Here is a 53,559-nt window from a genome sequence, read left to right as displayed (position 1 = left end):
TATAAAAAAGGTATTGTTATTAACTCTTAAAAGTTTAAAACAATACCTTTGTTTTTTATTTTATATCATTTTGACATTCTTTACATATACCTGAAAATTCAAAACTATGTGATGTAATTTTAAATCCGGTATTTTTTTCTAAATCGTGCTCAATCTTATGAATTGGACAATCATCTATAATTATTGTCTTTTTACAATTTGTACAAATTAGTTGATGTTTATGATGAATTGAATTTAGTTGATAGTAGGAAATGTTATCCATACCGACTGACTTTAAAATTAATCCCTCTTCTAAAAAAGTAGATAAATTTCTATAAATAGAAGAAATTTTAATTTTTTCATTTTTTAAATTTTCATAAATTTGTTCAGCGCTTAAAGGCGAATTTTTTTCTAATAATTCTAATATTGATGCTCTTGTTTTTGTTGTCTTTAAGCCATGATTTTTTAATATATCCATTAAATCACCTCATATTGATTATACTATATATTTGACATTTTTCAATTATAAGTTATAATTTTAATGATAATAATTCTCATTTAATGAGAGAGGGAGTTTAATATGAAAAAATTAATTTTAGCATTAATATTAGTATTTTCAATTGCTTTAACAGGTTGTGCTGGAAACAATAATAATAAAGCTGGAGAAAAAAAATTAAAAGTTGTAGCATCATTTTTCCCTCCATATGATTTTGCAAAAAAAATCGGGGGAGATAAAATAGAATTAAGAAATTTAACACAAACAGGGGATGCACATTCTTACGAACCAAATATTCAAGATATGCAAGATATACATAATTCTGACCTTTTAATTATCAATGGTGCAGGATTTGAAGGTTGGGCAGATCAAGTAATTGAAAGTCAAACGGATTTGAAGGTTTTAGACCTTTCCAAAGGTATGGATTTGATTAAGGTTTCAGATGCTAATGCAACTGGTAAAAATGAAAATGATAAAAATACTGAATATGATCCTCATACATGGATGAACCCTAGTTATACAATAAAAATGTTAAAAAAAATTAAGGATAAATTTGTTGAATTAGATCCAAAAAATAAAAAATATTATGAAGATAATTATAATAAATACAATGAAGAATTTTTAAAATTAATTAAAGAACAAGAAGAGTTACTTGCAAAGTATAAGGGAAAATCATTTGTTGCTCCACATGCTGCATTTAATTATTTAACAGGTGGGGTTCTAAATCAACTAGCTATAGAAGGTATTAATTCTGTATCTGAACCAAATGCTGCAAGGATGAAGGAAATTGTTGAAGAGATGAAAAAAAATAATATTTCAACAGTATTTTATGAATATAAAAAGAGTGATAAAATTGCTAAGGCTATTGCCAATGAAATAGGTGGAGACGTTAAACCAATTTCAACATTAGAAGTAATTACACAAGAAGATGTTGATAATGGGGATGATTATATTAGTTTAATGAGGATGAATTATAAAAATTTAGCAGATTCATTTGAAATACAAAAAAATTAATAGATGTAGGTTTATATGAATATAATAGAAATAAATAATTTAAATTTTAGTTATGAAAAAACTGAAGTTTTACGAAATATAAATTTTAATATTGCAGAAAATGGATTTATTTGTTTAATGGGGAATAATGGTAGTGGAAAGTCGACATTACTAAAAATTTTAATTGGTGAGTTAAAAAATTATACTGGAAGTGTAAAAATTTTTAATACAGAATTAAATACGTTTAACGAATGGAATAAAATAGGATATGTACCTCAAGTGGATAGAAATAATATAACTAATTTTCCTATTTCTGTAAGAGAAATGATTCTATTAAATTTTTATTATGATTTTAATTTATTTAATTTGCCTAAAAAGAAGCATTTGACATTAGTTGAAGAAGTTTTACATTCTTTTAAAATTGAACATTTAGCTGATAAAAATTTTAATGAATTAAGTGGTGGGCAAAAGCAAAGAGTAATGATTGCAAAAGCGATGGTTCATAGTCCGGAATTATTAATTTTTGATGAACCAACAGTTGGAGTAGATGCTGAAAGTAAAAAAGTATTTTATGAATTAATCGATCATTTGCATAAATTTCATAATATTACTATAATTTTAGTTACACATGAACTAGAGTTTTCAGATAAATTAATAGATAGAAAGTTAGTATTAAAAGAGAAAGAGATAAGAGAATATGTTTAGTTATGTATTTATGCAAAGAGCATTTTTAGTTGGATTTTTCATTTCAATTATAATTCCTTTGATAGGAACAGTAGTTGTAAACAGAAAAACATCGACAATAGGGGACGCTTTATCACATACGACTCTAAGTGGACTTTTTTTAGGAATATTACTTGGATTTAATCCTATAATAGGGGGAATAGTTATAAGTGTTTTAGCAGCATTTTCAATAGAGGCACTTAGAAATAAATTCCCTAAAAATGGAGATATGGCAACAGCAATTATAATGAGTTTTGGTATTGGTTTAGCTTCTATATTATCAGATTTTATAGTTGCTGCACAAAATTTTGAATCTTTTTTATTTGGTTCAATAATTGCGATAACTATTTCTGACATTATAATTATATTTTCGGTTTCAATTATTGTAATTGGAGTATTTATTTATACTTATTATGGTTTAATGTTTATTTCTGTTGATCCAACTAGCGCTAGATTATCAGGTGTTAAAGTTAAACAAAATAATTATTTATTTACATTGCTATTGGCAATTACAATTGCACTTTCAGCAAGAATAGTTGGGATTTTAATTATCTCATCACTAATGGTTTTACCTGTTGCAACAGCTATGTTAATTGCTAAAAATTATAAGCAAACAGTTATAATTTCAATTTTATTAGGCATGGTTTATTTCTTCTTAGGATTAACTGGTGCTTTTTATTTAAAATTTAAACCAGGTGGATCTATAATTATGACTTCTGTTATTGGACTAGTTTTAATTATAATTTACAAATATTTAATAACTAAAAATGATGCTTAGAATTTAATGGTTCTTTGTTAAATACCCATAGAGCAAAAGTAGTGAAGGTGAATTTTATGCACCAACACTATTTATTGTAGAGCCTAAATTTCCAAGTGATAAACTAGAAATAATTGATATAATAAATATACCAATTGAAGATAATATTGTTGATTTTACTCTATTAATATTTTTATCATCTATTAAATATGAAACGGATGTCTCTAAAACTGATATTGTGCTTGTTAATCCTGCGAAAGTGAACAATAGAAAGAATATTGCTCCAAAAAATTGTCCACCAATCATTGAATTAAAGATATTTGGTAAAGATACAAATACTAATCCAGCACTTTCTGAAGGTTCTAGTCCAAAAGAAAATACTGCAGGAAATATAATTAACCCTGAAATCACAGCAACTAATGTGTCTAAAACTGCTACCTTAAATACTGAGGAAAATAAGTTTTCTTTTTTGTCAACATATGATCCATATGTTATCATAATTGCCATTACAATACTCAATGAGAAAAAGCTATGGCCAATTGCATATAAAACTGCAGATTTGTTATCAAAAAATGTTTTAAACTCTGTTTTAAATAAAAATTCTACACCTTTATATGAATCTTTTAATGTTAATGATTTTATAGCTAGTACTAATAGTAAAATAAATAGAATTGGCATTACAATATTTGATGCTTTTTCTATTACTTTATTTACTCCTTTTGAAACTACTAAAGCTGTAAAAAATAAAATAATTAATGTGTAAATTATTGGTTCAATTGGATTTTGAATAAAGTTAGTAAAATAAATAGAAATTTCATTTGTTGATTGATTAGAAAATCATTGAATAGATAAGTTACATAGTATTTTAGTGCCCCCACAAACTACAATATAATACCCTAGTATAATATAAGATGTTAGTATTTACATGATACCATTTTTATTTGGATATATTTGTTTAAAGCTATTTTTTGCATCTTTTTGTCCTTTTCTTCCTATTGCGATTTCAGAAATCATTAGTGGCATTCCAATTAAAAATATCATAAATAAATAAAAAATTAAAAATGCTCCACTAACTGATTTTCCAGCAACATAAGAAAATCTCCATATATTTCCTGCAACAACTGCTGATCCAGTAGTAGCTAAAATCATATCAATTGATGAATTGAATTCTTGTCTATTTTTCATAATAACTTCTTTAAATGTACTTATATATATTATCAAATATGTTATGAAGTGTAAAAATAAAAATATATGCATATATATCACGAATACACAAAATATAATTGAAAAAAATTGAATAAAATATGTATAAAACCTAGCTTAGGTTAATGTATAAAATTTTATTTGTATGTGTTGATAATTACTGGTAGAATATGATTGTAAAAAATATTTTGGGAGGACACCAATGAAAAAAGAACTACAATTAAGGAGAAAATTTGCTGTTATATTGCTTATTTTCTCTTTTTTAGTGCAGACAGCCGTTCCTATAGTAATTTACGCTAAAGAAGATAATAGTGTAATTTACAGTGTTGAGAAATTTAAGACAGATGTTAGAGATGGAGAAACAGTAAAAGTAAAAGGATATATAGGAGAACCTTGGAAAAAAACTAGAAGTAAAACTCGAAAGGTTACAAATTTTGAGTTAAGTGATAATTTAGAAAATCTCCATAAAACTGGTATTCCAGTTGAATATGATAGTACATTTGAAAAAAAATATTCAAATAGTTATGAAAATAATAAAGGTAAACTTGTAATTATTGAGGGGACTAAAAAAGGATATTTTAATACATCTGGATTAAAAAGTATAAAGTCCATTACTCCAGTAGAAACAGTTGATGAAAATTTAGATAATACATCACACGTTGATAAAGAAAAAATAAAAGAATCAACTGATAATGTAAAAAAAGAAAATGAAGAAGTTCTTGATGATAAAAATATTAAAGAAGAAAAAAATTTACAAGATGAAAATATCTCTAAAGATAAAGAAAATATTCAAGACATAGATAATTTAGACAACAGTATAAAAAGTAAAAAAACAAGTAAAGAAAAATCAAAAAATAAGAAAAAAACAGAAAGTAAGTTTAAAGATACATCTAAAACTAAAAAAGAAACTTTACAAGATAAAATTAAAAACTTAAAAGTTATAAGTATTTCAGATGCACTTAAAGAAGACTTAGGATATAGAATTACAACTAAAGGATATGTAATTTCAAGACCAGGTGCATTTGGATATCATAGTTTTGCAATTAGAGATGAAAATAATAAGGCTATTTTTGTACAAAGTTATTTAAATTTAAATGTAAAATATGGAGATTATATTTATATTACAGGTTATATAAATAAAAATAATGATGTAATTCAGCTAGAAAATATTGAGCAAGTCTTTGTTGATAAGAATACTACTAGTGAAAATAAATTTGTTTCAAATGAGTTAAAAATTAATGAAATTAATAATGATTATATATCTAATTTAATAAATGTAAAAGATGCTGTTGTTTTAGATTCAAGAGATTTAGGCTTTGCATTTTTAATTAATATAAAGCAAGATGAAAATCAAGCTGCAATTCTTATAAATAAAAATTCTAATATTAGTTTTAATAATATTTCTGATGGGTCAAAAATAAATGTTACAGGAATATTATCAAAATTTAATAACACATATCAAATAATGCCTTTTGAAGATGAACATTTAATGATAGATGGAAAAGAAGTATATAACTATGTAAAAGTAGGAGATATTCAGGGGGAAGGTTTAACATCTCCATTTGAAGGGAAAAAAGTAAAAGTTCAAAATGTTGTTGTTACAGCAATACATAATCAAAATAATTTTTATGTACAAGATATAGAAGATGATAAAAATGAAAAAACTTCTGATGGTATTTTAATAAATGTAAAATCAAAAGATAAAGAAATTAAACCAGGTAAAGTTTTAGAATTAGAAGGATATGTTTCTGAAGAATTTGGAGATGGATATCAAGAAAAAAAATATACAGATTTAACAATAACAAAAATAAATGTTACTGATTTTAAAATTAAAAAAATAGAATCTAAATTACCAGAACCTATTATTATTACTCAAGATTTATTAAATTCTATTTCAGAAAAAACAAAGAATAAAAAGTCATATGAAGATTATATAAATTTTTGGGAATCCAAAGAAAGCATGCTTGTAAATATAAAAGATGCTAAAACTTTAGGCCCGATGAATAAAGGGGAAATATTTGTAAGTCTTGATAAAACTGCAACTAGATATAATAAAATGCACGGTATAAATCTTACAGAATATGGTAATCCAGATATTATAGGATTATATGTGAAATCAAATAGTGTTGATAAAAAGGATAATTATGGAAATATAAAGGTAAATTCTGGAGATTACATTTCTGATTATACTGGTCCATTAACTTATGCTTATGGAGCATATAAAATATATGTACCATTAGATAATAGGGACAAACTAAGTAATGTTATAAAAAATAATAATCTAAATAGAGAAGTTACGCATATAGAATCAAAGAATGATTTACTAACAATTGCATCATATAATATACAAAACTTTGCACCAAAAAGTGGAAATACATCTCATGACAAAGTTGAAAAAATAGCAAATTCAATAAAAGATAATCTTAAAAATCCAGATATTATCTCACTTGTTGAGATGCAAGATGATAGTGGTAAATCAGATGATGCTGTAGTAAGTGCAAAAGAAAATGCCGAAGAATTAATAAAAGAAATAAAAAAAGTAAGCAATATAGTATATGAGTATAAAGATTTAGAGCCTTCAAATAATATGGATGGTGGAGAAAAAGGCTCAAATATTAGAGTTGGATTTTTATATAATCCAAATAGAGTAACTTTTGACAACATTGAAAAAATAGGTGAATCGAATTTTGAGTTTGAAGATGTAAGAAAATCATTAGCAGCTAATTTCACTTTTAATGGTAAAAAAGTATTGGTTATTGCAAACCATTTAAATTCAAAGAGGGGAGATGAACCTCAATTTGGTAAAAATCAGCCACCAGTAAATGGTTCAGAACCAAAGAGAGAAAAATTAGCTCAAATAATATACAAATATGTTGTTGATAAAAAAATAATCGATCCAAAATTAAATGTTGTATTAACAGGCGATTTTAATGATTTTGAATTTTCAAATACATTAAAAATATTAGAAGGAAGTATTTTAACAAACTTAGTTAAAAATTATGATGTAAGTGATAGATTTTCATATTTCCATAATGGAAATAGTCAAACGCTAGATCATATTTTAGTTTCAAATAAATTGGTAAATGATGCAAAATTTGATATGGTCCATATAAACTCTATGTTTATGGAAGAAAGTGGAAGAGCATCAGATCATGACCCGGTTATTGTTCAATTAAAATTAAATGATAATGTTGAAAATGTAAATGAATACAACATTCCAAAGGATAGTGATGAAATAACTCCTATAAAAAAATTATTTAGTTCAGAATTAGATAAAATATATAAAATAGAAGGTACAGTAATCTCTAAATCTGGAATATTTGGTAAAAATGGATTTTATATACAAGATGATGAAGGTTATGGAATTTATGTAAATAATGAATATAGAATAAATCTATTGCCTGGATATAAAGTAATATTAAAGGGAACTCTTGATAATTATTTTGGATTATTGGAATTAAAAAATGTAAATATTTTTGATAAAATTAAATCTGAAAAAATTAATCCTAAAGTAGTAAACATTGAAAATATTCCAGAAGAAAATCCATACACTCTTGTTAAACTTGAAAATTTATTAGTTAGATATATAGAAGAATCCAATTCTTATGGATCATCTAGATTTTTAGCTTTTGATGAAAATAATAATTCTATTAAAATTAATTATGATAATAGAGTTGGCGAAAAATATTCTGAATTAATAAAAAGGCTAAAAGAAGGATATAAAGTAAATATAACAGGAGTTTTAAGCTATAAAAATGGAATAGCAGAGTTGTTACCTGTTGATAAGGAAAATATACAAATTATATCCAATAATGTTAAACTGAATGATTATTATAAAATCGGGCAAGTGCAAGGTTTATCACACAAATCTAATTTAGAACAAAGGTATGTAAAATTAAAAGATGTTGTAGTAACATTTATTGATAGTGAAAACTCATTTTATATTCAAGATATAAATCCGGATGGAAATGATAAAACATCAGATGGTATTTACGTAAATTATAGAAATCATAAATTAAATGTTGGAGATAAAATAGAACTTGAAGGAAGAGTAAGAGAAATATTTGGAGATGGATATGGTTCAAAATATAAAAGTGATTTATCCATAACTCAAATTAATGCTTTAAAAACAACAAAAATTTCAGAAAATAATGATTTTAATATTTATGAAATTGATAAAGATAGTATACCTTCAAAATATATAGATAATGATAGATTTATGAAATTTGATCCAAAAGAAGATTCGATAGATTTTTGGGAATCTAAAGAAGGAATGATTGTTAAGTTAAATCAGGCTAAAGTTGTTGGTCCGCAATTATCTAAACAAATATATTTACTACCACACAACACTGATGAAACATTAAATAAATTAGGTGGTTACAACTTAAACGAAAGAAATAATCCAAATATTATTGGTGTATTAACAGATAAAGAAATTAAAGTAAAAGCAGGAGATGAAATATCAAATTATATTACTGGACCTGTAACATATAATTTTGGAGATTATAAAATATACGTTCCTTCTCAAGAAATTAAAATCAAAGAAGGTATTAAAGTTTATGATAAAACCGATATTGTAAAGGAAGATAATTCTTTAAATATTGCAACATATAATGTTGAAAACTTTACAGCACTAGATAATGGTGACGGAAGTACATCGGAAGATAAAGTGCAAAAAATAGCAAATTCTATCATAAATGATTTAAATGCACCAGATATCATAACTTTATTAGAAGTTCAAGATGATGATGGTCCAAAAAATGAAGGAAATGTTTCTGCTAAAAAGAGTGGTAAGAGATTGACGGATGCAATATCAAAAATTAAAAATGATCTTAAATATGAATATGTTGATGTAGATCCTGAAAATAATAAAGATGGCGGACAGCCAGGTGGAAATATACGTATTGGTTTAATCTATAATCCTGATAGAGTTCAATTTGAAAATGTAGAATCAATTGGAAAAAATAATCCATTATTTAATGGTGTTAGAAAATCACTAGTTGCAAATTTTATTTTTAAGAATGAAAAAATTATGGTAGTTGCAAATCATTTGAATTCTAAAATTGGAGATGATGCATTATTTGGATCAAAGCAACCACCATTATTTAAAACGGAAATTAAAAGAGTGAAATTAGCACAAGTAATAAATAACTATATATCTGAAAAATTAAAAGATAATCCAGAATTAAAAGTTGTTGTTACAGGAGATTTTAACGATTATGAAAATTCTAAGACATTAAAAACTATTGCGGGAGATGATTTAATAAATTTAGTTGATTCACATCCAAATGATGATAGATTTTCATTCTTCTTTAGAGGAGTAAGTCAAACTTTGGATCATATATTAGTTTCAAAAAATATTAAAAATAATATTAAATTTGATATGATACACATAAATTCATTATTTATGGAAGAACATGGAAGAGCATCTGATCATGATCCTGTAATGGTTAAAATTTTATTTATGAACAAATCAACTGAAGAAATTAATAAAACTAATACAGATAATTCAAATCATGAAAATGATAAAGTTGATATGTCTAATAAAAATCAGTCTACAAAAGTTGAAGACAACAATTTAGAAGATGTTTTGAAAAATAAAAATGTTGATTCTAGTTCTAATGATAGTTCTATAGAAGAAAATCTAGACATTAGTGAAAAAAATGTTTCTGTAATCGAAAATATGGATACTAGTGAAAAAAATGTTTCTGTAATTGAAAATAAGGATAATAGGGATAATAATGCTTATATAATAAAAAATCAAGATTTAATTAAGGATGAAAATTTGTCTAAAAAAACTGAAAATTTAGATAATTCAGAAAAAAAATATAAAAAAGATGATAAATTATCAGAAAAAGATGATGTGAAATCTAATGAAAAATTTGATTTAAAAGGTAAAAATAATAATAAAGTAGAAAATATAAATAAAACAAATATATTACTTTATGCATTAATACCAACATTAATAATTTCTGTGCTTATAATATCTTTAATAATAAAAAAAGAATTAAATAAAAATAATTAAAATTAAAAAGGATGATGCATATCATAAAATTTTATATGCTTCATCCTTACTTTTTATTAAAATTCCACATCATCTTCTAAGTCAATTCTAATTGTCTTAAAATCAGTATAATATACCATTCCAGGTTTTGAACCTTTTGCCTTATTTACATTTTTTTTAAATGTATAATCTACATCAATGTATCTATCATTACCATTTTTAGAATATTTTGCTGCTAAAAATGCAGCTTGAATGATTTCATCTTCAGTAATTTTTTGATTATTTTTTAGTATTACATGAGAACCTGGTAAATCTTTTATGTGGAAGAAATAATCGTCAGGATTGGCTACCCTTAAAGTTAAATACTCATTTTGTTTATTATTTTTCCCAACATAAATTATATTGTTATTTTTAGTGATAAATTTATGAGGTTCAGATGCTTTTTGTAATTTTTCTTTGTGTTTGGATTTTTGTTTTTTAATATAGCCTTCTTGATACATTTCTTCTCTAATTTCAATGATTTCTTCAATTGTTTCAGCATTCTTTAATTGATTATTTAGATTTATTAAATATTGTATATCTTGTTTTAATTTTGGTATAGATTCGTTTAATAAATTGAAACTTTTATGAAGTTTCTTTGAAATTTTATATTTTAATTCTATATTTTCCCACGCAGTTTTTGTTGGATTTAAATCTATACTTAGTTTTGTATTATCATAGAAATTATCTACTAAAATAGAAGTTTGTCCTTTTTTGATATTATATGCTGCACTAGATAATAAGTCACCTTCAATTCTGTATCTTTCATACTCTTTTGATTTTTCATAATCAGATCTTAAATTAGTAAGCTTATTTTCTGATTTAGTAAGAATATGTTCAACTATTTTGGATAAGTTACTTTTTGCTTGATTTAATGAGTTGTCATTTACATTTTCTTTATAATATAAATCTAAAGCTTCACTGATATTATCGAAAGACTTAGAATTATCGCCTTTATGAGTTAAATTCATGCAATAAAAATCGTCTATTTTTTCTTTATCATAGAAGATGAATGGTTTAAAATTATTTTCTAAAATATCAGTTTTTATTTTAATAAACTCATTATTTAATTTTTCTTTCTCTTCATCACTTAGTGAACTAAAAGCTCTATTTGACTCAATATTTGATTTATATGAAATCTCTTCAGCTATCTGTGGACCAAATCCTGTAAAAGTTGTATAGAACATTTTTTTGATAGAATATTTTTCAGGTATATTCAGATTGATTAAATTTTTTATATTATTTGTGATATCAATTTTATTATCTTTCAGTCTTATAAATTTAGTGCCAGGATATACAGCTCTAACACTACTCATTTCGTGAGAAATTCTTTTAATTGATTCAATTACTTTATACTCATCATTAGTTAAAACTATGTTGGAATATTTTCCCATTATATCCACTAATAATTTTTTGTTTGCATTAAATCCTAATTCATCCTTACTTATAAAAGAAAATTCGATACTTCTATCCAGGCCGATTTGATTAATTTCCTCAATTATAGAACTTTGTAAATGCTTTCTAAGTATCATGCTAAATTGAGGTGCTTTCGTTGGATTTTTATATTCTTGGTTTGTTAAATGTATCCTTGCATTTTGTGGATTTGAAGATATTAAAAGTTTATAATTTTCTTTATTGTTATATATATTAATTATTATTAGATAATCATTTATTTGGTATATTTTTTGTACTCTTCCACCTATTAATTTTTCATTAAATTCTTTTGTTAATGCTTTAATTGTAATTCCATCTGTTGCCATAGTTACTCCTTAAAAAAATTATATCATAAATGTTAAAAAAATTTAACATTGCTTTGACATTTAAAATAAATAAGAATATCATTAATATTATGGGAAGGAAGGTGTAATATGATTAAATCTATGACTGGTTTTGGAAAAAGTCATTTTCAAGATGAAAATCTTAATTTTAATATTGAAATAAAAACTGTTAATAGTCGTTATTTAGATATAAATATAAAAATGCCAAATCAGTTAAATTTTCTTGAAGATAAAATTAAAACTATTATAAAAAGCTATGTAAATAGAGGCAGAGTTGATGTTTTTATAAAGTCTGATTCTAGAAATATTGGAAAGAGCAATATTGTAGTTGATTTGGATAGTGCGAAAAAAATGTATGATAGTTTAAGATTAATTTCGGATTATCTATCATTATCTAATGAAAAATCAGAACCTAATTTGTCAGAAATTCTTAAAAATGAAGATATTCTTACTTATGAATCTCAAGATTTAGATGAAGAATACCTATTAAACATAGTCAAGGATACAATTGAAATTGCATTATCTGATGTTTTAAGAATGAGAACATTTGAGGGAGAAAATCTATATAAAGATTTAAATTCTAATATTGAAAAGTTAAATGTTTATGTTGAAGAAGTAAATAGAAATATTTCAGGAATAAAAGAAGAACTAAGAGTAAAAATTTATAAAAATATTTCTGAAATACTTGAAAAAAATATAATTGATGAAGATAGGCTTGCAAATGAAATTGTATATTATGCTGATAAAGTTGATATAAATGAAGAAATTACAAGATTACATTCACATATAGCTCACTTTAAGAAAATGTTAGAATCTTCTGATACTGTCGGAAAAAAATTGGATTTTATTACTCAAGAATTACTTAGAGAAACAAATACTATTGCATCAAAATCTTCTAAGATTGAAATAATAAATTTAGTAATAGAAATGAAAACTATTATTGAAAAAATTAAAGAACAAGTACAAAATATTGAATAGTTAAGGGGGAATTATGGACGGTTTTTTACTTGTGTTATCTGGACCATCTGGTGTGGGAAAGGGTACGATAGTTAAAGAAATCATGAAACAAAGAGATGATATTGTAACAAGTATTTCAGTAACTACAAGATATAAACGTGAAACAGAAGAAGAAGGAAGAGAGTATTTTTTTAAAACTGTTGACGAGTTTAATGAATTAGTAGATAATAATGCTTTATTGGAACATGCAGTTGTACATGGTAACAAATATGGTACACCAAAGCATTTTGTTGAAGAAAAAATAAAAGAAGGAAAAATAGTTATACTTGAAATTGATTTTCAAGGAGCTATACAAGTTATGAATAATTTTGATAATGCAGTTTATGTATTTGTTCTTCCTCCAAGAAAAAAAGATATCGAAGATAGATTAAGACATAGAGGCACAGAATCTGAAGAAAAAATTAAAACAAGATTAGAAACTGCAGAAAAAGAATTAGAACAACTAAAATTATATGATTATTACTTAGTAAATGATTACATTGATGTAGCAACAAAAAGATTAAGTGATATTATGAACGAAGAAAAAGCAAAAAGGAGACAATAATATGGTAAATCCATCATTTAGAGAATTAGAACAAGTAAGTAAATCAAGATATGACATCGCTATGATGACAGCAAAAAGAGCAAAAGAATTAATAGCAGGAGATAAACCTAAAGTTAAAACTAAAGCTGCAAAACCAGTTACAGTTGCATTAACAGAAATAATGGAAGGTAAAATCGAAAGCGAGGATTAATTATGCTTAAAGGCAAGAAAATTCTTATAGGTGTAAGTAGCGGGATTGCCATTTATAAAGTATTAAATTTAATCAGCTCATTAAGAAAAAAAGGTGCAGAAGTTGAAGTTATAATGACTGAGTCTGCAACAAGGTTTATAAATCCAATTACATTTGAAACTATATCAAATAATAAAGTTTATACAGATATGTTTATTCATCCTGATAAAGTTTTACATGTTGATATAACAAATGATGTAGATTTATTTTTAATTGCACCTGCTACAGCAAATACAATAGCAAAGGTATATGCAGGAATAGCAGATAATTTATTAACTACTGCAATTTTAGCATCAAAAGCACCTGTTGCATTTGCAGTTAGCACAAATACGAATATGTTATTGAATCCAATAACTCAAAGAAATATAAATGGACTAATGGATTTAGGTTATGATTTTATCGATTCAAATGAGGGGCAATTGGCATGTAACACTGTTGGTAAGGGAAGAATGGCGGAACCAGAAGAAATCTTAGAATTTATAGAATATAAATTAACTAAAAAAGATTTATCAGGACAAAAAGTCATTATTGCATCAGGTCCAACTATTTCAAAAATGGATCCTGTAAGATTTATTACAAACTATTCTAGTGGTAAAACCGGATATCAATTAGCTAAAAATGCTAGAAATAGAGGTGCAGAAGTTGTGTATATTACTGGAAGAGTAAGCACACCAAAGTTAGATTTAGTTAAAAATATAAAAGTCGAGACAAATGTTGATTTAAAAGACGCTATAGAACATGAGTTTTATAATTCAAATGCTTTGATAATGGCGGCAGCACCTGTTGATTATGAATTTGAAACAACAAGCGATCAAAAGATTAAAAAATCAACAGATACTGTTAATTATACATTAAAAAAATCGATGGATATTTTACAATATTTTGGAAATAAAAAAGTAAATCAAAAAATAATTGGTTTTGCAGCTGAAACAGAAAATGTTTTAGAAAATGCAAATAAGAAATTAGTAAAGAAAAATGCAGATTATATTATTGCAAATGATGTATCTAAAAAAAATGCAGGGTTTAATGTAGATACAAATATTATTACAGTTATTGGAAAAAACAAACAGAAAGAATATCCAATATTGTCTAAAAATGAAGTTGCAAATATAATTTTAGATTTGTTGGTGAAATAATGTTATATAATTTAATATTAAAATCTAAGACATCATTTTTAGATAGGATGTTTACTTATTATTCAAATGAAGAAATTCTTCCAGGAACAAGAGTAATAGTACCTTTTGGTAAAGGTGATACTAAAACAATAGGTATTGTAATTGAAAAAAAATTTGATGAAAATTTAAGTTTTGAAGCAAAAGAAATTATTGAAATATTAGATAATATGCCGATTGTTAGCCAAGAGTTAATAAATATAGTGTTTTATATGGTTAGAAATAATATTTCAGATTATTCATCTGCTATTAATGCTATATTGCCTCCAGGAAGTATAGACAAAGTTGAAGAATTTTATATTAACAATGAAAATGGTAATGACGAATTATCTATTTTTCTTGAAAATGAAAAGACTTTTAAAGAAATTGCTGAAAAATTTAATGGTAAATATTCTAAAACATACTTGAATGAACTGGTATTAAAAAAAGAATTATATTCATTTTTTGATTTAAAAAGTAAAGCAAGTGTAAAGTATGAAGAAATAGTTAGTTTATCAGAAAATATTGAAATTAACTTAAAAGGTAAAAAACAATTAGAGATTTTTGAATATCTATTAAAAAATGGAAAAACAGAAAAGAAAAAATTACTAGATGAAACAAATGCTACACTATCATCACTTAAAACACTCTTATCAAAAAATATAATTACTATCAAAAAAAATAGAATATATAGAAAAGTTTTAGATAATGTTGATAAATATAAAAAGCATGATTTAAATGTTGAACAAAAAGAAGTATACAATACTATTATTACAAGTAAATCAAATCATTTTTTATTAAATGGAGTTACAGGATCTGGCAAAACAGAAGTATATTTACAGTTGGTTGAAAAATATATTAATGAAGGTAAGGAAGCTATAATTTTAGTGCCAGAGATTTCACTTACACCACAAACTATTGATAGGTTTCAAGGTAGATTTGGTGAAAATATTGCAGTTTTACATTCTAAACTTAATATAAGTGAAAGAGCAGATCAATGGAGACTAATTAAAAATAAAAAAGTTAAAATTGTAGTGGGAGCAAGATCTGCTATTTTTGCTCCATTTGAAAACTTGGGTATCATAATAATTGATGAAGAACATGAGTCCTCATATAAATCAGAAAAAAATCCAAAATATTCTGCAATTGAAATAGCAAAACTTAGAGCAAAATTGAATAATGCGAAATTAATTTTAGGTACTGCTACACCATCAGTTAAAACTATGTATGATGTGAAAAAAGATGAAATTGAAATCTTAAATTTAAAAAATCGAGCAACTGGCGGAAATATGCCGGATATAAAAGTTGTCGATATGAGAGAAGAATTGAAATCGAATAATTTTACAATGTTTTCATATTTATTACAAGAAAATATAAAAAAAGCTCTTCAAAATAAAGAGCAGATTATTTTATTTTTAAATAAAAGAGGACATACTTCATTTGTATTTTGCAGAAGTTGTGGATATGTATATAAATGTGAAGCGTGTGATGTTGCTATGACATATCATAAAAGTAAAGATAGATTAATTTGTCACTACTGTGGTAGAACTGCAAAAAAAGATAAGATATGTAAAAATTGTGGAAGCAAATGGATAAAAGAATATGGTGCAGGAACTGAAATGTTGGAAGAACAAACAATACAAATGTTTCCAACTGCTAAAGTATATAGGATGGACGCGGACACTACAAGCACAAAAGATGACTACCAAAAGGTATATAATATGATGAAAAAAAAGGAAATAGATATACTTATTGGGACACAAATGCTAGCAAAAGGATTAGATTTTCCTAATGTATCAGTTGTTGGTATTGTTTCTGCGGATATAAGTTTAAATGTACCGGATTTTAGATCAGGAGAAAAAACTTTTAATCTAATTACTCAAGTAGCTGGAAGAGCTGGAAGAGGTAATGTTGCTGGAAAAGTTATAATTCAAACATACAATCCTGATAATTATGCTATTAATAGTGCATCTAATAATGATTATGATACATTTTATGAAAATGAAATAAATGAAAGGGAAAAGTTTAACTATCCACCTATTATTAATATTTTAAGGATTGGTTTTTCTTGCAAAGATAGAAGTTATGCAATAAGATTTGGACAAAATACAATGCTTAAAATAAATAGATTTATTCGTGAAAATAATATAAATTTAATAGAAATGACAGGTCCAACGCCTGCAATTGTAGAAAGAATTAATAACAGATATAGATTTGATATTATATTAAAATCGTCAAATAGAGATGATTTATTAGATATTGCAAAGATGATTAGATCTCAAAAAGCAGATAGTAAAATTTACCTAAATTATAATTTAGAGGAGGAATAATGGGAATTAGAACAGTCAGAGTTGTAGATGATCCAATTTTAGAAAAAAAAGCAAGAGAAATTAAAGAGATAGATGATAAATTACTTAGTTTATTGGATGATATGGTTGAAACAATGCATCAAGAAGATGGTATTGGATTAGCTGCTCCACAAGTAGGAATGTTAAAAAGATGCTTTGTTATGGATTTAGGAGATGGTAATATTTATAAAGTTATAAACCCTGAAATATTAGAATCAGAAGGAAGTGCAATAGATATTGAGGGATGTTTATCAATTCCTAATTTTAGAGGAACTATTGAAAGACCTGAAAAAATTAAAGCTAAATACTTAAATGAAAAAGGAGAAGAAGTTATTATAGAAGCTGATGGATTATTGGCGAGATGCTTCCAACATGAAAGAGATCATTTAGACGGAATTTTAATCAGTAAACATTTTATTGATAAAGTTACAGATGAAAATTTTGAAGAAATTAGAGATAAGATTGATTCACAAAGATATAAGAAATAACAGAAGGAGTAGCTATTGAAAAAAATAATTTTTATGGGTACGCCTGAATTTTCTGTAAATCCTTTAATTTCATTAAATAATTCAGATGAAATTAATATAGAATTAGTTATTACTGGTGAAGACAAGAAAAGATCAAGAAATAAATTTGAATCAACACCAGTTAAGAAAAAAGCCTTAGAATTAGGATTAAAGGTTTATACTCCACTAAATGTTAACTCAGAAGAATCTCTTTCAATTATAGATGAAATTAATCCGGATTTTATTGTAGTTATTGCATATGGTCAATTGATAAAAAAACACTTGCTTGAAAAATATAAAAATAGAATAATTAACATTCATTCTTCTTTATTACCTAAATATAGGGGGGCTGCTCCTATGCAATGGGCAATATTAAATAAAGATAAAAAAACAGGAGTATGTTCAATGTTAATTGAAAAAACAATGGATACAGGCGATGTTTTGGATTGTGATACTGTTAATATTGATGAAGATACTGATATTTCAACTTTACACGATGAATTATCATTAAGATCAGGAAGTTTGATAGTTAATACAATATTAAATTACGATGACAAATTTGTTAATAGAATAGAACAAGATGATGACTTAGCATCATATTCTCAAAAGATAAGTAAGGAGATGGGACATATCTCATTTATGGAAAATGCTTCCGATATTAAAGCTAAAATTATGGCATTTTCAGTTTGGCCATCTACGTATGTAATATATAAAGATGAAAAAGTAAAAATACACAAAATACACATAATTGATAAATATACTAATACTGAAGAAGGAAAAATATTTGAAGTTTCTGAATCTGGTATATTTGTAAATTGTAAAGATAAATGCATAGTAATTGATGAAATACAATTCCCAGGTAAAAAAAGAATGGATTTAAAATCTTTTCTTTTAGGAAACTCTATTGAAATAGGTGAAAGCTTTAATTAGGGAGGAATAATGCTTTTAATAGGATATGGGTATTATGGTTATGGTAGTGCATCAGGAATTAGCCCGATTATAACTATTTTATTATTTATAATGATTGGTATTTCAATTTGGGCTTCATATAAAGTTAATTCTAATTTTGAAAAATTTTCAAAAATTGAATCAGAATCAGGAATGACAGGTCGTGAAGTTGCAAGGATGATTTTAAATAGAAACGGATTATCTGATGTTGATATTCATCAAATTTCAGGATCTTTGACAGATCATTATGATCCAAGAGGTAAGGTTATAAGACTTTCAGAATCCGTTTATGATAGTACTTCAATATCTGCGATTTCAGTTGCAGCTCATGAAGTTGGACATGCTATTCAAGATAAAGAAGGTTATTTAATGTTGAATTTTAGATCTTTGTTGGCTCCTGTTGTAGGATTTACTTCAAGATTTGTTTTTGTATTAATTTTTATGGGATTTTTATTAGAATTTACTAATTTGATTAATTTAGGAATTTTACTATATTCATTATCAGTATTATTTCATATTGTAACATTACCTGTAGAATTAAATGCAAGTAAAAGAGCATTAGATAATTTAACATACAATGGTATAATAACTGCAGATGAAAAAAGTAGCTCTAAAAAAGTTTTAGGGGCTGCTGCTATGACCTATGTTGCTTCAATGCTTGTATCAATTTTACAATTATTAAGATTTATTTCGATGAGAAAAGATTAATTATATGGCAAATTATGTATTTATATATAGTTTGCCTTTTTATGTTAGATAGGAGAAATATTATTAAAGCTAGAGAATTAGCGGTAACTACATTAAAAGAAGTAATATACAACGATTCTTTTTCAAATGAAGTTATTGCATTAAATATAAAAAGAATAGACAAAATTGATCATAATTTTTACAGACAATTAGTTTATGGTGTACTTGAAAATTTATATTATTTAGATCATATCATAGAAAAATTATCAAGTATTAAACTAAAGAAAATAGATAAAAATATTATAAATATTTTAAGAATAGGCATATATGAATTGAAATTTTTAAATAATGAAAATTATGCTTCAATAAATGAAGCAGTTAAATTAGCTAAAAAATTCAATTTTAAATCTAAAAATTTTGTAAATGCTATACTCAGAAATTTTGACAGAGATGTCGAACAACTTAGCAAGGTAAATATTGAAAATGTTGATGAAAGATATTCTATACAATATTCTGTTAATATTGAAATTATAAAATACATAAAAAAATATTATCCAAATTATTTAGAGATAATTGAAAGTTTTAATAATGTACCAAGTTTTTCTATTAGAGTTAATACCATGTTAATTAGTAAAATGGATTTAAGAAGAAAATTAGAATTACTAGGTTTTACAATAAGAGAATCAAAAATATCTAAAGATTCATTAATTGTTGAAAATGCATTTAATATGACTGAATTGGATGAATTCAAAAATGGACTTTTTACCATTCAAGATCAAGCTAGCATCTTAGTATCTGAAGTTTTAAATCCTTCAGAAAATTCTAAAGTATTAGATTTATGTGCTGCACCAGGATCTAAATCAACACATTTACTTCAAATAATGAATGACACTGGTATGATTTATTCAAATGATATTTCTAAAAATAAACTAAATAAAATTAAAGAAAATTTTGAAAGGTTAAAATTAAAAAACTATAAAATAATAAATTTTGATGCTACAGAATATATAGAAGATTTTGAAGGGAAATTTGATTATATACTAGTTGATGCCCCATGTTCTGGAATTGGTGTTATAAAACGAAAGCCTGAAATAAAATTAAAAAAATCCTTGGATGAAATAAACGCATTATCAAAAATACAGAGAAATATTTTAAGTAATGCATATAAATATCTTAAAAAAGGTGGAATTATTGTATATAGTACATGTACTATAGGGAATGTCGAAAATGTAGATATTATTGATAAATTCTTAAATGAAAATAATGATATGAAAATTGTTAAAATTAATGATAAAGATTATATACAACTTTTACCTGATACTGATAATGATGGCTTTTTTATTTGTAAAATGGTTAAAAATTAGGCTTTGTGTTATAATAAGATATATTATTTATATTAAGTAGGTTATTATGGAATTTTATTCTACAACTGATGTAGGCAAAAAAAGAAAAAATAATGAAGATTGTTATTCTAATTATAATAGTGAAGAATTCAATTTATTCATTGTTGCTGATGGAATGGGGGGTTATTCTGCTGGTGAAATAGCATCTAATCTGGCTGTTAACATTATTAAGGACTACATCATTTCAAATTTTGATAAAGAAAATATTTTTGATGTAATTGCAGAAGCTGTAAAAAAAGCTAATGATTATATTTTAAAAGAATCATATAAAAAAGAAGAATGTAGAGGAATGGGGACGACAATTGTTATAGCGTTGATTGTTGATGATTTACTTTATTATTCAAATGTTGGTGATAGTAGAATTTATACATATTTTGAAAATAAATTAAATCAAATAAGTAAAGATCATTCATATGTTCAAGAGTTATTAGATTTAGGTGCAATTACAGAAGAAGATGCTAAATTTTATCCTAAAAATTTGGTTACAAGTGCAGTTGGCACAGAAGATAGATATAAGATAAATATAGATAAAATTCCATTAAAAAAAGATGAGTATATTTTATTATGTACAGATGGACTTACAGATTTAATTGACGATGTTGATATAGAGGATGTGTTACAAAATGAGTATGAAGTTAAAGAATCATGTGAAATTTTGCAATATATGGCTAATTCGACGGGTGGTTATGATAATATTACAATTACAATAATAAAGTATTAATATTTCAAATATTCCTTGGAGGATAAAATGAAAGGTAAAGTTTTAAATAACAGATACGAGATTAGAGATATTATTGGAATGGGAGGTATGGCCATAGTTTATGATGGGTATGATACTGTCCTAAATAGAGAAGTTGCCATAAAAATTCTTAAAGATAATCTTGTAGAAAATGAAGAATTTTTTAATAGATTAAAAGAAGAAGCTTCTGCTTCTGCATCTATTTCAGATGATAATATTGTTTCAATTTATGATATTTCTACAACGATAATAAATGACAAAAGTGTTGATTATATTGTTATGGAAAAAATTAAGGGGACAACTTTAAAGGAAATTATACATGAAAAATCTCCTTTAAATAATGAAATGCTTTTGAATTATTCTATGCAAATTGCTAAAGCATTACAATCAGCTCATATTCATGGACTTGTTCATAGAGATATAAAACCGGCTAATATTTTAGTAAATGGAAATAATAAAATTAAAGTTACTGATTTTGGCATAGCTAGAGTTGCTTCTGATGTTACTATTACATATACATCATCAATTTTGGGAACTGTACATTATATATCTCCAGAACAAGCTAAAGGTCAACCTATTGATTCAAGATCTGATTTATATTCATTGGGAGTTTTAATGTATGAAATGGCTACAGGTAAAGTTCCTTTTGATGGAGAAAGCCCAGTAGGAATAGCAGTTAAGCATATACAAGAAGACCCACAACCTATTTCTGAGATCAATCCTAATTTTGATAAAAATTTAGAAAAAGTAATTTTAAAATTGTTAAACAAAAATCCTGAAGATAGATATAAAACTGCTAGTAATGTTTTAATAGATTTGAATAAGATAAAATCTGGAAGAGATATCGATATAAAAGGAAGAGAGAAAGATAGAGATAATACTGTTAAAATTGCTAGAAAAGAGGATGTTTTACGTGAATCTGCAGTATATAAGGCGAAAGTAGCAAAATCTGATGATTCAGAAAGTATTATTGGTGAAAAGAATAAACCAAATTGGAAGTTAATTATTATTATCGGAATATTAGTTCTTGCGATTTTTGGAACAATATATGCAATAGCAAATAATTTATCAATCAAGAATGAAGATAGTTTATTTGTTACTGTTCCAAGTGTTATAGATGTAAGTGAAAAAGATGCTATAAATTTATTAAAAGAAACTGGAATTGAAGTTTCAATTAAAGAAAGAATATTTGATAAATCAATTATTAAGGGCAATGTAATTTTACAGTCTATAAAGCCTCAAACTAAGATAAAAAAAGGAGATGTAATTGAATTAACTATAAGTAAGGGAAGAGAATTGGTTAGAGTTCCCAATATTGTAGGATTTAATGTTGAAGATGTTAAAGATATTATTAAAAAGAACGGATTTAATATTGGTACAACTAGCAATGAAGATTCTGATGCTCCTAAAGGTCAGATAGTAAAACAATTTCCTAAAGAAGGGGAGAAAATTGAAAGTGGATCTGAAATTAATATAATTTTAAGCAACGGCACTAAAAAAGATAAGAAAGACAGTAAAATTATCGTCCCAAGTGTTTTGAATTATGAGCAAGAAGAAGCAATAAGTTTACTAAAAAAATCAAATTTGGACGTTAAAATTGAAAGTGAAGCAAGTAATGTTGTAAGAAATCTTGTAATAAAACAAAAGCCTGAGCCTTCTACACAAGTAGAATCAGGTTCAATTGTTACTATAGTAATAAGTACTGGTCCGCAAACTAATCCGGAAAATAATCCAAAGTTACAAGAATATGTATTTAATGTTAATGTTCCAAATACACCTAAAAAGACTTTTAATTTGACTATTATAAATAGTACAACTGGTGAAGTCGTGTTTAATAATACATTGAATAAAGATAATGCTAAAGATGGTAAAATCCAGGTTAAATTTAATGCTATCGAAAATGCAAAATTTGATGTGTACTTTGATGGAGAAAAAGCAGACGTAAATTATGGAAACTAAAGGTATTATAATTAAATCTCAAAAAGAGTTATATTATGTTAAATATAAAAATCAACTTTATATGTGTAAAGCTAGGGGAGTATTTAGAGAAAGAAATTTAAAACCGTTAGTTGGAGATAAGGTTGATATACAGATATTAGATGAAAATACAGGATATATTGAAAAAGTTTATGATAGAAAAAATTCATTAATAAGGCCACCTATAGCAAATATCGATCAAATACTTTTAGTTCATAGTTTAGTTGATCCTGAAATAAATTATGTTACTTTTGATAAATATTTAGTTATGTTGGAACATTATGATATTCCTGTAAAAATAGTTATAAATAAAGCGGATTTAGCAACAGAAGAAGATATCAAAAAATTTGAAAAAATATATAGTAAAACTAACTATGAATATATTTTTACAAGTGCTTATGAAAAAAAAGGTATTAGAAAATTACATGAATTAATGAAAGATAAAATATCATCATTTGCAGGGCCGTCTGGAGTAGGGAAATCAACTATATTAAATTTATTACACGAAGATTTTGATGTTAAAACTGGAAATATTAGTAATAAAACTTCAAGAGGCAAACATACAACAAGGCATACAGAATTATTTGAAATTGATGAAAATACTTTTATTTTTGATACACCTGGATTCAGCTCTTTAGATTTAAATTTTATAAAAAATTATAGAGACATAAAAAAATATTATCCAGAGTTTGAAATTTTAAAAAATAAATGTAAATTTAATGATTGTGATCATATAAATGAGCCGAAATGCGCTGTAAAATATGAATTAGAAAAAAATAATTTAAGTAAAAATAGATATGAAAGCTATCTATATATTTACAATGAGATAAAGAATGGAAGGAAATATTAATGAAGGAATTATCACCATCACTGTTAGCTGCAGACTTTTATGATTTAAGGTCTCAGATTGAAGAGTTGAATAAAACGGATGTAAAATATTTACATTTAGATGTAATGGATGGAAGCTATGTACCGAATATATCATTTGGACCAGATGTAATCAATAATTTAAGAAAACATACAAATCTAATTTTTGATACACATTTAATGATACAAAATCCTGAAAAATATATTGATAAATTTGTTGAGGTGGGATCTGATATAATATCATTTCATCCAGAAACCACAATACATCCAAATAGAGTTGTTTCTCAAATTAAATCTAAAGGTGTTAAAGCTGGTATTGTTTTAAATACGCATACTGATGAAAATATATTAAAATATTTAATTCAGGATATTGATTTAATTCTAATAATGTCTGTAGTTCCCGGATTTGGTGGGCAAAAGTTTATTCCACAAATTTTAGAAAAGATTAAACGTGTTCGTAAAATGATTGATGAATCTGGAAGAGATATTATTTTAGAAGTAGACGGTGGTGTAAAATTAGAAAATGCAAAAGAAATTTTAGATGCAGGATGTGACTTATTAGTTGCAGGTTCAGCAATTTTTAATCAAAATGGTATTGAAAATAACGTAAATGAATTTTACAAGGTTTTAGGAAATGAAAAATAAAGCAATTATTTTTGCTGGTGGGACTATTTCTGGATTAAATAATATAAATTTGATAAATGATGTAAATATTAATGAACTTTACTCTATATGTGTTGATAGAGGTGTAGACTTTGCTATAGAAAATAAAATTAAAATTGATATCGCCATTGGGGATTTTGATTCTACAAGTAAAGAATCTATTGTTTTTTTAAGAAAACATAATATTGAAACTTTAGTCTTCAATAAAGATAAAGATATGACAGATATGGAATTAGCTCTAAATTTTTGTATTGAAAATGATGTTAATGAAGTTTATTTATTTGGTGCTACGGGGACAAGATATGATCATAGTATTTCAAATATTAATTTATTAAAAACATATTATGAAAAAGGTTTGAAAATATCAATAATTGATGAAAAAAATTATATTTTTTATATAAATAAATCTACTATTATAAAAAAAGTAGATAGAAACATTTCTATTCTTCCTACTAATGAAAAGTGTGTATTTAGTTTATATGGTACAAAATGGGAATTGACAAATCATCACTTAAAATTTGGAAGCTCTTTGACAATTTCAAATGAATTTGTAAATGATGCAAATATTGAAATTTTAAGTGGAAATATCTTTGTAATATTAAGTAAAGATTAAATATTGAAAAGTTCTTCAAGGACAAATAATCCTTTGATTAACTTTTCTTTTTTATTTCTAGATAGTTGTTTAATTTTGTATTCAAATCTTGTAGCTTCAATTTTATTAACGCATTTGTGTATAAACACATATTTTACAGGCACTCTACTTCTCGTATATTTTGAAGCCTTTTTATTATTATGATTATTAATTCTTTTTTCAAGATTGTTAGTATATCCTGTATAATATGATTTATCAGAACACTCTAAAATATATACATAGTTACTCATTTTTTAATACCCTATTAATAATGCTAAAACCAAATCCTTTTGAAGAAAGAAATCTAAAATATTTTTGTTTAATTTTATAATCGCTTAGATCTTCATTTTTATATTTCTTCTTAAATATAATCATTGCATTTTCATATTCTATTTCTTCATCATATTCTTCTAAATATTTTTTAGAAACTTTATCATCTATACCTTTTTCTTTTAGTTTAAATTCAATCATTTTTTTACTTAAATTTCTGTAAGTAATATTTTGTTTAACATATTCTTCAGCATATCGTTCATCATTTAGTAAATCTAATTTTTTATAATAATTAATTACTTTTTCAATCGCTGAATCTTTTTTGGTATGCTGTTTTATTTTTTTATAAACTTCTAATACTGTTCTCATTTTGTAATTGATGTAATTTTCAGCTATACTTTTGCAATTTTGATATATATCTTCATCTTCAAGTATATTATAAATTTTGGTATCTATTTCCTGATTAACTGTTAAATTTAATTTTTCATATAATTCATATGAAATGTTAAATTTAGTTTCATTGTCTAAATTAACATTAAACAGATTTTTTTTATTATTAAAATTAATATTTTTAATTAACATAAGCACCTCTTAATATTAAGAATATATTTTATAAAATAAAAAGTCAAAATAAAATTATATAATTTTATTTTACGTTTAGAACTTGATAAATACTTGACTTTTTTTGATAAAAATGTTATCCTATTGCAAGTATAGGGGGACTTATGGCAGAAATAAAATTTGAAATAGTTGAAAATCTTGGCGTATTATCTACTAATGCAAAGGGATGGAGGAAAGAATTAAATCTTGTTTCTTGGAATGAAAGAGAACCTAAATATGATTTACGTGATTGGAACGAAGATCATACTAGAATGACAAAAGGTATAACATTTACGGAAGAAGAAGCAAAAGTTTTAAAAGAAATTTTAGAAGACGAGTTTAAGTAAAATATATAATAGACCTAAGATTAGGTCTTTATTTATAAATAAAATATCAGAGGTTGTTATGATTTATGCTATAGCTGATTTACATTTAGATGTAACTAAGGAAAAAGATATGTCAGTTTTCGGCGGTAATTGGGATGGTTATGAAGAAAAAATTTTTAACCAATGGAATGACATAATAACTAATGAAGATCTTGTTTTGATACCTGGAGATATTTCTTGGGCCATGAAGTTGGAAGATGCAAAAAAGGATTTAGATAGAATTGATAAACTTAATGGTAATAAAATATTGATGAAGGGTAATCATGATTATTGGTGGAATTCACTAAAAAAAATTAATAGTCTAAATTTTAAATCAATGAGTTTTTTACAAAATAACTCATTTATTTTTAACGAAAAAATTATTGTAGGGACAAGAGGTTGGGAAAGTAGAGATTCTGCATCATTTGATGAAAATGATGAAAAAGTATTTTCTAGAGAACTTGCAAGATTAGAGTTATCAATTAATGATGCTCTAAATAGATTTGAAAAATATGATGAAATTATTGCAATGTTACATTATCCTCCTTTTGATAAAAAATTAGAACCAAATGAATTTAGTGAAATATTTAAAAAATATAATATAAAAAAAGTAATATACGGACATATACATGGAAATCTGGCGAAAAAAATGCCGCATGGAATAATTGATGGTGTAGAATATTTTTGTGTATCAGGAGATTTAATTGATTTTAAGCCAGTAAAAATTACAAATTAGGGAGAATATATGACAAGTAGTGAAAAAGTATTATTAACTCAAGAAGGTTATGATAAATTAAATGAGGAATTAGAATATTTAGTAACTGTAAAGAGAGCTGAATGTTCTGATAAAATAAGAATTGCAAGGGGTTTTGGAGATTTATCTGAAAACGCTGAATATGATGAAGCTAAAGATGAACAAGCAAAAGTAGAAGCAAGAATTGTTGAAATAGAATTACAATTAAAAAATGTTGAAATCATTGATGAAAGTACTAAAAAAAATAATAAAACAGTTTCCATAGGGGACACCGTTAAAGTTATTGATTTGAATAATAAAAAAGAAATGGAATTAATGATTGTAGGTACTATTGAAGCTAACATGGCTGAAAGAAAAATCTCAAATGAATCTCCATTAGGAAAAGCTTTAATTAATTCTAAAGAAGGAGAAACTGTAGAAGTTAAAACTAAAGTAAATAAATTACAATACAAAGTTGAAAAAATTATTAGGTAGGTAATTATGGCGGAACAAAATATCAATGAAATGCTTTTAATTAAAAGAGAAAAATTAAAAAAATTAAAGGAAAACGGTAAAAATCCTCATATAATTGAAAAAGCTAATATTAATGCTAAAGCTAAAAATATTGTTGATGAATTTGAAAAATATGAAGGAAAAATTGTTACAGTTGCAGGAAGAATTTTAGCAAAAAGAACATTTGGTAAAATTAACTTCTTCGTTTTACAAGACGATAGTGGTAGAATTCAAATTTTTAACAGACACAACATTTTAGGGGATGATTTATATAATGAAACAAAAGAGTTAGATATGGGGGATATTGCTTTATTTAAAGGTGAAGTGATTAAAACTCAAACAGGTGAAGTATCTGTATTAACACGAGAATTACAATTATTAACTAAATCATTACAAATTTTACCAGAAAAATTTCATGGATTAAAAGATATGGATTTAAGATATAGACAAAGATATTTAGACTTAATCGTAAATCCAGAAGTTAAAGATGTATTTAGAAAGAGAACAAAAATTCTTTCAGGCATAAGAGAGTTTTTAGATAATAGAGATTATTTAGAAGTTGAAACTCCGATTTTAAATACAATTGCTGGTGGGGCAAATGCTAGACCATTTATAACACACCACAATACTTTAGACATTGATATGTATTTGAGAATTTCAAATGAATTATACCTAAAACGTTTAATTGTTGGTGGTTTTGATAAAGTATATGAAATGGGTAGAATGTTCAGAAATGAAGGTATGGATGCAACACACAACCCAGAATATACTGCAATCGAGTTGTATGAAGCATATGCTGATTATAATGATATGATGGAAATCTTAGAGAATATGGTTTGTTCTGTAAATGAAAAAGTAAATGGCGGAAAGACAGTAGATTATCAAGGAACAACAATTGATTTCACAACTCCTTGGAGAAGAATTACAATGGTTGATTCTATTAAAGAAGAGACAGGAATTGACTTTAATGAAATTAAAGATTTTGAAACAGCTAAAAAATTAGCTGATGAACATAAAATTGAAGTTAAACCAAGCGATAGATTAGGCAATATTATTGTTGCATTCTTTGAAGAATATGTTGAATCAAAATTAATTCAACCAACATTCATCACACAATATCCAGTTGAAGTTTCACCATTGACAAAGAGAAATCCTGAAAATCCAGACATGACTCAAAGATTTGAAGCATTTATCTACGGTAAGGAAATTGCAAATGCATATAGTGAGTTAAATGATGCTGAAGATCAAAGAGGAAGATTTGAAGATCAATTAAGATTAAGAGAAGCTGGAGATGATGAAGCAAACTTATTAGATGAAGATTTCTTAAACGCTATCGAAGTTGGTATGCCTCCAACAGGTGGTTTGGGAATTGGTGTTGATAGACTTGTAATGTTCTTGACAAACCAAACAACTATTCGTGATGTATTGTTATTCCCAACGATGAAGCCAATGGGCGGAGAAAAAATTTCTAAGGCAGAAAGTAATCAAGAAACATCTGCTCCAAAATTAGATTTATCAAAAGTTAAGATAGAACCTTTATTTGAAGAATTTGTAGACTTTGAAACATTCCAAAAGTCAGATTTTAGAGTAGTTAAGGTATTAAACTGTGAAGAAGTTCCAAAATCCAAGAAGTTGTTGAAATTTACATTAAATGATGGTTCTGGAGTTGAAAGAACAATTTTATCAGGTATTAAAGAATACTATTCAGCAGATGAATTGATTGGTAGGACATTAGTTGCAATAACAAACTTACCAGAAAGAAAGATGATGGGAATCCCATCACAAGGTATGTTGATATCTGCTGTATATGAATATGAAGAAAAAGAAGGTTTGAACTTGTTGATGTTAGATAGTAACATTCCAGCAGGAGCGAAATTGTATTAAAATAAAAAAGACAAGATGATTTTTAACGTCCTCGGGCTAAGCCCTTCGGATTGATTCGAATTCATCTTGTTTTTTTTGTCTGAAAAATTATATTATTTAACTTATTAATGCAGTTATAGATATTTTATCGACATCTGAAATTATAGTTATTAGATATAGAATTATTAAATACTGTAAAAAAATATATTATAGAAAACAAGCAAAATTATCCTTTTTACGCTCGAAATAAGATGGAGGGATGTATTTTTAACGAAGATGGACACTTTATAGTATCTGATTTTTTAAGTCATACAACAACTGTTAAAACAGCGAAAAAATAATAAATAATGGTAAAATAGTTTCAGCGGTTAAGGCTTTTTCTTTACCAGCTGATGATTTAGTAAAAAGTAATAGAAATGCTGCAGGAGATCCATCAGATTATTTTGATTATGTTATATTTGCTTGGTCAAATGTTAATTCAGTATATAGATTAGTAATGGAAAGGTATTTTGATAGAAGACCGAGTGAAGAAGAATTAAATGAAAAATTTATCCCGGGTATTAGTTTTCATTTTAGATATGATGATGTTATTAAATATAATCGATATATTTTTGATGGCTATCATCCTGCAAAAATTAAAGATGGTTTTAATTTAGAAGAACTTTTATATTTGTGTGTTATTCCACAAAGCTTAAAGTCAGAATTTGACTTAATAATTCCTAAATCAATAAAAAATAGAGTTATTTATATTGAATATAAAGGAGAAGAATTAATAAAATGGAATGAAAAGGTATATGATAAAATTAGTAGTATAGATTCCGTTGACAATATTTTAGCATTTAACGAAGAGGAAATTAGTGATAGTTGTAATAATAATGTTTGAAAGAAAATCTTTTGTTCTGGAAAAGTTAATTTTAGAGCGAAGAATAAAGTAAAAATCAATTCTTAAGGAGTTATTATATGAAATATAATAAGATAAGAAAGAAATGTGAAAAACTTTGGGCTGTAAATAAATATTATGTACTTAGTAAGTCTCATAAATCATATTTAGAAATTAGAGAGTATTTAAAAAATGAAGAAATAGATTTTGAATTTTTGCAACAAAAAGTTGAAGATACAAAAAGTATGAAAGAAAGTAAAAAAGATTTTAATAATTCTATTTTGCATATATGGGGATATTTCAAAAATAGTGCTAATGAAATTGAAAAGAAAAACCTATTTATTAAACTAGACCAATATAATTTGGGTGAGATTGATCAAAAATCTGTTATTGATTATATAAATAATGTTTTACTAAAAAAATATCCAAATAATTATTTACAAGAATCTTCTTTGTTAAAAGGAAAATAGGGTATTAATACATTAATTAAATATAATATATAGGAGGATTTATTATGAAAAGTATAAGTACAAAAGTTAAATCATGGATTAATTTAATAGTTTTTGCTATAACACTAATAATAAATTATTTAACCGCATCTGGATTTATTAATGGTATGAGTCAAAAAGTTGTTTCAAATAAATATAATACACTAATTACACCTGCTGGATTTGCATTCTCTATTTGGGGGCTAATTTATTTATTAATTGGAATTTCGTTAGTTTATATGTTATTAAATAATAAAGAGACAAGAGTTAAGAGTTTAATAAATATTTTAACACCGATATTTCTATTTAATTGCTTATTTAATATTTTATGGAATATTAGTTTTTTGTATGAAAAATAGGACTATCTACAATATTTATATTTTTAATGCTCGTAAATCTTATTTTAATTAATAAAAAATTATATAATGATAAAAAAGAAATAAAATATAAATTTACAAGTCTTGCTTTTGGTATATATGATTTATCGAACATACATTATCCCGTTAGGAATTATCGGAATTATTATCCTAGTTTTACTTTCAATAATTAAATTTAAGAAAAATAACTACTGTGTTATATGAAAAAAGAATACAAATTTGTAAGCAAGATTAAAAAAATTCACATCAATATCAAGGTAAAATCAACAAAATTGAAATAAGCCAGGATAAATTAAAAATAACTAATAAATACAATAAAATAAAAAAGGAATAATATTTTATGAGACTATGGCATGAAGAAATTATTAATAAACTACCTAGACAACAACTATTAGGACAACATAGAGAATGCTGTGCACTTAGAGGTAATGGCTGGGGTAAACCACATTCAACTGTAAATTATGTGTTTAACTATAATCCTTACAAATTATATCAATATCACATTTTGATAATGAATGAAATGGAAAAAAGAGGTTATAAGCCTGATAATATTTGGAGAAATTCAAATTATAGAGGAAAAACATGTGCTCCATATTATAGTGTTGAAGAAATTGAATTAACGAAACCCGTATATCCTGAACATGATGATGAATATTTGAAAGAGTGTATTGAAAACTTATTTGAAAAAGGGATAGAAATTTAGAAAAAATAATTTTAAAAGGATGAATTTATGTGTCTTATTTGTGAAAGAATAAAAATGATTGAAGATGGTACAAATCCATATTTTGTTAAAGAGTTGAATACTGGATATGTAGTTTTAGGTGATCATCAATATTTTAAGGGGTATACGATTTTTATTTGTAAATATCATAAAAATGAAATTTTTGAATTAGATAGGGATTATAAAATCAAGTATTTAGAGGAAATGTCTATAGTTGCAGAAGCTGTTTCTAATGCTTTTAAATGTGAAAAAATGAATTATGAATTGCTTGGAAATGGTGATTCTCATTTACATTGGCACCTTTTTCCAAGAAATAATGGTGATTTAGGAGAATACGGACACAATGGAAAAGGTCCAGTATGGTGGATTCCGATGGAAAAAATGTATGATGATTCAAATCGACCAACAGATATGGAACTAGATAAAATGAAACAAAAGTTACTATTTGAATTAAATAAATTAATTTGAAAAATTGTCAAAATTATTTTAAGTATAAAAGGAAATAATTAAAATGAACATAGAATTAATTGAAGCAAACGAAAAATTAATAGAAATATCATAGAGGTTGCAGCAAGAAATTTAAGTGCAATGAGATTATACAATAAATTAGGATATGATTGTTTAAATACTATCACAATTAAAAAAGATTTTAATGAAGATGATTTTGATATTATTAAAAAGGAAAAAATTGATGGATACAATTTTGATATCAAAAAATATAAAAAGAATAGGAGATAAATAAAATGATAGTTAAACTAAATAAAAAACACATAGATAAAATTGATAATAATTTTATTGAGCAAAATTGGGGATCAAGAAAAGTTACTTTAGAAAAATATTTAATTGAGCAACAAAATAATGAAAGAATAGTTATTGTGGATGAAATTGATGATGACTGTACAGGATATATTACATTAGTTATTAATCAAAATTCTGGACCATTTAAAGATACAAATATCCCAGAAATTGTTGACTTTAATGTTTTTGAAAAATATCAAAAAAATGGAATAGGTCAAAAACTTTTAACTGCAGTTATAGATAAAGCTAAAGAATTTAGTGATAAGGTAGGTATTGGTGTAGGATTAAATTCAAATTATGGTAAGGCTCAAAGATTATATGTAAAAAATGGATTTATTCCAAATGGAACTGGAATTTATTATGAAGGTAAAGTTTTACCAGTAAATGAAAAATGTATAAATAATGATGAATTAGCATTGTATTTTATAAAAGAAATTAAATAATTTTTTGGAGGATTAATGCAAATAATTTTTGTTAGACATGGCGAAAGTGAAGCAAATAAATTAAATAAAAATGAATATACCATATGTACAGGACAATTTGATACACCACTTAGTGAGTTAGGTATTAAGCAGGTTTCAAAATTGAAAGATAATGAAATTTTTGAGGGATTTGATAAACTATATTCATCAGATTTAATTCGAGCTTATGATACAGCTTTAGCTATCACATCGTCAGAAAGCATTGTGGTGGATAAAAGGCTTAGAGAAAGATCTTTAGGAATTTTTGAAGGTCAATTAGTTAAAAAATTAAAAGAGGATACCGAATATTCAAAATATTTTTATGATGAAGAATTAAAGCATTTTGGTCATAGTTTTGTAGTCAAAGCACCTGGTGGTGAAAACTATGCTGATGTTGAAAATAGAGTTAGATTATTTTGGGAAGAAATTAAAGATAAGAATTACAATAAAATCGTTATTGTTGCACATTTATATACGATCAGAGTTTTTCTGAAGATATTATTAAATCTTTCAGAACAGGAGTGTATAAATTATAAAATTAATAATGCTGAGACTTTAATAGTAAATATTTAAGTGTATTTCAAATTTATTTTATTTCTAAAGTATTTTGTTGGTCAAAAAAGATAATATTTTATTCTTTTAGAAAATTAATTTAAAACTATTTACAAAAAAATATTGACATTTAATACTGCCTGACTTTTTTATTTAAACATAAAAATATGGTGCTAGGCTAGGTTTTAAAAGCTATGGCTTAGTATCTCATTTTGTTAATTACATTAAGAAAAAGTACGCAATTTTGCATACTTTTTTGCTTTTTATATTACATTCTTATCTGAGCTATTACTGTTCTTATAAGGACTTCTGCTTTTTATTTTAAAATTTACACTACTTCCTAATTGCTTAAAATTAGACTTTGTTATAGAAGAACCTCCTGATACTTTATTATTTATGTAATATTCATAAGAAATCATATAGATTTTATCATCTAAATCTAAATTTATATTTATAGATGATTCTTTTTTTTGTTACATCCAGTAATAGTTATCATTATTAAAATTATAACAATAATTTTTTTTCATAATAAACCTTTCTATCAAAAATAACAGCGAACCTTTTCTTATTCCATATTTCCATATTTATTATATATACTATTTACAATAATATAATATCATTTACTTTTTTTTCAATAGAAAAAGTTTTCTTATTTATTTATATAATATATATTTTTATATGGAAAAGGAGATTTTAAGTAGATTGGAATTTTTTAAAAAATATTTGAAACTTTTATCACTTTAAATCGGAGAGATAAGTTTTTATTCCATTTATTAAGCTGTTGACGAAATTTTAATAAGATTCCAAAGGAAAATCAATAATAGAATTTATATATTTGTACTACTGTTACTAGGATTTAACATAGTTACAGGGGATATTTGACTTCAGTAAGAATGCCAAGAAAAGAGTTTATTATAAGCATCTTAAGAGGATATGTCTTAGTTACTTTGAGTGTAAACATTATTTCATCAATATTTGGAGTTAATTCAATTTGGTATGCCATGATAGTTTTGGAGTTTATCACATTAGTTGTATCAATAGTTCTTTTTATTAAATATAAAAAGGGGGGGATTGGAAGAGTAGTTCCAATTCTATAGGAAATTGTATAAAATTGGAAATTAACTTCTGATTATTATGAAGATAAATCATTTAAATTTTCCTCCGAGTATTCGTTTCAAAAATTGTTCTGATTTTATGATAGCAATAAATCATGTAAATAAGAGTTTATTCAAATATACAGGTAAATTTTTTAGGACAACTACCTGTAAATTTTAATAATGTAATAATTACACGTATGTAAAAGAGTGATTTGTAAAATTTTTCATGTAAATTGTTAAAATATTTGTAATACATGATTTTCAAAAGAATTTACCTTTAATATAAAAAATCGATATAATACATGACTATTTTTACCTTTTTTTACCTGTAATATAAAAAAATATTATAATACATGATTTTCAAAAGAATTTACCTTTAATTATAAGTGATATATTCATGTTAAGGGCATAAAAGCTTGAATAAATTTGTAAATGAGCTTGTTTTTTGTTTTTAGAAATATGCTATAAAATTTTTCATTTATTAAGGTCATATAGAAGATTAAGGTCATATAGAAGATTAAGGTAGTATATAAGATTAAGGTAATATAGTAGCATTTGTTCAATGGCTGTAAATTTTTTTCTATTAAAAAAAATTAAAAATTCTTCTAAATATCTAAGCTTAAGGTATATAGAGTATTAATTTATTCAAAAAAATCATGGGTATAAATTATAAATATTGGTACTAAAATAGTAGTTGTTGCACATATATATTATTAGAGTTTTTTGAAGATAAATTTAGAACTATAAAAAAAGTATTGACATTTTAATTTGAAGATGCTATTATATCTATGTTGCTAAAAAATGGCGGTGTAGCTCAGTTGGCTAGAGCATACGGTTCATACCCGTAGTGTCGGCAGTTCGAATCTGTCCACCGCTACCAATTTGCGGAAGTGGCTCAGTGGTAGAGCATCGCCTTGCCAAGGCGAGGGTCGCGAGTTCGAATCTCGTTTTCCGCTCCACTAAGCATCAATTGTGTAATTGGTGCTTTTTTTATTATTTTAATATTTGTGTCGTTAGCTCAGCTGGATAGAGCGTCTGGCTACGGACCAGAAGGCCGAGGGTTCGAATCCTTTACGACACGCCAAAAAAGATTAGATTTTATCTAGTCTTTTTTATTTTAATTTTATTTTAATTTTGATATAATAAATATATAAAGTTAGAAAAATATCAATTGTGATATTACTCACATTTATTTGAGTTTATAAGATGTATTATAAGTATATTAAAAAGTTAGAATATATAAATTTAAGGAGAAAATAATGAAAAAAAATAAAATAATATTAGTTGGAGATGGAGCTGTTGGATCAAGCTTTGCATTTGCTTGTACAATTTTAGGTGTTGGTAGAGAATTAGGTATCATAGATCTTAATGCTGATAAAGCTGAGGGAGATGCTATGGATTTATCTGATGCTTTAGCATTTACTGCATCAAAAGATATATATAAAGCAACATATGAAGACTGTCATGATGCTGATATTGTTGTAATTACTGCTGGCATACCACAAAAACCAGGGGAAACAAGATTGCAATTAGTTGATAAAAACTTAAAGATTTTTAAGGATATTGTAACAAGTGTAGTAGGTTCTGGATTTAATGGTATATTTTTAGTAGCAAGTAATCCTGTTGATGTTATGACATATGCTACATGGAAATATTCAGGATTTAATGCAAATAGAGTAATCGGTACAGGTACAGTTTTAGATTCAAATAGATTAAGAAAAGAAATAGCTGAAATTACAAAAGTAGATCCTAAGTCAATTCATGCATACATTATGGGTGAACATGGAGATAGTGAATTTCCGGTATGGTCACATGCTAATATTGGAGGTTTACCAATTGCTGAATGGACAAAACACAATGAAGTTGATGAACAAACATTATTAGATTCATTTAATAAAGTAAAAAATGCAGCATATGAAATAATTAATAGAAAAGGTGCTACATTCTATGGTATTGCAGTAGCAATGGCTAAAATAGCACAAGCAATCTTAAATAATGAAAATAGTATATATTCAGTTTCTTCATACTTAAGAGGAGAATATGGTCAAGAAGACTTATATATCGGTGTACCTGCAATTATAAATTCTAATGGTGTGAAAAATGTTTTAGAAATTTCATTAAATGATAATGAACAAGAAAGAATGGATGCATCAGCAAAAACATTAAGGGAAATTATTGAAAAGAGTTTTAATAAAAAATAATATTAAAATGTTTAAATAATATAATATTTTAAAAAGTCCTTGAACTATTGATAATTAGTTTAAGGGCTTTTTTTTATAAAAAATTTATTAATCTTTTTGTAATATTTGCGTGGAAATTATGTAGATTTTATAGTATAATTTTAATTGCAAAATTATTGAGAGGGGATAGTAATGTTAGAGAACAGTTTGGATTTTGAAAAAAGTCTTGAATATCAATTTTTATATAATGAAGATCCAGATTCAATTTATTTATTGCTATCTTGGCTTGAAAATAAGAATGTTGGAAATAATTTTACACCTAAATATGACGTTACAAAAGCGTTGTTAACTGGCTTGAGAAGAAGTATAAGGGGTCGTAAAGATAAAAAATTAATAGTTGATGCTATTAGTAAAATGGTTAGCGAAGATTTAAGTAGATTGGAGTTTGCATTTTCTATTAAAGCTTATACAAATGCATATTATTGTGAAGACTTGATTGATGAATTAGAGAGAATCACTTTAAGTATTCATAATCCATCAGAATTATGTAAAATGAGACTTTTATTACAAAATTCAAAAGATGAGAAAGTAGTCGAATTTAAAAAGAAAATTAAAGAAGACTTTATGAAGAGTAAAATTATTGCAAATAATGAGGTAAATGTAAATTACTTTTTGGATAAAAATATAAAAAAGAAATTTTTTAGAATTAATTTTTACATAGATAAACAAGTCGTTGTTGATACACATAATACTAACATTCTTACATTAGAAGGAAAAAATTTGACGATAAATGAATTGCTTCATATATACAATAAAGCTAAATTTTATATAAATAGAAGCATAAATGAGGCATATTTCAATCAATTTTGGAGTGCGTTAAATGATTGTGTATTGGGACGTTATAAATGATTATTTTAGGAATAGATCCTGGCATAGCAATTGTAGGATATGGAATAATCAAAAAAGAAGGAAACAAAATTAGCATGTTAGAATATGGTAGTATCCAGACAGATGCTAATGTAAAAACTCAAGATAGGTTAGAGATTATTTTTAATGAATTAAATGCAATTATAAATCAGTATAAGCCTACTGAGGTTGCCTATGAAAAATTATTTCATGAGAAGAATACAAAGACGTTTATAAACGTTAGTCAAGCAAGAGGTGTTGAGATACTTGCTGCTAAGGTAAATAATTTGGAAATATATGAATATACTCCTTTACAAATAAAGACAGCATTAACTGGATATGGACGAGCTGTAAAAAAACAAGTTCAAGAAAGTGTTAAGAGAATTTTAAATCTTAAGGATATTCCAAAACCTGATGATGCAGCAGATGCATTAGCTATAGCAATATGCCATAGCTTTAGTGGTAAACTTAAAGATTTATATAAAATGGAGTAGTTATGTTTTCATATTTGATTGGTGAAGTAAAAATATTAAGAGAAGATTATATTGTATTAGAAACGAATAATATAGGCTACAAAATTTTTATGCCGCAAAAAAACATTTCTACATTAATCAAAAACAATACTTATAAAATATATACAGAATTTATTGTGAGAGAAGATGCTGTATTATTGTATGGTTTTGAGAATTTTGATGATTTAGAAATGTTTTTAAATTTAAAACAAGTATCTGGAGTTGGTCCAAAAGCTGCATTGTCTATTTTATCTACCTTATCTGTATATGAAATAGAGTTGGCAATTATAGGAAGTGATATAAATACTATATCTAAATCACCAGGAGTTGGTAAGAAAATTGCAAGTAGGATTATTTTAGAATTATCTGATAAAATAGATATTGAAAAGATAAATAATGGAGTAACAGTATCTAATCAAAAAACAAATATTCAAAATTCAAGTGATTATGAATTTGCAATTGAAGCATTAATGAATTTAGGATATACGAAAATGGATGCTGAAAGTTCATTAAAGGGATTAAATATTGATGATATGGATTTATCAGATATTGTAAAGACTGCATTAAAGAGGATGTAATATGTCAGAAAATAGGATAGTGGGTTCAAGTTTATTGAATGATGAAGAAAAAAGTGAATATTCTTTAAGACCTAGATGGCTACGTGAATACATCGGACAAAATAAAGTAAAAGATAAACTTGAAGTATTTATAGAAGCAGCTAAAAAAAGAGATGATGCATTGGATCATGTATTATTACAAGGCCCTCCAGGATTGGGGAAAACTACTTTATCTCAAATTATAGCTAATGAACTAGGAGTAAAGGTTAAAGTTACTTCAGGACCAGCTATAACAAGACCTGGAGATTTAGCAAGTATTTTAACAAATTTGGATAAAAATGATGTGCTTTTTATTGATGAAATACATAGAATTAATAAAACTGTTGAGGAAGTATTGTATTCAGCAATGGAAGATTTTGCCTTAGATATTATTGTAGGTAAAGGACCGTCAGCACAAAGTTTGAGAATTGATTTAGAAAAATTTACTCTTATAGGTGCTACAACAAAAGCAGGGATGCTTTCATCTCCATTAAGAGATAGATTCGGGGTATTACTTGAATTAGATTTATATAATGAATTAGACTTATCTCATATAATAGAAAGATCGGCAGATATTTTAGAAGTTGGGATAGATAGAGAATCAGCAATGGAAATAGGAAGAAGATCTAGAGGTACGCCTAGAATAGCAAATAGATTGTTAAAAAGAGTAAGAGATTATGCACAAATTAAAGGAAATGGAAATATAGATTTAAGATTAGCAAAAGAATCATTGGATTTTTTAGAAGTCGATAGTATGGGACTTGATAAATTGGATAAAAAGATAGTTACAGTAATAGCTGAAAACTTTAATGGTGGACCTGTAGGTGTAGATACAATAGCTGCAGCTACTGGGCAAGAGTCAGTTACTATTGAAGATGTATATGAACCATATTTATTACAAATTGGATTTTTGAATAGAACTTCCAGAGGTAGAATACTATCTAAAAAGGCATATGATCATTTTGGAATTAGATATAAGGAAGATTAATGGATACAAAAGATTTTGATTATGAATTAGATCCATCTTTTATTGCTCAACATCCTGAGGATAAAAGATCTGAATCTAAATTAATGATATTAGATAGAAAAGATGAAACAATTGAACACAAAAGATTTTATGATATTATTGACTACTTAAATGAGGGAGATGTTTTGGTGGTTAATAATTCTAAAGTTATTCCTGCAAGGTTATTCGGACATAGAGAAGGTAAAGAAGAAGCTTTAGAAGTATTTTTACTTACAAATGTTGAAGGTAAAAGATGGGAATGCTTAGTTAAGCCTGGTAGAAAATTTAAGATAGGAAATAAAATCATTTTTGATGAAAAATTACAGGCTGAAGTAGTTGACATTACTGAAGAAGGTCATAGAATTTTAGAAATGCAATATGACGGTATTTTTAATGAAATATTAAATGAAATAGGAAATGTTCCACTTCCACCATATATAACTGAAAGATTAGAAGATAAATCTAAATATCAAACAGTTTATGCAAAATATGATGGGTCTGTAGCAGCACCAACTGCTGGATTGCATTTTACAAAGGAATTACTTCAAAAAATACAAGATAAAGGAATAAAAATTGCATATTTAACTTTACACGTTGGACTTGGAACTTTTAAACCTGTAACTGATGATAAAATTGAAGAACATAAAATGCACAGTGAATACTATATTTTAGATAAGGAAAATGCTGAGATAATTAATGAAGCAAATCAAAACGGAAAAAGAGTAATCGCTGTAGGTACTACATCTGTTCGTACTTTAGAATCTATTGCTAGAAAATATGATAAATTACAAGCAGATAGTGATTGGACTGATATTTTCATTTATCCAGGATTTAAATTTAAAGCTATAGATGCAATGATTACTAATTTCCATTTACCAAAATCTACATTGATAATGTTAATTAGTTCGTTTTACAATAGAGAAAGAATATTGGAAGCATATGAAGAAGCTAAAAGGAATAATTATAGATTCTTTAGTTTTGGAGATGCGATGTTAATAAAGTAGGTAGAAATGGCGATAAAATATGAATTAGAAAAAAAATCATCACAATGTGAGGCTAGAGCAGGTGTAATACATACACCACATGGAGATATTAAAACACCTGTATTCATGCCGGTTGGTACAAAAGCAACTGTAAAGGCGATGACTCCGGAGGAATTGGAAGATTTAGGTGCTCAAATTATTTTAGGAAATACTTATCATTTATTTTTAAGACCTGGAGATGATTTAGTAAAAAAAGCAGGTGGATTGCATAAATTTATGAATTGGAATAAACCTATTTTAACAGATAGTGGTGGTTTTCAAGTATTTAGCTTAGGACATATCAATAAAATTACAGAGGAAGGTGTAGTATTTAGATCTCATATCGATGGATCAAAACAAATGATTACGCCTGAAAAATCGATTGAAATCCAACAAAATTTGGGTTCAGATATTATGATGGCATTTGATGAATGTGTATATCCAACTGCAACAAAAGAATATGTTGCACAATCTTTAGAAATGACATTAAGATGGTTGGATAGATGCATTGAAACACATACAAATAAAAATCAAGCATTATTCGGAATTGTACAAGGCGGATTATTTAAGGATTTAAGAAAGAAATCTGCTGAAGAAACAATTAAAAGGGACTGTCAAGGATTTGCAGTTGGTGGATTAAGTGTTGGTGAAACAAAAGAAGAAATGATAGATATTCTTAGATTTACAACACCATTATTACCAGAAGATAAACCTAGATATAATATGGGAGTAGGTACACCTGATTATTTATTTGAATCTGTTGAAGCTGGTATTGATATGGCGGATTGTGTACTTCCTACAAGAATTGCAAGAAATGGTGCTGCAATGACTTCTCATGGAAAAGTAACTATAAAAAATGCAAAGTATAGAGAAGATTTTACACCATTAGATCCAGAATGTGATTGCTACACATGTAAAAATTATACAAGAGCATATATTAGGCATTTAGTAAATGTGAATGAGATTTTAGGTGCAAGATTATTGTCGTATCATAATTTGTATTTCTTAACTCATTTAATGGAAAAAATTAGAGAATCAATTATTGAAGATAGATTTTTAGAATACAAAGAAGAATTTTATAAAAAGTATGGATATACTAAGGAGGATTAGATGACAAATTTATTATTAGCAGCTCAACAACAAGCACAAGGATCGTTATACTCTTCACTTTTAATGTTCGCTTTAATTGGTGCAGCATTTTATTTCTTATTGATTAGACCACAAAAGAAACAACAACAAGAATTTAAACAAGCTTTGAATACATTAAAAGTTGGTGATATTGTAGTTACAAGATCAGGAGCTAAGGGTAAAGTTATAGAAGTTAAAGAAGATACATTTATTATTGAAACTGGAAATAATAATACACAAATTGAATATTTGAAACAAGCGTTGGGAAATATTGTAGATTACAATTCAGAAAAAAATCAAAATGCTAATTCAAAATTTTCTAATGTTCCAGTTGGTGATTTATCATATGGTAATGACAAAAGATTTTTAGATAAAATTGAAGAATTAAAAGAAAAAAAGCCATCTGATAGAGAATATGATTTATTGCTTGAAGATGTTTATGAATTTATGGTTTTAGAAGATGAAACAGATAGTATTTCAGTACAAAATAAATTTAGATTAGATGAAGAAAGAGCAAATAAAATTGTAGAAGATTTAGAATATTTAGGTATATTAAGTCTACCAGAATTTGGTAAAAGAAAAATTTTAATAGATCCTAGAAACTAAAAAATTGAAATGAAAAGTATATTACTTTTCATTTTTTTATAGGAGAATTATGGAAAATTGGTATTTAATAAATAAACCTGAAAATTATAATATTATAAAAGATAATGAAAATCTTACAAGCTTTCAAAAAATATTATTAGCAAATAGAGATATTGTAGATGAGTATAAAATTAATAGTATTTTCAATTCGAGTGTTGATAATCTTCATTCTTCATTAAAAATGAAGGATATGAAAAAGGGTGTAGATATTTTACTTGACTCTATGATGAAGGAAGAAAAAATATTAATTTCAGGAGATTATGATCAAGATGGTGTTGCAGCTACAGTGATTTTATATAAAGGATTAAATTTGTTTTACGATAATATTTCATACGCAATACCTGATAGAATTGAAGATGGTTATGGACTAAATAAAAATATAGTTGATGACTGCATTGAAAATGATATAAGATTAATCATTACATGTGATAATGGTATAGCAGCATTTGAAGCAATTGAATATGCTAGAGAAAACGGTATAAGAGTTATAGTAACAGACCACCATGAAGTTGTAAATATAGATGGAAAAGATGTGCTACCTAATGCAGATGCTGTAATTAATCCACATAGAATGGATGACGATTATCCATTTGACGGTATTTGTGGTGCTGTTGTAGCATATAAATTTATAGATGCAATTATAGAATTATATGGTTCAAGTTTAGGTATAAAAAAGCAAAGTATATATTTCTTATTACAATATGCAATGCTTGGAACTGTATGTGATATGATGAAAATTGTTGATGAAAATAGGATAATCGTTGTTGAAGGATTAAAAATTATAAATCAAACTAAAAATTTAGGTATAAAATCATTGTTAAGAGAAATTAATTGGCAAAAAGATGTAGATATTTATACTGTTGGATTTTTAATTGGTCCAATTATAAATGCAAGTGGACGTATATATACAGCAAAACTTGGTGTGGAATTACTTTTGACAAATGATGAAGAAGAAGCAATGACATATTCCAAAACATTAGTTGAATTAAATAATGAAAGAAAAGAAATGACTCAAAAATCAGTCGAAGTAGCAATTGAAAAGATAGAATATGAAAATATTCATAAAAATGATATAATAATTGTATATGACTCAAGTATACATGAAAGCATTTGTGGATTAGTTGCTGGAAGAATTAAAGATAGATATAATAAGCCAACTTTAGTTTTAACAGATTCTTCAAATGATGGCATCATAAAAGGATCTGGTAGAAGTATAAACGCATATAATATGTTTGAACATTTTAATAAATTTAGAGATGATTTTGTTGCATTTGGTGGCCATGCCATGGCTTGTGGATTAAGCATAGAAAAAACTAAATTAGATAAATTTAATAAAAATATACAAGAAGATAGTGGATTAGTTGAAGAAGATTTTAGAAAAATAATTGATCTTGATTATGGCTTAAATTTTAATAATATTAATAAAAATTTAATTAATCAGATAAATGCTTTGAAACCTTATGGATATGGGTTTGCAGAGCCTATTTTTGCAAGTAAAAACGTAATTGTAAAAGATGTATTTATATTAGGTAAAGATAAAAATGTATTAAAATTTAATTTTGAGCAAAATGGAGAAAATCTTCAAGCTATAAGTTTCAGAATTGATGATATTATCGATAAATTAAAAATAAGCATAAATGAAATTTATAATATAAAAAATAAGGAATATGATATAGTTTATAAAATTGGAGAAAATACTTTTAATGGATATACTAATATTCAATTAAACTTAATATCAATGAGGTAATATGTTAGAAAGATTATTAGAAGCTGTAAGAAAATATAATAAAGATCTTGATGTTGAATTAATTACTAAAGCTTTTAATTTAGCAAGAGAAAAACATAAGGGACAAGTGCGTAATTCTGGGGAAGAATATATTGTTCATCCAGTAGAGGTATCTATTATTTTAGCTTCAATGCAAATGGATGATCAAACTATTTGTGCAGGTCTAATGCATGACGTTTTAGAAGATACTGATTATTCAAAAGAAGATATGGAAAAAGAGTTCGGAGAAGAAATAACAGCTCTTGTTGATGGTGTAACAAAATTAAAAAATCTTAAATATAAAACAAAAGAAGAAGCTCAAATTGAAAGCATTAGAAAAATGGTATTAGCTATGGCTAATGATATTAGAGTTATCATTATAAAATTATCTGATAGACTTCACAATATGAGAACTTTAGAATATAAAGATAGAGATAAACAAATTAAAACAGCAAATGAGACTTTAGAAATCTATGTTCCAATTGCTCATAGATTGGGAATTAATGCTATTAAATGGGAATTAGAAGATTTGTGTTTAAGATATATAGATCCTGTTTCATATTATTCTGTTGCTCAACAGATTGATCAAAAAAGATCTGAAAGAGAAAAAATTATTCAGCATATTATGGATAAATTATCAACAGAACTTGACAAAATTAATATTAAATTTACGATGACAGGTCGTCCTAAAGGTATTTTTAGTATATATAATAAAATGCAAAAACAGGAAACGACAATTGATAATATTTTCGATTTAATTGCTGTTAGAGTAATAGTTAAAGATATAAATCAATGCTATGCAGTATTAGGAATTGTCCATAATTTATGGAAGCCAATACCCGGAAGATTTAAAGATTATATTGCAATGCCAAAACCTAATTTTTATCAATCTCTGCACACAACTGTAATCGGGGAAAAGGGACAGATTTTTGAAGTTCAAATCAGAACTGAAGAAATGCATAGAAATGCCGAATATGGTATTGCCAATCATTGGCAATATAAAGAAGGAAAGAAAAAGGCGTCTAATTTTGATAATAGATTAAATTGGATTAGACAAGTTATTGAGTGGGGTAAGGATACTTCTGCATATGAATTTATGGATAATTTCAAAAATGACCTATTTAATGATGAAGTATATGTATTTACTCCAAATGGAGATGTTGTGGATTTACAAAAAGGTGCTACACCTATTGATTTTGCATATAGAGTCCACTCTGAAGTAGGTAATAAATGCGTTGGGGCTAAAATAAATGGTAAAATTCAACCATTAAATTATAAATTAAAAACAGGGGATATTGTTACTATTCTTACTTCTAAAAATTCTACAGGACCAAATCTTGATTGGCTTGATATGGCAGTTACTCAACATGCTAAAAATAAAATTCGAGCATTTTTTAAGAAAAAATCAAGAGAAGAAAATATTGAATTAGGTCAAGAATTATTAGAAAAAGAAATTAGAAAAAAAGGATTTGATACATCTAAATTTATGATAGATGAATGGCTTCAAAGTGCTGCAGAAAAAAATAATGCATTATCCATAGAATCACTTTATAATTTAATAGGATATGGTACAGTACAAGTTGATAGTGTTGTTAAATTTTTAGAAAAAAAATATAATGATAAATATAAAAAAGAAGAACTATCAAATCTTGTAAATATTGAAGAAAAAAATCCTCATAAAAATAAAAATATTAATGATGCTATTATTATTGATGACATAACTAATTTAGAAACAAAATTTGCTAAATGTTGTAATCCTGTACCTGGAGATAAAGTTATTGGGTATATTACTCATGGTCATGGAGTATCAGTTCATAGGATTAATTGTAAGAATATTATAAATCTTAAAAATAAAGAAAGACTTATTGAAGTAAAGTGGAGTGAAAGTAACAATTCAAGTTTCCCTGTACAAGTTAAAGTTATAATTGAAGACAGACCAGCATATTTAGCTGATTTAACTAAAGGACTATCTAAAGATGGATTTGATATTTCTGCGATAAATACTAAGCAAAATGATGACAGTACTATAAATATTTCACTTACAATTTTAGTAAAATCTAATTCAGATATCGATAGAATTTATAATATAATTAAAAAAATTGATGGTACTATAAAAGTGTTTAGGGAGAAAAATTGAGAGCGATAATTCAAAGAGTAAAATGGGTTAGGTTAAATATTGATTCAAATGTATATTCTGAAATAAATAATGGATTATTAGTTTTTTTAGGAGTTTCAGAAGATGATACTATTACTGACTTAAATTATATTAAAAATAAGATTATTGGATTAAGAATTTTTGAAGATTCTAATGATAAAATGAATTTGTCGATTAAAGATGTAAATGGAGAATTAATGGTTGTATCACAATTTACATTATATGGAGATGCTAGAAAAGGTAATAGACCTAATTTTATGAGAGCAGCTAAACAAGAAAAAGCTGAAAATCTTTATAATCAATTTGTTGAAGATATAAAAAAAGATATTGAGATAGTTAAAACTGGAGTTTTCGGTGCTGATATGAAAATAGAACTATTAAATGATGGTCCAGTTACTATTCAACTAGATTCTGAAAAGTTATATTGAGGTTTATATGAAATATAAAGTTTTGAAAAATGGTAATAATCCAATGAATACAAATTGTTATTTAATATATAGCGAAGAAACTTTGGATGGATATTTAATAGATGCACCTTCAAAAATACAAAAATTTATAGATATTATTGAAGAAAAGCAATTAAATATTAAGTATTTATTATTAACACATGGTCATTTTGATCATATTGAAAAAGTCGATTTTTGGAGGAATAAATATAATTTGAAGGTAGTAGCATATAAGTATTGTGAAGATTACTTAACCAATCCTGATCTTAATTTAAGTTCAGTTTTTGGAAATTCTCTTACAGCAAGTGCTGATATATATTTATCTGAAGAAAGAGGAAGTATAGATATTTTTAAATATATATATACACCTGGACATAGTTATGATAGTGTAATTTATATATTGGATAATTTGGTATTTTGTGGAGATTTAATATTTTTAGAATCTGTTGGAAGGACAGACTTTAAGGGATCAAATCATAATGATTTGGTAGCATCGATTCAAAATATTATTTATGAAATGGATGATGAAAATATTCTATTACCTGGGCATGGTGATAATACAAAAGTTGGACATGAAAAAAAATATAATCCATTTGTAGCGTGTAAATAAATTAATTAGGAGAGAAAAATGAAAAGAACACATTTTTGTGGACAATTAAGAAAAGAAAATATTGGTGAAGAAGTAGTGCTAAATGGTTGGGTACAAAAATCTAGAGACCTAGGGCCATTGGTATTTATAGACTTGAGAGATAAATTTGGTATTGCACAAATTGTTTTCAAAAAAGAAGATAATGAAGAACTTTACAATAAAGCTAAAGAATTAAAATCTGAATATGTTATTGGAGTAAAGGGGAAAGTTTTTGAAAGAGAAAGTAAAAATAAAGACATTCCTACTGGAGATGTAGAAATTATTTCTAGTGAATTAGTAATATATGATACTGCTAAAACACCACCAATTTATATAAAAGATGAAGACAATGCTTCTGAAGAAATGAGATTAAAATATAGATATTTAGACTTAAGAAAATTTTCAATGCAAAAAATGTTAAGAGACAGAGCTGAAATAGTTAAAGCTTTTAGAGATTTCTTGTATGATAATGGATTTATTGAAGTAGAAACTCCTATGCTTACAAAACCAACTCCTGAAGGAGCAAGAGATTATATTGTCCCATCAAGAATAAGTAAACATGGATTTTATGCATTGCCTCAATCACCACAATTATTTAAGCAAATGTTGATGGTTGCTGGTACTGATAGATATTATCAAATTGTAAAATGTTTTAGAGATGAAGATTTAAGAGCAAATAGACAACCGGAATTTACACAAGTAGACTTAGAAATGAGCTTTGTTGATGAAGAAGATGTAATGGAAATTAATGAAAAATTAATTCAATATATTTTTAAGAGAGTAAAAGGAATTGATTTAAAATTACCATTTAATAGAATGAGCTATGATGAAGCAATGTCGAGATTTGGTTCAGATAAACCAGATTTGAGATATGGATTTGAAATCAAAGATATTTCTGATTTATCAGAAAAAATAGATTTTAACTTATTTAGCGATTCTGTAAATGAAGGTAAGAAAATTAAAGCGATTAATTTTAATGGATTATCATCAAAGTATTCAAGAAAACAAATTGATAAAGTTACATCTGCAGTTAAAGGAATGGGTGCATCAGGATTAATTTGGTTTAGATATGAAAATGGAGAAATTAACTCAAGTATTAATAAATTTTTAAATGAAGAATATAATAATGCTTTAATTGAAAGATTAGAATTAAAAGAAGGCGATTTAGCACTTGTAATTATTGATAAAGAACCAAAAGTTTCAGAATTTATGGGCAGTTTGAGAGTTATGATTGCTGCTGAAAATATTGAATTTAAGGAAGATGAATTTGCAATTACATGGATTAACGAATTCCCAATGTTTGAATATGACGAAGAAGAAGATAGATATGTTGCAAAACATCATCCATTTACACATCCTGTAGATGAGGATATAAAGTTATTAGATTCAAATCCTGAAGAAATGAGAGCTAAAGCATATGATTTAGTTATAAACGGAGATGAAATTGGTGGTGGATCAATAAGAATTAATAATTCAGATTTACAAAATAAAATATTTAACGCTTTAAGATTATCTAAAGAAGATATTGAATGTAAATTTGGATTCTTCGTAGAATCATTGAGTTATGGTACACCTCCACATGGTGGTTTGGCATTTGGTTTAGACAGGCTTGTTATGACATTGCTAAATAAAGATAGTATCAAGGATGTAATTGCGTTTCCAAAAACTCAATCTGCTTCATGCTTATTAACAGAAGCACCAACAACAATTGATAAAAAACAATTGGATGAATTAAATATTAGATTTATTGAAGATTAAGAGGAAATAATGAATAAAGTTGGAGTTATAACAAAAGTTGAAGACGGTAAGGCTGTTGTAATGATGGCATCATCAGGGACTTGTGGAGATTGTGGATGTTCTCCTTTAACAAAAAGGCAACATGCTGAATCAGGTGAATATGGGAAAAAATTTGTTGTAGTTAATAATACAATTAATTCTAAAGTCGGAGATCCAGTTAATTTAGAATTTAAGACTACAAAAATGTTGAAAGCATCATTAGCTTTATATATATTACCTTTGATAATGATGGTATTAGGTATATTAATTTCAAATAAATTACAAGGAGAAAATCCTAGTGATATAATTTCATTTATATCAGGAATTGCTGCTTTAGCAGTATCATATGTAATATTAAGTATTTTTGATAAAAAAGAAGATAGAGAAGATTTAATTAAATTAAGTGAATTTAGAGGGTATTAATATGGAAAATATACAAAAGTTTGACAGTGAGTTATATGACATTATAAAAAGGGAAGAAAATAGACAACAAAATAATATAGAATTGATAGCTTCTGAAAACTTTGTATCAAAAGCTATATTAGAAGCAGCAGGGAGTGTATTAACAAATAAGTATGCTGAAGGATATCCTGGTAGAAGATACTACGGTGGATGTAAATATATTGACGAAGCAGAACAATTAGCAATTGATAGAGCTAAAGAATTATTTGGAGCAGATCATGCTAATGTTCAACCTCATAGTGGGTCAAGTGCTAATTTAGGTGTTTATTTTGCATTAATGAATCCTTTTGATAAAGTGCTTGCAATGAATTTAAATGAAGGTGGACATTTAACACATGGATCTAAAGTAAGTATCTCTGGATCATATTTTAATTTCGTACATTATGGAGTAGACAAAGAAACTGAATTAATAAATTATGATGATGTATATAAAATTGCGGTTGCTGAAAAGCCTAAAATTTTACTTTCTGGTGCCAGTGCATACTCAAGAGAAATTGATTTTAAGAAATTTAAAGAAATTGCAGATGAAGTAGGAGCTATATTTATGGTGGATATGGCTCATATAGCTGGATTAGTTGCTGCTGGATTACATCAAAATCCTGTAGAATATGCAGATATAGTTACAAGTACAAGTCATAAAACATTAAGAGGACCTAGAGGTGCTTTTATCCTAAGTACAAACGAATATGCTCAAAAAATTAATAAAGCAATATTCCCTGGTACACAAGGTGGTCCTTTAGAACATATAATAGCAGCAAAAGCAATTTGTTTTAAGGAAGCTATGACTGACAACTTTAAGGAATATCAAAAACAAGTGTTAAAAAACGCTAAAAAACTTGCAGAAGTTTTGTATAATAGAGGTATTAGACTTGTTTCAGGAGGTACAGACAATCATTTAATTTTAGCAGATGTTTCAAGTATTGGATTAACAGGAAAAGAAGCTGAACACATGTTAGATGAAGTTAATATTACTGTAAATAAAAATACTATACCTAATGAAACAAAAAGTCCAATGGTTACTTCAGGCATAAGACTAGGTACACCAGCAATGACAACAAGAGGAATGAAAGAAGATGAAATGGAACAAATAGGTAATTTGATTTGTGATGTTTTATTAAATAAAAAAAATAATAATGAGATTGCAAAAGAAGTAAAACATTTAACTTCTAAATATCCATTATATTAAGGAGTTTATATGGCAAGACCTATTGTAAGTATTATAGGAAGACCTAATGTTGGAAAATCAACATTATTTAATAAGTTAGTTGGAAAAAGACTTTCTATTACTGAAGATACACCAGGTGTTACAAGAGATAGATTATATAGCGAAGTAGAATGGCAAAATAATAAATTCGTTTTAGTTGATACAGGTGGGTTAGAATTAGATTATACGGGAGATTTTAATAAAGAAATTGAAATGCAAGCTGACATTGCTATCGATTCATCAGATTTAATAATGTTTTTAGTAGATGGTAGAGATGGAATGACATCTTTAGATATGCTAATTGCTGAAAAATTAAGAAAATCAGGAAGAGAAGTTTTAGTTGTTGTAAATAAAATCGAAACTAAAGAAACACCATTATCAGTTTATGAATTTTATAATCTTGGTATTGGAGAATTATATGTTATTTCTGCAGAACAAGGATATGGAATTGGAGATTTGTTGGATGTTATTGTGGAAAAATTTCCAGATGATAGCTTAAAAGAAGAGGAAGATGACAGATTAAAAATTGCAGTAATTGGTAAGCCAAATGTTGGCAAATCTTCATTTATAAATATGTTATTAGGAGAAGAAAGAGCTATTGTATCAGATATTGCTGGTACTACTAGAGATTCAATTGATAGTGATTATGAAAAAGATGGGAAAAAATATACGTTTATTGATACAGCAGGACTTAGAAGACAAAGATCTGTAAATACGAGAGTTGAAAAATTTTCTGTAATCAGAACATATAACGCTGTAGATAGATCTGATATTGTTTTATTCTTTATAGATGCAAAAGAGGGAATTACTGAACAAGATACTAAAATTATCGGATACGCACATAATAATAATAAAGCTTCAATAATTGTTATTAATAAATGGGATGCCATTGAAAAAGAGACAAATACAATGAAGCAATATGAAGATGTAATTAGAAATAAATTAGGGTTTACACCATATGCACCTATTACATTTATATCTGTATTGAAAAAACAAAGAATAGATAAACTTTTTGAATTAATAGAAGAAGTTGATCAAAACTATAGCTTTAGAGTTGCTACAGGTACATTAAACACAATGTTAAGAGATGCAATTTTATTAAATCCTCCAAAAGCTAAAAAAGGTAAACAGTTAAAAATTTACTATATTTCTCAAGTAACAACAAGACCACCAAAATTTCTAGTTTATGTAAATGATGAAGAATTAATGCATTTTTCATATTTAAGATATATAGAAAATAAAATAAGAGAAAACTTCAACTTTAGAGGAGTTCCTATAACATTAGAAGTTAGAAGTAGGAAATTTGAACAATGATATATTTACTAATTGTATTAATCTCTTATATGATGGGGTCTATTTCAGGAGCGATAATTGTTAGTTATTCTCTTTTTAAGGAAGATATAAGATTAAAAGGAAGTGGAAATGCAGGTTCTACCAATGTTTTTAGAAATTATGGTATAAAATATGCTGCATTAGCTTTTATTATTGACTCTTTGAAAGGTATTTTAGCTCCGCTTATTGCTTATTACTTAGATTCACAATATGGACAATATATTGCTGGAGTTGTAGTTGTAATAGGACATGTTTGGCCGATATATTATGGTTTTAAGGGTGGTAAAGGTATGGCTACAAGTATAGGTGTAAATATTTATACTGATTATAGAATAGCCATCTTACAAGGGATAGGATTTTTAATATTTAATTATACTGTAAAAATTGTATCTGTTG

General features: G+C 26.0%; 54 protein-coding genes, 3 tRNA genes and 1 pseudogene. 51 read left to right on the top strand and 7 right to left on the bottom strand.

Annotated elements, in window-relative coordinates; genetic code table 11:
* Window positions 1–55: 55 nt before the first annotated feature.
* Window positions 56–457, bottom strand: a complete 402-nt coding sequence (locus tag ABGF48_RS05810; protein ID WP_408105396.1) for a Fur family transcriptional regulator — start codon at window positions 455–457, stop codon at window positions 56–58.
* A gap of 102 nt (window positions 458–559) precedes the next feature.
* Between ABGF48_RS05810 and ABGF48_RS05805 the strand changes: the two genes are divergently transcribed.
* The 3 genes from ABGF48_RS05805 to ABGF48_RS05795 are packed head-to-tail and all read left to right on the top strand — an operon-like array spanning window position 560 to window position 2,969.
* Window positions 560–1,489, top strand: a complete 930-nt coding sequence (locus ABGF48_RS05805; RefSeq protein ID WP_408105395.1) for a metal ABC transporter substrate-binding protein — start codon at window positions 560–562, stop codon at window positions 1,487–1,489.
* Window positions 1,490–1,504: 15 nt separating this feature from the next.
* The gene (locus tag ABGF48_RS05800) at window positions 1,505–2,173 is read left to right on the top strand and encodes a metal ABC transporter ATP-binding protein (RefSeq protein ID WP_408105394.1); all 669 of its coding nucleotides are present in this window, start codon (window positions 1,505–1,507) and stop codon (window positions 2,171–2,173) included.
* Complete coding sequence (locus ABGF48_RS05795; RefSeq protein ID WP_408105393.1) at window positions 2,166–2,969, top strand: metal ABC transporter permease; 804 nt, start codon at window positions 2,166–2,168, stop codon at window positions 2,967–2,969. Before ABGF48_RS05800 ends, ABGF48_RS05795 begins: the two co-directional genes overlap by 8 nt.
* A gap of 54 nt (window positions 2,970–3,023) precedes the next feature.
* On the opposite strand, the gene ABGF48_RS05790 is transcribed toward ABGF48_RS05795, so the two are convergent.
* Together ABGF48_RS05790 and ABGF48_RS05785 are read right to left on the bottom strand one after the other, a co-directional pair.
* Complete coding sequence (locus ABGF48_RS05790) at window positions 3,024–3,716, bottom strand: sodium-dependent transporter (protein ID WP_408105397.1); 693 nt, start codon at window positions 3,714–3,716, stop codon at window positions 3,024–3,026.
* Window positions 3,717–3,869: 153 nt separating this feature from the next.
* A complete protein-coding gene (locus tag ABGF48_RS05785; protein ID WP_408105392.1) occupies window positions 3,870–4,133 on the bottom strand; it encodes a hypothetical protein in 264 nt (87 codons plus the stop codon).
* Window positions 4,134–4,353: 220 nt separating this feature from the next.
* On the opposite strand from ABGF48_RS05785, the gene ABGF48_RS05780 reads away from it, so the two are divergent.
* Window positions 4,354–10,176 carry an endonuclease/exonuclease/phosphatase family protein gene (locus tag ABGF48_RS05780; protein WP_408105391.1) on the top strand — a complete coding sequence of 1,941 codons (5,823 nt, stop codon included), beginning with the start codon at window positions 4,354–4,356 and terminating at the stop codon, window positions 10,174–10,176.
* Between the two features lie 56 nt (window positions 10,177–10,232).
* On the opposite strand, the gene ABGF48_RS05775 is transcribed toward ABGF48_RS05780, so the two are convergent.
* Complete coding sequence (locus ABGF48_RS05775; protein WP_408105390.1) at window positions 10,233–11,954, bottom strand: Rqc2 family fibronectin-binding protein; 1,722 nt, start codon at window positions 11,952–11,954, stop codon at window positions 10,233–10,235.
* 108 nt (window positions 11,955–12,062) lie between these two features.
* On the opposite strand from ABGF48_RS05775, the gene ABGF48_RS05770 reads away from it, so the two are divergent.
* From ABGF48_RS05770 to ABGF48_RS05705, 14 genes are read left to right on the top strand one after another with little or no spacing between them, the layout of a single operon-like run.
* Complete coding sequence (locus ABGF48_RS05770; RefSeq protein ID WP_408105389.1) at window positions 12,063–12,950, top strand: YicC/YloC family endoribonuclease; 888 nt, start codon at window positions 12,063–12,065, stop codon at window positions 12,948–12,950.
* 13 nt (window positions 12,951–12,963) lie between these two features.
* A complete protein-coding gene (gene gmk, locus ABGF48_RS05765) occupies window positions 12,964–13,533 on the top strand; it encodes a guanylate kinase (RefSeq protein ID WP_408105388.1) in 570 nt (189 codons plus the stop codon).
* Window position 13,534: 1 nt separating this feature from the next.
* Window positions 13,535–13,723: a DNA-directed RNA polymerase subunit omega gene (gene rpoZ, locus ABGF48_RS05760; protein WP_408105387.1), complete on the top strand. Its 189-nt coding sequence runs from the start codon at window positions 13,535–13,537 to the stop codon at window positions 13,721–13,723.
* A gap of 2 nt (window positions 13,724–13,725) precedes the next feature.
* Complete coding sequence (gene coaBC, locus ABGF48_RS05755; RefSeq protein WP_408105386.1) at window positions 13,726–14,898, top strand: bifunctional phosphopantothenoylcysteine decarboxylase/phosphopantothenate--cysteine ligase CoaBC; 1,173 nt, start codon at window positions 13,726–13,728, stop codon at window positions 14,896–14,898.
* The gene (gene priA / locus ABGF48_RS05750; RefSeq protein WP_408105385.1) at window positions 14,898–17,243 is read left to right on the top strand and encodes a primosomal protein N'; all 2,346 of its coding nucleotides are present in this window, start codon (window positions 14,898–14,900) and stop codon (window positions 17,241–17,243) included. The genes coaBC and priA overlap by 1 nt, the downstream gene beginning before the upstream one ends.
* Window positions 17,243–17,749: a peptide deformylase gene (gene def / locus ABGF48_RS05745; RefSeq protein ID WP_408105384.1), complete on the top strand. Its 507-nt coding sequence runs from the start codon at window positions 17,243–17,245 to the stop codon at window positions 17,747–17,749. Before priA ends, def begins: the two co-directional genes overlap by 1 nt.
* 15 nt (window positions 17,750–17,764) lie before the next feature.
* Window positions 17,765–18,697 carry a methionyl-tRNA formyltransferase gene (gene fmt / locus ABGF48_RS05740; RefSeq protein WP_408105383.1) on the top strand — a complete coding sequence of 311 codons (933 nt, stop codon included), beginning with the start codon at window positions 17,765–17,767 and terminating at the stop codon, window positions 18,695–18,697.
* Window positions 18,698–18,706: 9 nt separating this feature from the next.
* The gene (locus ABGF48_RS05735) at window positions 18,707–19,423 is read left to right on the top strand and encodes a zinc metallopeptidase (protein ID WP_408105382.1); all 717 of its coding nucleotides are present in this window, start codon (window positions 18,707–18,709) and stop codon (window positions 19,421–19,423) included.
* 41 nt (window positions 19,424–19,464) lie between these two features.
* Window positions 19,465–20,766 (top strand): 16S rRNA (cytosine(967)-C(5))-methyltransferase RsmB, encoded by a 1,302-nt coding sequence (gene rsmB, locus ABGF48_RS05730; protein WP_408105381.1) that lies wholly within the window; start codon window positions 19,465–19,467, stop codon window positions 20,764–20,766.
* Window positions 20,767–20,812: 46 nt separating this feature from the next.
* Window positions 20,813–21,526, top strand: a complete 714-nt coding sequence (locus ABGF48_RS05725) for a Stp1/IreP family PP2C-type Ser/Thr phosphatase (RefSeq protein ID WP_408105380.1) — start codon at window positions 20,813–20,815, stop codon at window positions 21,524–21,526.
* Between the two features lie 27 nt (window positions 21,527–21,553).
* Window positions 21,554–23,503, top strand: a complete 1,950-nt coding sequence (gene pknB / locus ABGF48_RS05720) for a Stk1 family PASTA domain-containing Ser/Thr kinase (RefSeq protein ID WP_408105379.1) — start codon at window positions 21,554–21,556, stop codon at window positions 23,501–23,503.
* Window positions 23,493–24,371: a ribosome small subunit-dependent GTPase A gene (gene rsgA / locus ABGF48_RS05715; protein ID WP_408105378.1), complete on the top strand. Its 879-nt coding sequence runs from the start codon at window positions 23,493–23,495 to the stop codon at window positions 24,369–24,371. The genes pknB and rsgA overlap by 11 nt, the downstream gene beginning before the upstream one ends.
* On the top strand, window positions 24,371–25,033 hold the full coding sequence (gene rpe / locus ABGF48_RS05710; protein ID WP_408105377.1) for a ribulose-phosphate 3-epimerase: 663 nt from the start codon (window positions 24,371–24,373) through the stop codon (window positions 25,031–25,033). Before rsgA ends, rpe begins: the two co-directional genes overlap by 1 nt.
* Window positions 25,023–25,664 carry a thiamine diphosphokinase gene (locus ABGF48_RS05705; RefSeq protein WP_408105376.1) on the top strand — a complete coding sequence of 214 codons (642 nt, stop codon included), beginning with the start codon at window positions 25,023–25,025 and terminating at the stop codon, window positions 25,662–25,664. Before rpe ends, ABGF48_RS05705 begins: the two co-directional genes overlap by 11 nt.
* Here the strand turns inward: ABGF48_RS05705 and ABGF48_RS05700 are convergent.
* Together ABGF48_RS05700 and ABGF48_RS05695 are read right to left on the bottom strand one after the other, a co-directional pair.
* Complete coding sequence (locus tag ABGF48_RS05700; protein WP_408105375.1) at window positions 25,661–25,933, bottom strand: GIY-YIG nuclease family protein; 273 nt, start codon at window positions 25,931–25,933, stop codon at window positions 25,661–25,663. The two genes, ABGF48_RS05705 and ABGF48_RS05700, sit on opposite strands and share 4 nt — an antisense overlap.
* Window positions 25,926–26,534, bottom strand: coding sequence for a regulatory protein RecX (locus ABGF48_RS05695; protein ID WP_408105374.1), 609 nt, complete (start codon window positions 26,532–26,534; stop codon window positions 25,926–25,928). The genes ABGF48_RS05700 and ABGF48_RS05695 overlap by 8 nt, the downstream gene beginning before the upstream one ends.
* A gap of 143 nt (window positions 26,535–26,677) precedes the next feature.
* On the opposite strand from ABGF48_RS05695, the gene ABGF48_RS05690 reads away from it, so the two are divergent.
* From ABGF48_RS05690 to ABGF48_RS05635, 12 genes are all read left to right on the top strand, one after another.
* A complete protein-coding gene (locus ABGF48_RS05690) occupies window positions 26,678–26,899 on the top strand; it encodes a YdbC family protein (RefSeq protein WP_408105373.1) in 222 nt (73 codons plus the stop codon).
* A 58-nt stretch (window positions 26,900–26,957) separates the two neighbouring features.
* The gene (locus ABGF48_RS05685; RefSeq protein ID WP_408105372.1) at window positions 26,958–27,653 is read left to right on the top strand and encodes a metallophosphoesterase; all 696 of its coding nucleotides are present in this window, start codon (window positions 26,958–26,960) and stop codon (window positions 27,651–27,653) included.
* Between the two features lie 9 nt (window positions 27,654–27,662).
* On the top strand, window positions 27,663–28,145 hold the full coding sequence (greA, locus tag ABGF48_RS05680; protein ID WP_408105371.1) for a transcription elongation factor GreA: 483 nt from the start codon (window positions 27,663–27,665) through the stop codon (window positions 28,143–28,145).
* A 6-nt stretch (window positions 28,146–28,151) separates the two neighbouring features.
* Entirely contained in the window at window positions 28,152–30,047 is a 1,896-nt protein-coding gene (lysS, locus tag ABGF48_RS05675) for a lysine--tRNA ligase (protein ID WP_408105370.1), read from the top strand.
* A 475-nt stretch (window positions 30,048–30,522) separates the two neighbouring features.
* Entirely contained in the window at window positions 30,523–30,909 is a 387-nt protein-coding gene (locus ABGF48_RS05670) for a hypothetical protein (protein WP_408105369.1), read from the top strand.
* Between the two features lie 77 nt (window positions 30,910–30,986).
* Complete coding sequence (locus ABGF48_RS05665) at window positions 30,987–31,376, top strand: DUF1722 domain-containing protein (RefSeq protein ID WP_408105368.1); 390 nt, start codon at window positions 30,987–30,989, stop codon at window positions 31,374–31,376.
* A 44-nt stretch (window positions 31,377–31,420) separates the two neighbouring features.
* The gene (locus ABGF48_RS05660) at window positions 31,421–31,753 is read left to right on the top strand and encodes a tryptophan-rich sensory protein (RefSeq protein WP_408105367.1); all 333 of its coding nucleotides are present in this window, start codon (window positions 31,421–31,423) and stop codon (window positions 31,751–31,753) included.
* 358 nt (window positions 31,754–32,111) lie between these two features.
* The gene (locus ABGF48_RS05655; protein ID WP_408105366.1) at window positions 32,112–32,474 is read left to right on the top strand and encodes a TIGR02328 family protein; all 363 of its coding nucleotides are present in this window, start codon (window positions 32,112–32,114) and stop codon (window positions 32,472–32,474) included.
* A 27-nt stretch (window positions 32,475–32,501) separates the two neighbouring features.
* A complete protein-coding gene (locus ABGF48_RS05650; protein ID WP_408105365.1) occupies window positions 32,502–32,960 on the top strand; it encodes an HIT family protein in 459 nt (152 codons plus the stop codon).
* 120 nt (window positions 32,961–33,080) lie between these two features.
* On the top strand, window positions 33,081–33,230 hold the full coding sequence (locus tag ABGF48_RS05645; RefSeq protein ID WP_408105364.1) for a hypothetical protein: 150 nt from the start codon (window positions 33,081–33,083) through the stop codon (window positions 33,228–33,230).
* Between the two features lie 5 nt (window positions 33,231–33,235).
* A complete protein-coding gene (locus tag ABGF48_RS05640; protein ID WP_408105363.1) occupies window positions 33,236–33,733 on the top strand; it encodes a GNAT family N-acetyltransferase in 498 nt (165 codons plus the stop codon).
* Window positions 33,734–33,748: 15 nt separating this feature from the next.
* A complete protein-coding gene (locus tag ABGF48_RS05635; protein WP_408105362.1) occupies window positions 33,749–34,324 on the top strand; it encodes a histidine phosphatase family protein in 576 nt (191 codons plus the stop codon).
* Window positions 34,325–34,754: 430 nt separating this feature from the next.
* On the opposite strand, the pseudogene ABGF48_RS05630 reads toward ABGF48_RS05635, so the two are convergent.
* A pseudogene (locus tag ABGF48_RS05630) lies at window positions 34,755–34,826 on the bottom strand (lipoprotein); the annotation flags it as partial.
* 355 nt (window positions 34,827–35,181) lie between these two features.
* Here ABGF48_RS05630 and ABGF48_RS05625 point away from each other — a divergent pair.
* The 21 genes from ABGF48_RS05625 to ABGF48_RS05525 all read left to right on the top strand — a co-directional run.
* Window positions 35,182–35,400, top strand: a complete 219-nt coding sequence (locus ABGF48_RS05625; protein WP_408105361.1) for a hypothetical protein — start codon at window positions 35,182–35,184, stop codon at window positions 35,398–35,400.
* Window positions 35,401–36,203: 803 nt separating this feature from the next.
* Window positions 36,204–36,280 (top strand) — tRNA-Met (locus ABGF48_RS05620).
* Window positions 36,281–36,284: 4 nt separating this feature from the next.
* A tRNA-Gly gene (locus ABGF48_RS05615) sits at window positions 36,285–36,359 on the top strand.
* A gap of 48 nt (window positions 36,360–36,407) precedes the next feature.
* Window positions 36,408–36,484: transfer RNA gene (locus ABGF48_RS05610), tRNA-Arg, on the top strand.
* A gap of 175 nt (window positions 36,485–36,659) precedes the next feature.
* Complete coding sequence (locus ABGF48_RS05605) at window positions 36,660–37,601, top strand: L-lactate dehydrogenase (protein WP_408105360.1); 942 nt, start codon at window positions 36,660–36,662, stop codon at window positions 37,599–37,601.
* Window positions 37,602–37,772: 171 nt separating this feature from the next.
* Window positions 37,773–38,489 carry a hypothetical protein gene (locus ABGF48_RS05600; protein ID WP_408105359.1) on the top strand — a complete coding sequence of 239 codons (717 nt, stop codon included), beginning with the start codon at window positions 37,773–37,775 and terminating at the stop codon, window positions 38,487–38,489.
* Complete coding sequence (gene ruvC / locus ABGF48_RS05595) at window positions 38,486–38,980, top strand: crossover junction endodeoxyribonuclease RuvC (RefSeq protein WP_408105358.1); 495 nt, start codon at window positions 38,486–38,488, stop codon at window positions 38,978–38,980. The genes ABGF48_RS05600 and ruvC overlap by 4 nt, the downstream gene beginning before the upstream one ends.
* Before the next feature lie 2 nt (window positions 38,981–38,982).
* Complete coding sequence (gene ruvA / locus ABGF48_RS05590) at window positions 38,983–39,576, top strand: Holliday junction branch migration protein RuvA (RefSeq protein WP_408105357.1); 594 nt, start codon at window positions 38,983–38,985, stop codon at window positions 39,574–39,576.
* Window position 39,577: 1 nt separating this feature from the next.
* Window positions 39,578–40,582: a Holliday junction branch migration DNA helicase RuvB gene (ruvB, locus tag ABGF48_RS05585; protein ID WP_408105356.1), complete on the top strand. Its 1,005-nt coding sequence runs from the start codon at window positions 39,578–39,580 to the stop codon at window positions 40,580–40,582.
* The gene (queA, locus tag ABGF48_RS05580) at window positions 40,582–41,604 is read left to right on the top strand and encodes a tRNA preQ1(34) S-adenosylmethionine ribosyltransferase-isomerase QueA (protein ID WP_408105355.1); all 1,023 of its coding nucleotides are present in this window, start codon (window positions 40,582–40,584) and stop codon (window positions 41,602–41,604) included. Before ruvB ends, queA begins: the two co-directional genes overlap by 1 nt.
* A gap of 6 nt (window positions 41,605–41,610) precedes the next feature.
* Window positions 41,611–42,732 carry a tRNA guanosine(34) transglycosylase Tgt gene (gene tgt / locus ABGF48_RS05575; protein WP_408105354.1) on the top strand — a complete coding sequence of 374 codons (1,122 nt, stop codon included), beginning with the start codon at window positions 41,611–41,613 and terminating at the stop codon, window positions 42,730–42,732.
* Window positions 42,733–43,356, top strand: coding sequence for a preprotein translocase subunit YajC (gene yajC / locus ABGF48_RS05570; protein ID WP_408105353.1), 624 nt, complete (start codon window positions 42,733–42,735; stop codon window positions 43,354–43,356).
* A 49-nt stretch (window positions 43,357–43,405) separates the two neighbouring features.
* Window positions 43,406–45,142 (top strand): single-stranded-DNA-specific exonuclease RecJ, encoded by a 1,737-nt coding sequence (gene recJ, locus ABGF48_RS05565; protein ID WP_408105352.1) that lies wholly within the window; start codon window positions 43,406–43,408, stop codon window positions 45,140–45,142.
* A 1-nt stretch (window position 45,143) separates the two neighbouring features.
* Window positions 45,144–47,297: a RelA/SpoT family protein gene (locus ABGF48_RS05560; protein ID WP_408105351.1), complete on the top strand. Its 2,154-nt coding sequence runs from the start codon at window positions 45,144–45,146 to the stop codon at window positions 47,295–47,297.
* A complete protein-coding gene (dtd, locus tag ABGF48_RS05555; protein ID WP_408105350.1) occupies window positions 47,294–47,743 on the top strand; it encodes a D-aminoacyl-tRNA deacylase in 450 nt (149 codons plus the stop codon). Before ABGF48_RS05560 ends, dtd begins: the two co-directional genes overlap by 4 nt.
* A gap of 7 nt (window positions 47,744–47,750) precedes the next feature.
* Complete coding sequence (locus tag ABGF48_RS05550) at window positions 47,751–48,371, top strand: MBL fold metallo-hydrolase (protein ID WP_408105349.1); 621 nt, start codon at window positions 47,751–47,753, stop codon at window positions 48,369–48,371.
* An 18-nt stretch (window positions 48,372–48,389) separates the two neighbouring features.
* Window positions 48,390–50,147: an aspartate--tRNA ligase gene (gene aspS, locus ABGF48_RS05545; protein ID WP_408105348.1), complete on the top strand. Its 1,758-nt coding sequence runs from the start codon at window positions 48,390–48,392 to the stop codon at window positions 50,145–50,147.
* 9 nt (window positions 50,148–50,156) lie between these two features.
* On the top strand, window positions 50,157–50,588 hold the full coding sequence (locus ABGF48_RS05540) for a SoxR reducing system RseC family protein (protein ID WP_408105347.1): 432 nt from the start codon (window positions 50,157–50,159) through the stop codon (window positions 50,586–50,588).
* A 1-nt stretch (window position 50,589) separates the two neighbouring features.
* Entirely contained in the window at window positions 50,590–51,813 is a 1,224-nt protein-coding gene (locus ABGF48_RS05535) for a serine hydroxymethyltransferase (protein WP_408105346.1), read from the top strand.
* Window positions 51,814–51,822: 9 nt separating this feature from the next.
* Window positions 51,823–53,145: a ribosome biogenesis GTPase Der gene (der, locus tag ABGF48_RS05530; RefSeq protein ID WP_408105345.1), complete on the top strand. Its 1,323-nt coding sequence runs from the start codon at window positions 51,823–51,825 to the stop codon at window positions 53,143–53,145.
* Window positions 53,142–53,559, top strand: a 418-nt coding sequence (locus ABGF48_RS05525; protein ID WP_408105344.1) for a glycerol-3-phosphate acyltransferase, incomplete at its 3' end; no start/stop codon positions are given. The genes der and ABGF48_RS05525, both read left to right, overlap by 4 nt.

This window comes from Helcococcus bovis, from assembly GCF_046035835.1.
GTDB lineage: Bacteria > Bacillota > Clostridia > Tissierellales > Peptoniphilaceae > Helcococcus > Helcococcus bovis.
This window is presented reverse-complemented; position numbering and strand designations above follow the sequence as displayed.

Coding starts and splice junctions, on each gene's coding strand:
- ABGF48_RS05810 (WP_408105396.1), bottom strand. CDS start 457: ATGGATATATTAAAAAATCATGGCTTAAAGACAACAAAAACAAGAGCA.
- ABGF48_RS05805 (WP_408105395.1), top strand. CDS start 560: ATGAAAAAATTAATTTTAGCATTAATATTAGTATTTTCAATTGCTTTA.
- ABGF48_RS05800 (WP_408105394.1), top strand. CDS start 1,505: ATGAATATAATAGAAATAAATAATTTAAATTTTAGTTATGAAAAAACT.
- ABGF48_RS05795 (WP_408105393.1), top strand. CDS start 2,166: ATGTTTAGTTATGTATTTATGCAAAGAGCATTTTTAGTTGGATTTTTC.
- ABGF48_RS05785 (WP_408105392.1), bottom strand. CDS start 4,133: ATGAAAAATAGACAAGAATTCAATTCATCAATTGATATGATTTTAGCT.
- ABGF48_RS05780 (WP_408105391.1), top strand. CDS start 4,354: ATGAAAAAAGAACTACAATTAAGGAGAAAATTTGCTGTTATATTGCTT.
- ABGF48_RS05775 (WP_408105390.1), bottom strand. CDS start 11,954: ATGGCAACAGATGGAATTACAATTAAAGCATTAACAAAAGAATTTAAT.
- ABGF48_RS05770 (WP_408105389.1), top strand. CDS start 12,063: ATGATTAAATCTATGACTGGTTTTGGAAAAAGTCATTTTCAAGATGAA.
- gmk (WP_408105388.1), top strand. CDS start 12,964: ATGGACGGTTTTTTACTTGTGTTATCTGGACCATCTGGTGTGGGAAAG.
- rpoZ (WP_408105387.1), top strand. CDS start 13,535: ATGGTAAATCCATCATTTAGAGAATTAGAACAAGTAAGTAAATCAAGA.
- coaBC (WP_408105386.1), top strand. CDS start 13,726: ATGCTTAAAGGCAAGAAAATTCTTATAGGTGTAAGTAGCGGGATTGCC.
- priA (WP_408105385.1), top strand. CDS start 14,898: ATGTTATATAATTTAATATTAAAATCTAAGACATCATTTTTAGATAGG.
- def (WP_408105384.1), top strand. CDS start 17,243: ATGGGAATTAGAACAGTCAGAGTTGTAGATGATCCAATTTTAGAAAAA.
- ABGF48_RS05735 (WP_408105382.1), top strand. CDS start 18,707: ATGCTTTTAATAGGATATGGGTATTATGGTTATGGTAGTGCATCAGGA.
- rsmB (WP_408105381.1), top strand. CDS start 19,465: ATGTTAGATAGGAGAAATATTATTAAAGCTAGAGAATTAGCGGTAACT.
- ABGF48_RS05725 (WP_408105380.1), top strand. CDS start 20,813: ATGGAATTTTATTCTACAACTGATGTAGGCAAAAAAAGAAAAAATAAT.
- pknB (WP_408105379.1), top strand. CDS start 21,554: ATGAAAGGTAAAGTTTTAAATAACAGATACGAGATTAGAGATATTATT.
- rsgA (WP_408105378.1), top strand. CDS start 23,493: ATGGAAACTAAAGGTATTATAATTAAATCTCAAAAAGAGTTATATTAT.
- rpe (WP_408105377.1), top strand. CDS start 24,371: ATGAAGGAATTATCACCATCACTGTTAGCTGCAGACTTTTATGATTTA.
- ABGF48_RS05705 (WP_408105376.1), top strand. CDS start 25,023: ATGAAAAATAAAGCAATTATTTTTGCTGGTGGGACTATTTCTGGATTA.
- ABGF48_RS05700 (WP_408105375.1), bottom strand. CDS start 25,933: ATGAGTAACTATGTATATATTTTAGAGTGTTCTGATAAATCATATTAT.
- ABGF48_RS05695 (WP_408105374.1), bottom strand. CDS start 26,534: ATGTTAATTAAAAATATTAATTTTAATAATAAAAAAAATCTGTTTAAT.
- ABGF48_RS05690 (WP_408105373.1), top strand. CDS start 26,678: ATGGCAGAAATAAAATTTGAAATAGTTGAAAATCTTGGCGTATTATCT.
- ABGF48_RS05685 (WP_408105372.1), top strand. CDS start 26,958: ATGATTTATGCTATAGCTGATTTACATTTAGATGTAACTAAGGAAAAA.
- greA (WP_408105371.1), top strand. CDS start 27,663: ATGACAAGTAGTGAAAAAGTATTATTAACTCAAGAAGGTTATGATAAA.
- lysS (WP_408105370.1), top strand. CDS start 28,152: ATGGCGGAACAAAATATCAATGAAATGCTTTTAATTAAAAGAGAAAAA.
- ABGF48_RS05670 (WP_408105369.1), top strand. CDS start 30,523: ATGGAAAGGTATTTTGATAGAAGACCGAGTGAAGAAGAATTAAATGAA.
- ABGF48_RS05665 (WP_408105368.1), top strand. CDS start 30,987: ATGAAATATAATAAGATAAGAAAGAAATGTGAAAAACTTTGGGCTGTA.
- ABGF48_RS05660 (WP_408105367.1), top strand. CDS start 31,421: ATGAAAAGTATAAGTACAAAAGTTAAATCATGGATTAATTTAATAGTT.
- ABGF48_RS05655 (WP_408105366.1), top strand. CDS start 32,112: ATGAGACTATGGCATGAAGAAATTATTAATAAACTACCTAGACAACAA.
- ABGF48_RS05650 (WP_408105365.1), top strand. CDS start 32,502: ATGTGTCTTATTTGTGAAAGAATAAAAATGATTGAAGATGGTACAAAT.
- ABGF48_RS05645 (WP_408105364.1), top strand. CDS start 33,081: ATGAGATTATACAATAAATTAGGATATGATTGTTTAAATACTATCACA.
- ABGF48_RS05640 (WP_408105363.1), top strand. CDS start 33,236: ATGATAGTTAAACTAAATAAAAAACACATAGATAAAATTGATAATAAT.
- ABGF48_RS05635 (WP_408105362.1), top strand. CDS start 33,749: ATGCAAATAATTTTTGTTAGACATGGCGAAAGTGAAGCAAATAAATTA.
- ABGF48_RS05605 (WP_408105360.1), top strand. CDS start 36,660: ATGAAAAAAAATAAAATAATATTAGTTGGAGATGGAGCTGTTGGATCA.
- ABGF48_RS05600 (WP_408105359.1), top strand. CDS start 37,773: ATGTTAGAGAACAGTTTGGATTTTGAAAAAAGTCTTGAATATCAATTT.
- ruvC (WP_408105358.1), top strand. CDS start 38,486: ATGATTATTTTAGGAATAGATCCTGGCATAGCAATTGTAGGATATGGA.
- ruvA (WP_408105357.1), top strand. CDS start 38,983: ATGTTTTCATATTTGATTGGTGAAGTAAAAATATTAAGAGAAGATTAT.
- ruvB (WP_408105356.1), top strand. CDS start 39,578: ATGTCAGAAAATAGGATAGTGGGTTCAAGTTTATTGAATGATGAAGAA.
- queA (WP_408105355.1), top strand. CDS start 40,582: ATGGATACAAAAGATTTTGATTATGAATTAGATCCATCTTTTATTGCT.
- tgt (WP_408105354.1), top strand. CDS start 41,611: ATGGCGATAAAATATGAATTAGAAAAAAAATCATCACAATGTGAGGCT.
- yajC (WP_408105353.1), top strand. CDS start 42,733: ATGACAAATTTATTATTAGCAGCTCAACAACAAGCACAAGGATCGTTA.
- recJ (WP_408105352.1), top strand. CDS start 43,406: ATGGAAAATTGGTATTTAATAAATAAACCTGAAAATTATAATATTATA.
- ABGF48_RS05560 (WP_408105351.1), top strand. CDS start 45,144: ATGTTAGAAAGATTATTAGAAGCTGTAAGAAAATATAATAAAGATCTT.
- ABGF48_RS05550 (WP_408105349.1), top strand. CDS start 47,751: ATGAAATATAAAGTTTTGAAAAATGGTAATAATCCAATGAATACAAAT.
- aspS (WP_408105348.1), top strand. CDS start 48,390: ATGAAAAGAACACATTTTTGTGGACAATTAAGAAAAGAAAATATTGGT.
- ABGF48_RS05540 (WP_408105347.1), top strand. CDS start 50,157: ATGAATAAAGTTGGAGTTATAACAAAAGTTGAAGACGGTAAGGCTGTT.
- ABGF48_RS05535 (WP_408105346.1), top strand. CDS start 50,590: ATGGAAAATATACAAAAGTTTGACAGTGAGTTATATGACATTATAAAA.
- der (WP_408105345.1), top strand. CDS start 51,823: ATGGCAAGACCTATTGTAAGTATTATAGGAAGACCTAATGTTGGAAAA.